This window comes from Dongia sp. (assembly GCF_041905885.1).
Taxonomy (GTDB): Bacteria; Pseudomonadota; Alphaproteobacteria; order Dongiales; family Dongiaceae; genus Dongia.
This window is the reverse complement of the sequence record NZ_JAYRKD010000019.1, coordinates 1-54,679: the sequence shown is the minus strand read 5'-3', so window position 1 is coordinate 54,679 and position 54,679 is coordinate 1. Positions and strand designations below refer to the sequence as shown.

The following is a 54,679-nucleotide window of genomic DNA, read 5'->3' as shown; positions in this document are numbered from 1 at the left end:
CCCCTACCCCATCGCGCCGATGGTGTGCGTGACGCCCGAACTGACCCGCAGGATCAGGGTGTAGAGACCAGCGATCGGCTGGAAGATCCGGGCATGCTCGCGTTCGTAGGTCTGGGTCCAGTCGCCGACATAGGTCGCGATCTCGCCGAAGTCGCCTTCGAACTTGGTCTCCTCGACCTTCGGGAAGATGGTCGCGAGCTTGCGCATCGCGTCATCGATCTCGAGGTGGAAGATCTTGGTGAGCAACTGCTCGCGGGTGATGTTGTGCTGCTGCGAGAAGTCCGGGACATGGATCGCCAGGCTGAAGATCCGCATGATCAGCGCGATGCGGATGCCGTGCAGCACCCGCAGGTTGGCGCGGACCTCGGCGTCAATCTTCGGCTTCGGCAGGCCGACCAGCGCCAGCCCGTCGCGCAGGTCCATCATGTCGCGCTGGAACACGCGGTAGATCTTGGCCAGCCGGTTGTAGACGTTCTCATGCTCCAGGTGCTCGGCGACCGCGCGAAGGCCGTGCGCCTCGTCCGGGTCCTTGACCTGGGCGGCGCGGCTGAGCCACTGGCCGGGATCATAGAGGTCGATATAGGACTTCAAGGCTTCGAGATCGGTGAACTCGAGGGCCCATTCGACCATGCCCAGCAAGCGGCGCAGGCGCGGGCTTGCCTTGTAGACGCGCTGGAACCGCTCGGGATCGCGGACGATCGCCTCGCCCATGCCGCCGACGGTGTTCGCCAGCAAACCCATCTGCTGCAGGATGCCGTTATGCGGGATCGCCCGCATCTGCGAGGGGTGCGTGAGGTTCAAGCGCTGCTCGACGCCGTCCTGCTGGCGCCGGATCGGCCGCGACCCGCTGACGAACAAGAGGTTGCCGCCGAAGGTGTCGAGCAGGGTCGCATAGGCCGGATCGTCCATCACCCGCTCGTTGAAGCGGCGGACCGTGATGAAGGTCTCCTTGATATAGTCTTCCTCGGCCTTGTAGGCGACGTCGGCCTCGGTGGTGTGGGAGGGCAGCTCCAGCGTGTATTCGAGGATGCGCGTGACCGAGGCCAGCGCCATGTCCGGAGTCACGAAATACATATAGCCGTCGCCGCCCTGGAAGCTCGCCTCCTCCTTGCAGCGCACGCCGTTGACCGCGAACTGGTGGCGGCTGACCGGCGAGGCCACATATTCGAGGCGGGCGCGGAAATCTTCCGGATGGCCGCCGCGGCCGATCGATTCACCATGGGTGTCGAAGACCACCAGCTCGATATCGGTGAAGCCCCGGTCCTTCAGCAGCTCGCCCAGCTTCAGGCGCAGCCATTCGACCGAGATCGCCGCCACCGTCTGGCCGAGATGCCGGCCCGCATCGGAGAAGCCGGTCTGGATAGAGAGCCGGCCGCGCTTCCTCACATAGGCCGCGAAAGTCGGGTTCTGCAGGCATTCGTCGATGACGCGGATGCCGCGCTCGAAGGCCTTGGTGGTCTCGAACAGCGGCGAGATATCGACCTTGTGGTCGACGCCGAACAGCCTGGCGAAATAGAGCGCCGCCATCAGGGTCAGCGAGGTCTCGCATTCGGCGATCAGGAAACGGACCGGCGTGGTCGCGTCGATGTATTTCAGCATCTGCGCGACCAGCATGAACAAACGCTTGGCCGACGTGCGCTCCGCCAGGATCGAGGCGAAGTTGATCTTCACCGGCTTCACGTCATGGGCGAGCTTGGTGACACTCGCCATGTAGGAGCGCTTGTGCGCCGGGTCGTCGGGCGCCGCTTCCATGCCGATCAGGTTGCGGATCGCGTTGTGGATCTGCACCGAGTTCAGCCGCACATGGGTATGCGCGAGGCCGAGGCCGTGGTTGGCGAGCTCGGCGCGCAGGATCAGCAGCTTACGCAATGCCGCCGGCGCCTCGGTCATGGCCATGGCGCGCTCGACCAGCTCCAGGAGCTGGACGGATTCGATCAGGCGCAGGTCGCGGCCGCTGTGCATGCGCTTGGCGATGCGCTTCACCTCTTCGACCCAGCTCTCCTGGTCCTGGGCGCCGCCGCGGAAAACCTCCATCTCGTCCCGCGCCTCGTTGATCGCCATGGCGAGGCGGCTTTCGATCAGGTCCATGAGATGGATGAGATCGACATTGCCGCGGTTCTGGCGGTAGATCGCGCGCAACTCCTCGACGGTCGCGCGGTAGCGCTCGAGCTGCAGCACCTGGACCTTGAGGCGCTTCAGAAGCGTGTCGGACCAGCGGATGTCGGAGCGGCCGTCGAGGTCGTAGCCGACCCAGGAGGCGATGGTGAGCAGTCGCGGCGAGAGCTGCTGCCAGTCCTCGGGATAGAGCTCGGCCGCGACCTCGAAGGCGATCTCATAGGCGCGGCGCAGCGCCCTGTGGGTATTCTCGATCGCCAGCAGCGAGAGCTCATGCTCGTAGGTAAGGTCGAGCTTCTCGGCTGGACGATGCTCGACCGCGCGCGCCTGCGCGAGGAGACGATTGCGCTCCTTGGCGGAAAGCTTCTTGCCATCGACATCGCGGTCGATGGCAAGCTCGGCCAGCGCCTGCATCATCGGCTTGGACTGGCTGAAGGTCGGATGCGCGGTGAAGACGATGCCGAACAGCTCGCGCTCCAGCAGCGCCCGGAACTGCGCGAAGGACTTTGCCGCCTTCCTACTCTTGCCTTCGATTCCCGCGGCCTGGCGGAACACCAGGCGCAGGCGCTCCTCATTCTTCTTAGCGTCATGCTCGCCGAGATAGCGGGAGATGCGTTCGGCGCGGTGCTCGTAGGCTTCGGCGGAAATGTGCTGGATCAGATCCTCGATCGAGCCCAGTTCGAGCTTCTCGGCATCGAGCTTCTTGCCGAGCTCCAGCGCCAGCAGCTTCACGGTGTTGCCGAAGGGGTTGCGCTCACGCAGTTTCGAGAGTTCGCCCATCAGGTCGCGGAGCTCGCTCTCCGCGCGCGCGGCATCGAAGGACTTGGTCGGCGCGAAGACCCGAGCGAGCGGCAGGAGACCCTCGTCGAGCTTCACCGACGGGCCGGTCGATTTGCGCGGGGCCGGGGTGCTGCGCAAGGCCATGTCGGTTGCTCGCTTCTGCTTTGCCATCTCACCCTCCACCCGCACGCCCTTGGGCCGGCCGCAACCGGCTCGTTCCCCCATCTCACCGCATCGCAGCAATCTAGATCGCTGCGATGCGGAATACTGCTGCTTTTTCCGGGGCGAGGATGGTCTGGCTGCGACACCGCCAAGCGATCCGGCGGCGCAGCTCTAGGGCGCAAGCACCTGAAACTAGGCGGTTTCAGCAGATGTCGTTACACTTATCCACATGTTCCCGAGTCGCCCCAGCCCCTTATTCTTTGGAAGGATCGTCCTGCTCGCCCTGGTTTTGGCGGGCTGCGGCACCCAGCAAGCCTCCCGGCCCGCGCCGGTCGGGCCGGTGCCGGGCGTGGTCGATGACCAGCTCGGCGGCTCCTGCGTGCTCTATGCCCGGGCGGCCTCCGGGATCGACCTGCGGGGCGATGCCTGGAACTGGTGGGGCCTGGCGGCCGGCCGGTATCTGCGCGGCAACATGCCGGAGGCCGGCGCGGTGCTGGTCCTGGGGCAGACCGACCGACTGAAGCTCGGCCATGTCGCAGTGGTGCGGCAGGTGATCGACAGCCGCGACATCCTGGTCGATCACTCGAACTGGGTCCCCGGCCGGATCATCACCGGCATGCAGGTGCAGGACGTCTCGCCGGAGAACGACTGGACCCAGCTCCGCTTCTTCAATCCGCAATATGGGGTGTTCGGCTCGATCTATCCGGCCGACGGGTTCATCTACCAGATGCCGCCCCTGGTGCCGACTTCAGGCTAGTTGCGGCCTCAGATCGCGGCGCAGCAGGCCGCGGGTCTGCAAATCGACCACCGCATCCTGCAGCGATTGCCGCAGCGGCCGCGTGTGCCAGCCAAGCTCGCGCCGCGCCTTGCGAGAGTCGAAAGCCATCGAAGAGCGTGCCAGGACGACCCCGGTCAAGGGCGCGATCGGCGGCCGCTTGGTGAGGCGCGAGAGACCCTCGCTGATCCAGCCGGCGACATAGGCCAGCGCATAGGGCACGCGGGTGCGGGCGATCGGCAGCCCGGTCATCTCGCGCAAGAGATCGAGCACATGGCCCAGGGCGAGATTTTCACCGCCGAGGATATAACGCTCGCCGATCCGGCCGCGCTCGGCGGCCAGCAGATGGCCGTTCGCCGCGTCGCGGGCATCGACCAGGTTGAACTCGCAATCCAGATAGGCAGGGGTCGCGCCGTTCAGGAAACCGATCAGCATGCGCGTGGGCGGCGTGATCAGGCCGTCGCCGGGACCGACCGGCATGGTCGGGTTGACGATGACGACCGGAAGCCCGGCCTTCGCCGCGCGGAGCGCCTCGCGCTCGGCCAGGTATTTCGAGCGGCAATAGGCGCCCCAGACGTCATCGATCGCGAGATCGACGCTCTCGTCAATTAGCGCCGCGGCCTCGCCGTTGCGGGCATGGATGTTCTTCAGGATGGATTCGGTCGAGGTGTAGACGACGCGCTCGACACCCGCCTTGGCCGCTGCCTCGAGGACGCGGCAGGTGCCCTCGTAATTCACCTCGTGGAAGGTCCTGGGATCGGGGGCCCAGAGATTGGGGTTGGCGGCCAGATGGAAGACGAGTTGCACCCCTTCGACGGCGCTGGCCATGGTCGCCCGGTCGAGGATCGAGCCCTTGCGGACCTCGACGCCGGCCGGCGCATCCGGCCAATCCTGCAGGTCGAGAACGCGCACGTCGTAGCCGCGCTGGGCCAGCAAAGTCGTGAGGTGACGGCCGATGAAGCCGCAGCCACCGGTCACAAGTGCCGTCCCCACCCCGCTTCCTCTCATCCCGCGACTACCCTATTCTCCCCCGGCGATGTACCGATATCCAACGCGCCACCCGCAGGGATTCTTCCCAGTTGTGCTGCCAATGGTCCTGGTGACCATTCTGGCCACCGGACTGCTTAAAGCCGTATTACCGGCCCCGTTCCTATCCGCACGGGCCGATTCGCCCGCCAAATCCGAACCCGCTGAAAGCTATATTGCGGGCTTTTTCCGGGCAACGGTCGAAACCGCCGTCGCTCCGCAATCCGACGAATACGCGACAAAGGCCGTCAAAGGGCTGCTGCTGCGCTCGATTCGTCTGGATGAGACTGCCCGATACATGCTTGGCCGGCTCTGGCCCACCGACAACAACGAAGCGGGCAGCCGGTTCCAGGCAGACTTCCAGGATTTTGTCGCCGAGGCGGTCACCACCGGCCTGCGCGCCAACCCGACACTGGCGCTGGAGGTCAAAGGCAGTCGCAGCCGCGACGACGGCAGCACGCTGGTTCTGAGCATGCTGACCCTGCCTTCAGGCACGGCGCTGCCGGTCGATTGGCTGGTGATCGCGGACCCGACCAATGGAACCTTCCAAATCACCGATATCACCGTCGCGGGAATCAACGCGGCGATGGCGTTGCGCAGCATGACGGAAGCTTCCCTGGCCGAGACCGATATCGATGGCCTGATCCCGAGCTGGCGTACCGCGCTCGCCCGCCACCAGCAGCGCTCGATGGCCGGCGCCGACGGCGCCAACGCCCCACAGTGACAAGCCTCTAATGGTCTGCTAGAGCGGGTTTGCCTTGCTCGATACAGGCGGAATCGTCCGTGAGCGCAAATTGCTGAAAACCAAGAAAAGGCTCGCCGCCTGATGCTGGAATCCGTCGTCTTTCGCGCGGTCACCTGGTGCGAGCGCCGCGCCGCCGTGGTGGTCGGCGCCATGCTGCTGGCCGCCGTCCTGGCCGGCGCGTTCGTGGTCCATGCCTTCAAGATGGACACCGACACCGCGAACATGATCTCGCCCACCCTGCCCTGGCGGCAGCAGGTGGCGCATTTCAACGAGCTCTTCCCCCAGAACACCGGCCTCCTGGTCGTGGTGGTCGACGGCAAGACACCCGACGCCACCGAAGACGCGACCGCGGCCTTGTTCGAGAAGATGCTGAGCCGGACCGATCTCTTCATGTCGGTGCGGCGGCCCGATGGCGGGCGTTATTTCGAGCAGCACGGCCTGCTCTATCTGAAGAAGGACGAGGTGCAGAAGATCGCGGATTCCGTGATCGAGGCGCAGCCCTTCATCGGCAGCCTTACCGCAGATCCGAGCCTGCGCGGGTTGTTCGACACGCTGTCTACCTTCGTCCACGGCGTCGAGAGCAATGCGGTGCCGATCAGCCGGCTGGAGAAGCCGCTGGCGGCAATCTCGCGCACGCTGTCCGACGGCCTGGCGGGCGGCAAGCAGCCGCTCTCCTGGCAGACCCTGCTGATCGATCGGCAGGCCGACCAGAACACCTTGCGCCACTTGATCCTGGCCCAGCCGAACCGCGACTTCAGCGCGCTGAAGCCCGGCGCGGTGGCCAGCCAATATGTGCGCGACCAGATCAAGGAGCTCGCTCTCGCGGATACCGGCGTCACCGTGCGCCTGACCGGCCCGGTCGCCTTGAACGACGAGGAGTTCGGCACGGTCGCCGAGGGCATGGGCCTCGCTTTGGTCGTCTCGGTCGCCCTGGTGCTGCTGTTCCTGTTCGCGGCCCTGCGCTCGGTGAAGCTGATCTTCGCCACCTTCGCGACCCTGATCGTCGGGCTGCTGCTCACCTTCGCCTTCGCCTTTCTCACCATCGGGTCGCTGAACCTGATCTCGGTCGGCTTCGCGGTGATGTTCATCGGCCTCTCGATCGATTTCGGCATCCAGTTCGGGGTGCGCTACGGACAGGAACGGTTCGAGCATGGCGAGGCCGGGGCCCTGGGCCGCACCGGCGGCGCGATGGCGCGGCCGCTGTCGCTGGCCGCCGCGGCGATCGCGCTGGGCTTTGCGGCCTTCATCCCGACCGCCTATCGCGGCGTCTCGGAGCTGGGGCTGATCGCGCTCGCCGGCATGGCGATCACGCTGGTGCTGAACTTCACCCTGCTGCCGGCCCTGCTCACGGTGCTGAAGCCCAAGGGCGCGCCGCGCGAGATGGGCTTTGCCTGGGCCGCAGGCGTGGACGCCTTCCTGCTGAAACGGCGCTGGCTGGTGGTCGGCGTCTGGACCCTGATCACGGTTGCGGGCCTCGCCTTGAGCCCGCGCCTCACCTTCGACTTCAATCCGCTGCACTTGAAGGATCCCAACGTCGAATCCATGGCGACCATGCTGGACCTGATGCGCGATCCCCTGCGCACGCCCTACGAGTCCGAGCTGCTGGCGCCCGACATCAAGACCGCGACCGAGATAGCGGCGAAGCTGAAGCAGCTGCCGGAGGTCTATGCGGTGATCACCGCGCAGTCGCTGGTGCCGCAGGACCAGAAGGAGAAGCTGGCGATCCTCTCGGATCTCAACGACCTGATGGGCCTCAGCCTGGATCCGGTCTCGGTGCGCGAGCCCCCGACCGACGACGAGGTGCGCGCCTCGCTGCGGCGCTGCGCCGAGAAGCTGCGCCAGGCGATGGCCTCGTCGGAGATCGCCATGGGTCTCGCGCGTTTGCTGGACCAGGCGGCCGAGGCCGATCCCGCGCTCTATCCGCAGCTGAAGCGCATGCTGGTGGATGGGCTGATGCCCCGCCTCGCCGCGCTCAAGGCGGCGATGACCGCGGGCGAGGTCACGCTCGACAGCCTGCCGCCGGAAGTGAAGCGCGACTGGATCGCCGTCGACGGGACGGCGCGGATCGCGGTCTTCCCGAGTGGCGACGACAACAACAGCGAGAACCTGGCGAAATTCGTCGCGGCCCTGCGCGGGGTCGCGCCCGACGTGACCGGCCCGGCGGTGCAGATCTATGAATCCGGCCGCGCGGTCTCGGACGCCTTCCGCACGGCAACTCTCACGGCGCTGATCACCGTGACGCTGCTGCTGTTCCTGGTGCTGCGGCGGGTACGCGATGTACTCTACGCATTGGCGCCGCTGGTGGCGGCCGGCGGCTCTGTCATCCTGGTGATGGTCGTGTTCGGCATGCCGCTCAACTTCGCGAACATCATCGCCCTGCCGCTGCTGCTCGGAATCGGCATCGCCTTCGACATCTATTTCGCGGTCAACTGGCGGCGCGGCGTCGAGCATCCGCTGTCGACAGCAACGGCCCGCGCGGTCCTGTTCAGCGCGCTGGCGACCGGCTCCTCCTTCGGCGGATTGGCGGTCTCCAACCATCCGGGCACGGCCAGCATCGGCGCCTTGCTGTTGCTCGGACTGGCGGTGGTGCTGGCGACGATCTTCACCTTGATGCCGTCCCTGATGGGCCGGCCGCCGGTCCCCGCGTCTTCAGACAAGCAGAATTGAGTGCCGTCTGGGAATTTACACATATTTTTCGCGATTGCGCGTAAAAATATTATAAATTGAAGGGCTTATGCGACGTCCTGCCCCGCTGACGGAGGCCAGGCTCAGCTGTATATACCCGTCGTCGCGGCGCGCCACACAGGCGATCCGCCAGCCCCTCAAGGAACCTCAATGTCCCCCGACATCCATATCGCCGCCGCCGCCAGCCAGCTCACCCGCGCTCTGTTCAGCGAGACGCAAATGCAAGGCAGCGTGGTCGCGGATGAGAATGTTCTCGAAGTGGCGGTGCTCGGAATATGGCCCGGCATCAAGCTCCAGTCCTTCGCCGGCTATGACGTAACCTGGCGCGAAGTGGCGTAAGGTATCTGACATTTCCGCTTGCTACGGCAGGCTCATAGCTACACTTTTCGTTAGCAAGACCTCATCGATTGCTTACGCTTTTTTAAGACAACAGTCTTAACTTAAGTCAAGTCGGGCCCCCGGCAGGCAACCTTGAGGAATGTCCATGGCACTGTCCCTTTTCGGCGGCGAAGATCGCGCCCGCCTGGCCGCGCTCGACAAGTCGCAGGCCATCATCGAGTTCAACATGGACGGCACAATCATCCGTGCCAACCCCAACTTTCTGAACGCCATGGGCTATGCCCTGGAGGAGATCCAGGGCAAGCACCACAGCATGTTCCTGGAGCCTGGACAGAAAGAGAGCGCCGAATACCGCGCCTTCTGGGAAAGGCTCAATCGCGGCGAGTTCCAGGCGGCGCAGTACAAGCGGATCGGCAAGGGCGGCCGCGAGGTCTGGATCGAGGCCTCCTACAATCCCCTGCTGAACGGCAGCGGCAAGCCGTACAAGGTCGTTAAATTCGCGACCGACGTCACGGAACAGAAGCGGCTCTTCGCCGACCTCAAGGGCAAGGTCGAAGCGATCGGCCGCTCGCAGGCGGTGATCGAGTTCGAGCTCGACGGCATCATCATCACCGCCAACGAGAATTTCCTCGCCACGATGGGCTACAGCCTGGCGGAAGTTCAAGGCAAGCATCACAGCATGTTCGTCGATCCGGCTTACCGCAACAGCGCCGAGTACAAGCGCTTCTGGGAATCCCTGCGCGAGGGCAAGTTCCAGGCGGCGCAGTACAAGCGCCTGGCCAAGGGCGGTCGCGAGGTCTGGATCGAGGCCTCCTACAATCCTGTGCTCGATCTCAACGGCCGCCCGTGGAAGGTGGTGAAGTTCGCCACCGATATCACCGAGAGCAAGGCGCAGAGCGGGCGCGCGCTGCAATTCGTCAACGACGTGAAATCGGTCGTGCAGGAGGTTGCTTCCTCTGCGCAGCAGATGGAGACGACCGCCCAGGCGCTGGCCTCGACTGCGACCGATGCCGACCACAAGTCATCGACCGTGTCGGCCGCCGCGGAAGAGCTGGCCGCCTCGGTCGGCGAGATCTCGCGGCAGATCAGCGAATCCTCGCGCGTCGTCGGCATCGCCGTCGCCGGCGCGCGGAAGTCCGAGGAGATGGTGACCCAGCTGGTCGCCGCCGCCCAGAAGATCGGGGAAGTGACCCGCATCATCACCGACATCGCCAGCCAGACCAACCTGCTCGCGCTCAACGCCACGATCGAGGCCGCGCGGGCGGGCGAAGCCGGCAAGGGCTTCGCGGTGGTGGCCTCCGAGGTTAAATCGCTGGCGACCCAGACCGGCAAGGCGACCGAAGAGATCCAGCAGCAGATCAAGGACATCCAGGATTCGAGCCAGGTCACCGCGGAATCCATTTCGGAAATCGGCAAGATCATCGCCCAGGTGAGCGAGATCTCGACCTCGATCTCCGGCGCGGTCGAGGAGCAGTCCGCCGCGACCAAGGACGTCTCCACCAACATCCACGGCGTCACCGAGGCGGCCCAGGAAACCGGGCACTCGTCCTCGACGATGCTGAACGTGGCGCATGCACTCTCGGAGAGCGCCGGCGGCTTGGACCAGAAAGTGGACGCCTTTCTGGCGAGCATTCGCGCGGCTTAGCGCCACCCCCGAGAATCAAGAATCAAAAAGCCCGGGCACTGCCCGGGCTTTCTTCTTTGCGGAGAGGAAGGGCCGCCTTACGCGCCGCCCTGGAGCTGCTTGATCTTGTCTTCGAGGACGGACTTCAGCTTCTTCACGCCGCCGTCGCGCAGCGAACCGGCGAACTCGGAACGCAGCTGGGCCAGCTGGGAGATCGAGCCGTTGTAGTAGACGTCGGTCACGTGCCAGTTGTCGCCCTCGCCCTTCATCAGATAGGAGAGTTCCACCGGCTCCTTGTCCTTGCGGATCAGCTTGGTGATGACCAGGACACGGCCACCATCGCGCTCCTTGGAATCGGCGATCTCGAAGGTCTCGCCGCCATAGCCGTTGAAGCGCGCGGCATACATTGTGGTCATGTAGCGGCCGAACACCTCGACCATGGCCTTCTGGTCTTCCGGGGTCGCGTCGTTCCACATCGGGCCGACGGCGATCTTGGTCATCGACGGCACGTCGAAGACGGCGCTCAGGACCGGGGCGAGCTTGTCGTAGCGGCCCTGGAACTTCAGTGCCTCGGCATTCTTCATCACCTCGATCAACGCGTTGTCGAGGCGCTGCACCGGGCCGACCGGCGCCGCGGCCTGCGCGGCACTGGCGGCCTGCGCCGGCACCGCGGGCAGAGCGAGCAGCGTGGGCATGGCCAGGGCCGAAACAGCGATACCGGCCAGCAACAGGCCACGACGAACCAAACGCATGTTGAACTCCATCTCTGTCCGTGGGTCGTCTTCCGATCCCTGAGGATCCCCTGGAAGACCTTACGCGTGGATTACTACGTGAAACTTAGATGGCAACCTGCCAATCCAGTCTCAAGAACCCGTGAATCCCGGTCGCGGGCGGCAATTGGCCGCAGGCGGCTTTCGCTGGGTCTGGATTCTCAGCGCGGCTAGGCGGCCTGCTTCAACTGCTCGACCTTCTTATCGAGCACCTGGATGAGGGCATCAACGCCGCCCTTCTGAAGCGGTTCCGAAAATTCCGAGCGCATTTGCGTCAACTGCGAGATAGCGCCGGCGAGATAGACATCGATCACCTGCCAGCCTTCTGCACCCTTGCGGAAGAGGTAGTTGAGCTCGACCGGCTCGCCATCGGACTTCACGATCGTGGACAGGACCAGTACCCGGTCATTGGGCACCTGCTTGGTCTCGCCGACCTTGAACTGGACGCCCTTGTCGGCCTTGAAGCGCGAGGCATAGGTGCTGACGGTGTATTTGTCGAAGGACAGCAGCACCGCGTTCTTCTTTTCGGTGGTGAGCGTGGTCCAGTAGCCGCCTATGGCGATCTTGCACATGGTGGTGATGTCGAAGACCTTGTGGATCACCGGCTCCAGCTTCTGGTAGCGGCCGTCGAAGCCGAGCTTCTCGCCGTCCTTCATCGTCTGCGACAGCGCGTCGTAGAGCGACTGGACCACCGCGGCGGGCTCCGCTCCGTCGGCGCGCGCCGCCCCGGCGGCCATCAGCGAGACCGCGCTCAACGCCAGGGCGCCGAACCGACGACGCGTGATCATCATCCCCTGACCCTACCCTTAAGCCCTGGCGACGGCTTCGGAGACGCCGAGTGCAGCCAGCGCCTGCGACACGATGTGACGGGCGTTGAGGCCGGCCACGTCATACTGCTTCGCGGGCGCGTCGTGATCGATGAAGATGTCGGGCAGCGTCATCGGGCGTAATTTGACGCCGGATTCCAGCAGGCCCGCCTGGGCGAGATCGTGCATCACATGGGTGGCGAAGCCGCCGATCGAGCCTTCCTCGATGGTGATCAACACCTCATGCTCGCGGGCGAGACGGCGCACCAGCTCGCTGTCCAGCGGCTTGCAGAAGCGCGCATCGGCAACGGTGGTCGAAAGCCCCTTGGCGCCGAGCTCGTCGGCCGCCTTCAGCACTTCCACCATGCGGGTGCCGTAACTCAGCAGCGCCACCTTGGTGCCTTCGCGGATGATGCGGCCCTTGCCGATCGGCAGGACCTCGCCGCGGGAAGGCAAATCGAGGCCGATGCCTTCGCCGCGCGGGTAGCGGAAGGCGGAGGGGCGATCGTCGATGGTCGCCGCGGTCGCCACCATGTGCATCAGCTCCAGCTCGTCCGACGGCGCCATCAGCACGAAGTTCGGCAGACAGCCCAAATAGGCGATGTCGAAGCTGCCGGCATGCGTGGCGCCGTCGGCGCCGACCAGGCCGGCGCGGTCCATGGCGAAGCGCACCGGCAGCGATTGGATCGCCACGTCATGCACGATCTGGTCATAGGCGCGCTGCAGGAAAGTGGAGTAGATCACCGCGAAGGGCCTCATGCCTTCGGTCGCCATGCCGGCGCAGAAGGTGACGCCGTGCTGTTCGGCGATCGCGACGTCGAAGCAGCGCTTCGGGAATTCCTTGCCGAAGGCATCGCATCCGGTGCCGCTGGGCATCGCGGCGTTGATCGCGACGATGCGGTCGTCGACCTTGGCTTCGGCGATCAGCGCCTTGGCGAAGACCGAGGTGTAGCTCGGCGCCTTGGGCGTGGACTTCGCCTGGGCGCCGGTCGCGACGTCGAACTTGACCACGCCGTGGTACTTGTCTGCCGACTTCTCGGCCGGGGCGTAGCCCTTGCCCTTTTGCGTCACGACATGGACCAGGACCGGGCCCGGCTCTTCGGAATTCCTGAGGTTCTGCAGCACCGGCAGCAGATGGTCGAGATTGTGGCCGTCGATCGGGCCGACGTAATAGAAGCCGAGCTCCTCGAACAAGGTGCCGCCGCCGGAGATGATGCCGCGGGCATATTCCTCGGCCCGCGCCGCCACTTCCTGCAGGCGCGGCGGCAGGATCTTCGACATGTCCTTGGCGATCGTGCGCAGCGAGCGGAACGGCGTCGAGGTCAGCGAACGCGAGAGATAGGCGCTCAAGGCACCGACCGGCGGCGCAATCGACATGTCGTTGTCGTTCAGGATCACGATCAGCCGGTTCTTCATCGAGCCGGCGTTGTTCATCGCCTCATAGGCCATGCCGCCGGTCAATGCGCCGTCGCCGATCACCGAGATGACGTTGCGCTTGCGCCCCATCAGGTCGCTGGCCACCGCCATGCCGAGGCCGGCCGAGATCGAAGTCGAGCTGTGCGCGGCGCCGAACGGATCGTATTCGGACTCCGAGCGCTTGGTGAATCCGGAGAGCCCCCCGCCCTGGCGGATGGTGCGGATCCGGTCGCGGCGGCCGGTCAGGATCTTATGCGGATAGGCCTGGTGGCCGACATCCCAGATCAGCCGGTCATAGGGGGTGTCGAAGACGTAGTGAATCGCGGTGGTCAGCTCGACCACGCCGAGGCCGGCGCCCAGATGGCCACCGGTGACCGAAACCGCGTCCACGGTCTCGCGGCGCAGCTCATCCGCCAATTGACGGAGATCAGAGGGATCGAGCTGGCGAAGCTGGGCCGGGGTGGTGACACGGTCTAGGAGCGGTGTCTTGCTGGGTGCGGTCACGCTGCGGCTTCCTTTTATCCGACTCGGGAGGCTCCCCCGGGGTATGCCGTTTCCCCGAAGAATCGCGGGCTTATAGGTGAAGGCCAGGATAAACGCCAGTCCGGAACTTGTCCCTGCCCCTTAAGTCTCACGAATACTTGACCAATTTAGTTGCCTATTTATGGCGTTAATTGGCGGAATGTGTTGCATTGCAGCAACGATAGGTGATTCGGGATAGGCAGTCATGTCGATTTTGTGTAAGACGACAGCCTGTCCAGGAACCTACACAAGTGGCTGCGGGTTCCCCGGGCGAAGAGAACCTGTGTGATTTTGGCTCCACAACGAGCCGGCAGGTTTGCGACAGTTACTTTGGTTTCGTTGACTGCGGCGCTGGGGAAATCTCCAGGGACTTCGAGACTAACCACCCTCACGCCAACCCTGGGGGGCGCCTGTCTTGCGGATCGGACGGATTGAATGATGCGAGTGGTCTTGGCCCAACCGCGCGGCTTCTGCGCCGGCGTCGAACGGGCGATTGAGATTGTTGAGCGGGCGATCGAGAAATTCGGCCCGCCGGTCTACGTGCGGCATGAGATCGTGCACAACCGGCACGTGGTCGAGAGCCTGCGCGCCAAGGGCGCGATCTTCGTCGAAGAGCTGGACGAAATTCCCGAGGGCAAGATCGCGATCTTCAGCGCACATGGCGTCTCCAAGGCGGTCGAAGGTGCGGCGCGCGAGCGCGGCCTGATGGTGGTCGACGCCACCTGCCCGCTGGTCTCGAAGGTCCATACCGAAGGCCGCCGTTACGCGAGCCAGGGCCGCGAGGTGATCCTGATCGGCCATGCCGGCCATCCCGAGGTCGAGGGCACGATGGGCCAAGTGCCCGGCGGCGTGCATCTGATCTCGACGCCGGAAGACGTCGCGACGCTGAATGTGGCGAACCCGGAGCAGTTGGCCTTCGTTACCCAGACGACCTTGAGCGTGGACGATACCAAGGACGTGATCGACGCGCTGCGCCAGCGTTTCCCGAAGATCGTCGGGCCGGACACGAAAGACATCTGCTACGCGACCCAGAACCGTCAGAAGGCTGTCAGGGAACTCGCGCAGGAAGTGGACTTGATCCTGGTGATCGGTGCGCCCAATTCGTCGAACTCGAATCGCCTGAAGGAAATCGCCGAGGAACTCGGCGTTGCAAGCTATCTGATAGAGAACGCCGACCAGCTGAAGCCGGAATGGCTGACCCGCGCCAAGGCGATCGGCGTCACAGCCGGCGCTTCGGCGCCGGACATCCTGGTCCAAGATGTGGTAGAGCGCTTGCGCCAGCTCCACGGCGTCGAGCTCGAGATGATGAACGGCGTGGCGGAGAACGTAAGGTTCCGCCTGCCGCCGGAGCTATCGGACGGGGAAGAACGACATGTCGGAGCGGCCCAGTAATCGGGCCCGTGACGTGTGCATGAAATTGGATTGAGCTAGGAGAGAGTACCTTGGCAGTTCCGTTGCAGCAGGCCATTCGCGTTGGCTCTTATGTCGTGAAGCAGCACCTGATGGGGCGCAAGCGCTACCCGCTGGTGCTGATGCTGGAGCCCCTGTTCCGCTGCAACCTCGCTTGCGCCGGCTGCGGCAAGATCGACTACCCGGCCGAGATCCTGAACCAACGCATCTCGGTCGCCGACGCGCTCCACGCCGCCGAGGAATGCGGCGCGCCGGTGGTCTCGATCGCCGGCGGCGAACCGCTGCTGCACAAGGAGCTGCCGGAGATCGTCGAGGGGCTGATCAAGCAGAAGCGCTTCGTCTATCTCTGCACCAATGCGCTTCTGCTCGAGAAGAAGATGCATCTCTACAAGCCCAGCCCCTACTTCACCTGGTCGGTGCATCTCGACGGCTCGAAGGAAGAGCACGACAAGTCGGTCTGCCAGGACGGCGTCTACGAGAAGGCGGTCGAGGCGATCAAGCTGGCCAAGGCCGCCGGCTTCCGCTGCAACATCAACTGCACCTTCTTCGACGGCACCAGCGCCGATCGGGCGGCGAGCTTCTTCGACGATGTGATGGCGATGGGCGTGGACGGCATCACCGTCTCGCCGGGCTACGCCTATGAGCGCGCGCCCGACCAGCAGCACTTCCTGAACCGCCGCAAGACCAAGCAGCTGTTCCGCGACATCCTGGGCAAGGGCAACGGCGGCAAGAAGTGGGAGTTCAGCCAGTCCTCGCTGTTCCTCGACTTCCTGGCCGGCAACCAGACCTATCACTGCACGCCCTGGGCCAACCCGACCCGCAACGTGTTCGGCTGGCAGCGGCCCTGCTATCTGCTCGGCGAAGGCTATGCGAAGACCTTCAAGGAGCTGATGGAAGACACCAAGTGGGACGACTACGGCGTCGGCAACTACGAGAAATGCGCTGACTGCATGGTCCACTCGGGCTTCGAGGGCACCGCCGTCGCCGACGCGATCAAGCATCCGCTGAAGGCGCTCAAGGTTTCCCGTCAGGGCGTCGCCGTCACCGGCGAGATGGCGCCGGACATCCCGCTCGATAAGCAGCGCAAGGCGGAGTATGTCTTCTCGCGCCATGTCGAGAAGGCGATCGAGGACATCCACGCCCAGAAAGAGGCGCTAGCGAAGCAGCGCCGCCCGGCCGCGGAGTAGACTCTTCAGCGCGCTGTTGGTCTGCAGGGCGACGCGGATCAATCCTGGCAGTTGCGAAGGATCGCGCAGCAAGGCGCCGACGACGGCGCCTGTCCGCGGCTGGCCTTGCTTATCCAAGCCGACCAGCACCGCCGGCGGCAGGCTATCCCCGGCCCGATCGGCGATCGCCCGGATCACGATGAACGGCAGATGGTTGGCATGCGCAGCATCCGCCACCCAGTGGCTCTCCTGATCGATGCAGGCGGCCCCTGAATCGCGATGCAGCATCGCCTTCTGCTCGGCAGTGGCGGCGATCCGCGTGCTGCCCACCACGTCGGCGACGCGGGCGCTGGTCAGATGCGTGGTCAGATGGGCCAGCCATTTCTGGTCGACCGGTACGCGGAGCCCGTCGGTGGTGCGGACGGCGCCGCCGATGACGAGATCGCCGGGCTTGAGGCTCGGATCGAGCGCGCCGGCGATGCCGAAGCTGACCAGGCGATCCGCTCCGCGCGAAATCAACGACTCGATGCCGGCGCGCGTGGCGCCCGCGTCGCCCCCTGCCGAAATGGTGAGCGCATCGGCGCCGAAGATCCGGGCCTCGCTCGCCATGCCGGTGACGATGCCGAGGGGCATGCGCTAGAGACCGTGCATCACGTGGGTTGAGTTGCCCTGCTTCAGGTTCCGGTAGCGCGCCAGAGCCCAGAGCGGGAAGAAGGCGCGGTAGCCGTGATAGCGCAGATAGAAGACGCGCGGGAAGCCGACCGCGGTGAACTCGTCCTCGTCCCAGAGACCGTGATCGGCCTGGGTGGATGAGATGAACTGGATGCCGCGCCGGGTCGCCTCGGAATCGACGTCGCCCGCCGCCATCAGGCCGAGCACCGCCCAGGCGGTCTGCGAGGGCGTCGAGACCGGGCCTTCGCCGCGCGGCTTGTCGTCCCAGTAGCTGTCGCCGCTCTCGCCCCAGCCGCCATCGGCACGCTGCTTGCTTTCCAGCCACCGCACCGCCTTGCGCATCGCCGGATGATCATGCGGCAGTCCGATCGCGTTCAGCGCGGTCAGCACCGACCAGGTGCCATAGACATAGTTGGTGCCCCAGCGGCCGAACCAGCTGCCGTCGGCCTGCTGATCGCGGATCAGGTAATCGACCGCGGCTTGGACGCGCGGATCGTCGAGCTTGTAACCGAGCTGCGCCAGCATGCCGAGGCAGCGCGCCGAGACGTCCGCGGTCGGCGGATCCAGCAGCGCGCCGTGATCGGCGAAGGGGATGTGGTTCAGGTAGTAGTATTCGTTGTCGGCATCGAAGGCGCCCCAGCCGCCGTTCTTGCTCTGCAGGCCGAGCACCCATTCGGCGCCGCGCTCGATCGCCTCCTTGCTTTCCGCATGGTTGAAGCGGTCGAGCGCCATCACCACGACCGCCGTGTCATCGACATCGGGATAATGCGGGTTGGCATATTGGAAAGCCCAGCCGCCCGGGCGCACGTTGGGGCGCGCCGAGGCCCAGTCGCCGACCACGTCCTTGATCTGGTTCTGGCGCAGCCATTCCATCGAAGGCTTCAGACGCTCGGCCGCCTCGCCGCCAACCTCGAGCAGCGCATGCGCCGCAAGGCCCGTGTCCCAGACCGGCGAGAGGCAGGGCTGGCAGTAGGCGCGGTCCTCCTCGATCACCATCAGCTTCTCGATCGACTTCTCGGCGATCGCGCGATCGGGGTGATCCTTCGCATAGCCCAATGTGTCGAACATCATCACGCTGTTGGCCATGGCCGGGTAGATCGCACCCAAGCCGTCCTCGCCGTTCAACCGTTCGGTGACCCAGGCGACGGCCTTGTTCAGGGCTTTCTCGCGGCCGCGCTTCGGGAACAGCCAGTCGGTACCCCGGAGCACACGGTCGACGCCACGGAAGAAGGCCGCCCAGGCGCCTTTGCGGTTCATGTTGTACCAGTTCGTCACCTGCTCCGGCGGCACGGTGAAGAGTTCCTGGATATCGACCCGCTTCGGGTTGCGCGCCTGCGGCTTCTTGGTCATCAGCACCAACAGCGGCACGATCACGGTGCGCGACCAGTAGCTCACCTTGTCGAGCGTGACCGGGAACCACTTGGGCATGTTGATGAGCTCGATCGGCATCACCGGCACGGCGCGCCATGGCACCTGTGCGTAGAGCGCGAGCTGGATCAAGGTGAAGATGTTCGAGGTCCTGGCGCCGCCGTAGGCGAGGATCGCCTCGCGGGCGCGGCGCATGTAATCCGCGTTGATGTCCTCGCCGCAGATCTTCAGGCAGTAATAGGCCTTCACGCTGGCCGATATATTGAAGGCGCCGCCGTGGTAAAGCGGCCAGCCACCGTGCTCGCCCTGGATTGACTTCAGATAGCGGACGATCTTGCGCTCGACTTCGGTGTCGATCTCATCGACGGAGTTCGCGAGGAAATGCTTCAGCAGGACGTATTCGGCCGGAATCGTCGCATCGGCTTCCAGCTCAAAGGCCCAATGGCCGTCGTCATGCTGGCGCGCCAACAGCGCGTCGGTCGCGCGGCCGATCGACTTCTCCAGGTTGGCGACCAGGCTTGCGCCGAGATCGGTGGCAAGGTCAGCGTTCATCATTAAGGTTTGTTAAGGATTCACGAATTTGCGCCGGAGAATGCGCGAAACCCCAGGCCATTGCAATGGCCCGCAACCTCTTGCCAGACCTGCAGAAATCACGCGATTCCGGCGACCTGCCAGGCCATCGCCAGCAGAACCACAGCATTGACCGCGGCGATCACCGGCATGGCCTTGCGGGCGAGTTCGCGCCAATGCGCGGCGGCGCCGTGGCCGAGCCATCCGATCGCGATCAGCATCGGCATGGTGCCGAGCACGAAGCCCAGCATGCCCATCGCCGCGGCGATCGGGTTCGCCGTGGCGGCGGCGGCCCCGAGCGCCGCATAGAGCAGGCCGCAGGGGAGAAAGCCTAGCAATGCGCCGAGCGCATAACCCCGCATGCCGAAGGGCCGGGCGAACAGGCCGCGCGCGCGGTGGAGGAAGCCGGGCGCGGGCGCGCCGACAGCACCAAACCCGCGCAACGCCTGGAACAGAAACAAGCCGGCGGCGCCGGCCAGCAGCACTGCCGGGACCCAGCGCAGCTGGTCCAGCCGGCTCAAGAGCCCGATCGGGGCCGCGAGCAGCATGCCGAGCGCGATGTAGGTCGTGCCCCGGCCGAGGTGGTAGGGCAGCAATGTTGCGCCGGAGACACGACTGAGCTCGGCCCGCGCCCCGACCTGGGCCAGGACGAAGGGGCCGCACATGCCGGCGCAGTGCCCGGCGCTGCCCACGAGGCCGGCCAAGAACAGGGCCAGGATCAGCGGCGCGTTGTCGCGGAGCGCCACCTGGCAATGCGCGGCGATGATCGCGATTGAGTCCAAAGTCCCACTTTCCGCAGCGGCGCCCTTGATCTCTCCTTTCCCAGAGGGGGAAGGAGATGGCCGGAGCTGCGACAGTCTGTCTGGCCTATTCTGCGTCGGCGGCGCGCCGCTGGAATTGACTCAAGTCAACGACGCCTCGGCCGTCCGCTCCTAACCTCAAGTTCGAATCACGCTGTCGCAAGAGGTTAGGCCATGGGGGAGAAGCTGATCGGGCCGGCGCTCGATGCCGAGTATGCCGGACTGGTCCTGCCGATCAACCGCGTTGACGTCGAGATGCCCTGGGGCTGGCTGCGCCGGGGCTGGCAGGATTTGTCGCGCGCCCCCGAGGTTAGCCTCACCTTCGGGGTGATCATCGCCGCGATCAGCGTGGTAATCATTTACGGCCTGTGGCGGCAGGACTACCTCGCCTATTCCTTTCCGCTGGCCTCGGGCTTCATGTTCGTGGCGCCGTTCCTCGGCATTGCCTTCTACGAGATCAGCCGGCGCCTGGAGATGGGCGCGTCGATCCGCTTCCATGACATCGCCACGGCCTGGTCCAAGCGCCCCGGCCCACTCTTCACCCTCGGCCTGGTCATGATGCTGCTCCAGGTGCTCTGGATGCGGATCGCGATGCTGGTCTACGCGCTGTTCTTCGGCCCGCAGCCGGTCGAATGGGAGAACTTCATCCTCACCATCCTGACCACGACCGACGGGCTGATCTTCCTGCTCGCCGGCAGCGCGGTCGGCGGCGTGCTCGCCGCGCTCTGCTTCGCGATCGGCGTCGTCTCCTTTCCCCTGCTGCTCGACCGCGACGTCGGGACGGCGCAGGCGATCGCCACCTCGATTGCCGTCAGCGTCGCCAACTGGCGCGTCCTGTTCGGCTGGGGCGCGCTGATCGTGCTGTTCACCGGCGCCGGTCTCGTCACCGGCTGCCTCGGCCTCATCGTCACCCTGCCGTTGATCGGCCATGCCAGCTGGCATGCCTATCGCGACCTCGTTGGAGAAGGAACATGAACATCGGGAAATTCATCGGCGGCGGCGTTCTCGCCATCGTCGGCATCCTCGGCCTCTTCCTCAGCGCCCGCAGCCATGATGCGGCATTTTCGCTGTTCGGCCTGCTGCTCTTCGTCTTCGCGATCCTAGTCGTGTTCCGCTTCATCACGCTTGCTACTGCGCCTAAAGGGGGCCACTGATGTCCGCCACAGCACTCGCTGCTGCCGACAGCCCGTATAACGAACGGGTCGTCCGACAATTCACCATCGCCACCCTGTTCTGGGGGGTGGTCGCGTTCCTGGTCGGCGTGGTGATCGCGCTGCAGCTCGCCTTCCCGATCTTCAACCTCGGCCTGGAATGGACCACCTTCGGGCGCCTGCGGCCGGTCCACACCTCGGCCGCGGTCTTCGCCTTCGGCGGCAATGCACTGTTCGCGACCAGCCTCTATGTCGTGCAGCGCACCTGCCGGGCGCGCCTGTTCGGCGGCGACGGCCTGGCCGAGTTCCTGTTCTGGGGCTACCAGCTCTTCATCGTGCTGGCCGCCAGCGGCTACGTGCTCGGCATCACCGAAGCCCGCGAATATGCCGAGCCCGAGTGGTACACCGATCTCTGGCTGACCATCGTCTGGGTCACCTATCTGCTGGTCTTCCTGGGCACGCTGATGAAGCGGAAGGAGCCGCATATCTATGTGGCGAACTGGTTCTATCTCGCCTTCATCGTCACCGTGGCCGTGCTGCATCTCGGCAACAACATGTCGGTGCCGGTTTCCTTCCTCGGCACCAAGAGCTATTCGCTGTTCTCCGGTGTCCAGGACGCGATGCTGCAGTGGTGGTATGGCCATAACGCGGTCGGCTTCTTCCTGACCGCCGGCTTCCTCGGCATCATGTACTACTTCGTGCCGAAGCAGGCCGAGCGCCCGGTCTATTCCTACCGGTTGTCGGTCGTGCACTTCTGGTCGCTGATCTTCCTCTACATCTGGGCCGGCCCGCACCATCTGCACTACACCGCGCTGCCGGAATGGACGCAGTTCCTCGGCATGACCTTCTCGGTGATGCTGTGGATGCCCTCCTGGGGCGGCATGATCAATGGACTGATGACGCTCTCCGGCGCCTGGGACAAGCTCCGCACCGATCCGGTGCTGCGCTTCCTGGTCACCTCGGTCGGCTTCTACGGCATGTCGACCTTCGAGGGCCCGGTGATGTCGATCCGCTCGGTCAACTCGCTCAGCCACTACACCGACTGGACCATCGGCCACGTGCATTCCGGTGCGCTCGGCTGGGTCGCCTTCGTCAGCTTCGGCGCCGTCTACTACCTGGTGCCCAAGCTCTGGAACGTCGCGCGGGTCTATTCGGTCCGCCTGATCGAGTGGCACTTCTGGCTCGCCACCATCGGCATCGTTCTCTACATCACGCCGATGTGGATCAGCGGCATCATGCAGGGCCTGATGTGGCGCGCCTATGACGATCTCGGCTTCCTGCAGTTCTCCTTCGTCGAGACCGTGGCCGCGATGCACCCCTACTACATCGTCCGTGCCCTCGCCGGCGTCCTGTTCCTCTCAGGCGCGCTGGTGATGGTCTACAACATGTGGCGCACGGCGCGCGGCGACGTCCGGACCGAGACCAAGCTCGGTGCCGCCGTCACCGCCACCGCGTGACCGGAGCAATTCCAATGGCACTCATCAAGCAAGAGAAGTTCGAAACCAACTCGATCCTGCTGCTGCTCGGAATCATCGTCACGGTCGCGATCGGCGGTCTCGTGGAGATCGTGCCGCTGTTCACGATCGGCGAGACCATCGAGAAGGTGGAAGGGGTGCGGCCCTACTCCCCGCTCGAGCTGGTCGGCCGCAACGTCTACATCCGTGAGGGCTGCTACCTCTGCCACAGCCAGCAGATCCGGCCGTTCCGCGACGAGGTCGAGCGCTACGGCCATTACAGCCTGGCCGCCGAGAGCATGTACGACCATCCGTTCCAGTGGGGCTCCAAGCGCACCGGTCCGGACCTGGCCCGGGTCGGTGGCAAGTACTCCAACGATTGGCAGGTCGCACATCTCATCGACCCGCGCTCGGTCGTGCCGGAGTCGATCATGCCGCCCTACCCGCATCTTTCGCGGCGCCAGGTGGACCCGTCGAACATCGCCGAGCACCTGAAGACTCTGCGGATCGTCGGCGTCCCCTATACCGACGAGGAGATCGAGAACGCGGCTGCCGACCTGGCCGCCCAGGCAACGCCGGATGCCGACACCGCCGGCCTGCTCGCCCGCTATCCCAAGGCGGCGACCGGCGACTTCGACGGCGATCCCGCGAAGCTGACCGAAATGGACGCGCTGGTCGCGTATCTGCAGGTGCTGGGCCGGATGGTCGACTTCACGACCTATCGCCCGGAATACGCCACCAAGGCGGAAGGAGAAGCGCAATGACCTGGCTCGAGATCTCCGAGTTCGCCAAGCAGTTCTGGGCGGCATGGCTGATGCTGGTGTTCCTCGGCATCGCCTTCTACGCCTTCCGCCCGAAGAACCGGGAACACTTCGCGGAGTGCGCCAAGATCCCGTTCAAGAACGAACGGGACGAGCAGCAAGGCCCGGGAGCCTGAAATGACCGACATCAACAAAGACCAATTGACCGGCAAGCCGACCACGGGTCATTCCTGGGACGGCATCCAGGAGCTGAACAACCCGCTGCCGAAATGGTGGCTGACGGTGCTCTATGCCTGCATCGCCTTCTCGATCTTGTGGTGGGTGCTCTATCCGGCGATCCCCGGTTTCTCGGGCTATACCAAGGGCATCCTCGGCTATGACCAGCGCGCGGACTATGCCCAGCAGGCGGCCGCGGCGGCCGAGGCGCAGAAGGTCTGGATCGACAAGATCAGCGCCGCCTCGGCCGAGCAGATCAACGGCGATGCCGAGCTGCTGAACTTCGCCATGAGCGGCGGCAAGGCGGTGTTCAATGAGAACTGCGCCGCCTGCCACGCGCCGGGCGGCGCCGGCCGTCCGGCCTATCCGGTTCTGGCCGACGACGACTGGCTCTGGGGCGGCGATCTCGCCCAGATCGAGCAGACCATCCGCCACGGCATCCGCGCCACCACCGACGAAGCGACCCGCAGCAACATCATGCCGAACTTCGGAGCCGACGGCGTGCTGACGCCGGAGCAGATTGCCGACGTGACCGCCTTCGTCATGTCGCTCAGCGGAGAAAAGGCCGATGCGACGGCGGCGGAGCGCGGAAAGACGGTTTTTGCCGATAACTGCGCCGCCTGCCACGGCGAGCAGGGCAAGGGCAATCTCGAGCTCGGCGGGCCGAACCTCACCGACTCGATCTGGCTCTATGGCGGCGACGCCAAGACCATCACCGCACAGGTCACCAAGCCGCGGCATGGCGTCATGCCCGCATGGCAAGGCCGCTTGAGTGACGCGCAGATCAAGATGCTGGCTGTCTACGTCCACGCCCTCGGCGGCGGACAGTAATCGGAAGCGAACAACACCCCCTCTCCATGGAGAGGGGGTGAAGTGATGATAGAATGCAACACCGGACCATCAAGCCAGAGCAGACCGTGACCAACGCTTCGCTCTATGCCGAACATGTCAAGATCTACCCCCAGCGCATCTGGGGCCGCTTCCGTGTGATCAAATGGAGCGCGCTCGGCTTGCTGCTGGGGATCTATTACCTGGCGCCCTGGCTGCGCTGGGACCGCGGCCTCGGCCGCCCCGACCAGGCGCTGCTGGTCGATATGCCCAACCGCCGCGCCTATTTCTTTTGGATCGAGATCTGGCCCCAGGAAGTCTACTACCTCGCCGGATTGCTGATCCTGGGTGCCATCGGCCTGTTCCTCGCGACCTCCCTGCTGGGTCGCGTCTGGTGCGGCTTCACCTGCCCCCAGACGGTCTGGACCGATCTCTTCCTCCAGGTCGAGCGCTGGATCGAGGGGGATCGCAATGCCCGCATGAAGCTGGACCAGGAGCCGTTCTCCCTGCGCAAGGCCTGGCTGAAGAGCACCAAGCATCTCGCCTGGCTCGTCATCGCGGCGGCGACCGGCGGCGCCTGGGTGATGTATTTCAACGACGCGCCGACGCTGGTCCGCGACCTGTTCACCTTCAAAGCCACCCTGACCCAGGTCGGCTTCATCGGCCTCTTCACCGCCACGACCTATCTGCTGGCGGGCTGGGCGCGCGAGCAGGTCTGCATCTACATGTGCCCCTGGCCGCGCTTCCAGGGCGCCATGCTCGACGAGCACAGCCTGATCGTCACCTACGAGGCGTGGCGCGGGGAACCGCGCGGCAAGAAGAAGGCCAAGGAGACCGAGAAGCTCGGCGACTGCGTCGATTGCAACCTCTGCTTCAACGTCTGCCCGACCGGCGTCGATATCCGCAACGGCCCGCAGCTCGCCTGCATCGGCTGCGGCCTCTGCGTCGATGCCTGCAATTCGATCATGGGCAAGCTCGACCGCCCGCTCGAGCTTATCACCTATGATTCGCTCTCGAACAGCGCGGCGCGCGCGGTCGGCAAGCCGACCAAGTTCAAGTTCATCCGCACCCGCACGATCATATATGCCATCGGCCTGGTTCTGGTCACGGCCGGCATGCTGTTCTCGCTCTCGACCCGCGCCACCATGGACGTCACGGTGCAGGCCGACCGCTCGCCGCTCTTCGTCAAGCTCGGCGACGGCGAGATCCAGGACGGCTACACGTTGAAGATCTCCAACAAGAATCCGCAGCCGATGGAGTACCGGGTCGCGGTCGAGGGGATCGAGGGGCTTTCGATCAAGATCATCGGCGCCGACCCGCAGTCGGTGAAAGTCGCCGGAGACAGCGTCGGCACTTTCCGCCTGCTGGTGAAGGCGCCGCGCGAGAGCCTGAAGCGCAAGCAGACCGACATCACGATCCACGCGGCCAACATCACCACCGGCGAGGAGAGCCAGCATGGCGCCATCTTCAGCGGCCCGGAGCCCGACAATGACTGATCTCGCGCAGAACGCGCGGCCGCAGCGCCGGTCGCTCTGGATCCCGACCCTCATGGTCGCCCTGATGCTGGGCGTGGTCGTGGTCAACGGGGTGATGATCTTCTTCGCCCAGAGTACCTTCAGCGGCCTCGACACCACCAAGGCCTATCAGGAAGGCATCGAGTACAACGCGATCCTGAAGGAGGCCGCGGCCAGCGCGGCCTTGGGCTGGACCGCCAAGACCACCGTCACGCCGGCGCTTGGCGGACGGCATCTCGCCGTCACCATCACCGACAAGGCCGGCCAGCCGGTCGAGGGCCTGATGCTGGAGGCGCATCTGGTGCGCCCGGTCAGCACGGCTTTAGACCAGCGGCTGACGCTGCGGTCGGAGGGTGCCGGGATTTACGGCACCGACGTGATCCTGCCGGCCAACGGAAGCTGGGAGCTCCGGCTCTCGGCGCTCGACGGCACGACCGACTGGCAGGTGGTGCAGCGGATCTTCGTGAAGTGAACGCGCTGCCGCAATTCGTGGAGACGCTCGACGTCTGCGGCATTGCGGCTGACCGTCCTTGCAAGCATTGCGGCGCGCCGTTCAAGGGGAAAGGTGAGTTCTGCTGCCATGGTTGCGCCGGCGCCTATGCGCTGGTGCAGTCGCGCGGCCTCGCGCGCTACTACCAGCAGCGCGTGGCCGATCCCGCGCAGCCGCCGACACGGCCGGACGAGATCGAGACCGAGGTCGACCTCTCGGCCTGGAGCCGCGACGTGGCGCCCGGCGAGAAAGAGCTCGCCCTCATGGTTGAGGGCCTGCAATGCGGCGCCTGCGTCTGGCTGATCGAACAGAGCCTGCTGCAGCAGACTGGCGTCGTATCGGCGCGCGTCGCCCTCTCCACCCGGCGCCTGACCTTGCGCTGGAAGGACAGCGAGACCGATCCCGAAGGCCTGGTCCAGCTGGTGACCCGGCTCGGCTACAAGCTGGTGCCCTGCGACCCGGAGCGGCTCGCCTCCGAGGCCGATGCGGAGAGCAAGGCGCTGCTGACGGCCATGGCCGTGGCGGGGTTTGCCGCCGGCAACATCATGCTGATGTCGATTTCGGTCTGGTCCGGCGCCGATCCGGGCACCCGCGATCTCTTGCACTGGATCTCGGCGCTGATCGCCATCCCGGCGATCGCCTATGCCGGCCGCCCGTTCTTCCGCTCGGCGCTGGCCGCGCTCAAGGCCCTGCGCACCAACATGGATGTGCCGATCAGCCTCGCGATCACCCTGGCCCCGTCGATCTCCCTGTTCGAGACCTTCCGCGGCGGCGAGCATGCCTATTTCGATTCCGCGGTCACCCTGCTCTTCTTCCTGCTGATCGGCCGTTATCTGGACCGCCGCGCCCGCGGCCGCGCCCATGCCACCGCCGCCCGCCTGCTCGCTTTGAACGCCGTGGCGGCGACCGTGGTCGAGCCCGATGGCCGCCAGCACAGCCTGCCGCCCTCGCAGCTGCGCCCCGGCATGACGGTGCTGATCGCGCCCGGCGGCCGGGCGCCGGCCGACGGCACGATCACGACTGGCAGCAGCGATCTCGACGTTTCCGCCATCACCGGCGAAAGCGCCCCGCAACGCTGCAATCCCGGCGACCGCCTGTTCGCCGGCACGCTCAATCTCACCGGCCCCTTGAAGATGCTGGTCAATGCGGTGGGCGATTCCACTTTGCTCGCCGACATGGTGCGGCTGATGGAGGCGGCGGAATCCAGCAAGAGCCGCTTCACCCGCATCGCCGACCGGGTGGCGCGGCGCTATGCGCCGGTCGTCCACGTGGTGGCGCTGACCACCTTCCTCGGCTGGTGGCTCGGCGGCGGCCTGGCCTGGACCGAGGCGCTGATGATCGCGGTCGCGGTGCTGATCATCACTTGCCCCTGCGCTCTCGCCCTCGCCGTGCCTGTCGTGCAGGTGGTCGCCAGCCAGCGCCTGATGCGCTCCGGCATTCTCCTGAAGAGCGCCGACGCGCTCGAGCGCATGACCGGCATCGACACCGTGGTATTCGACAAGACCGGCACGCTCACGCTCGGCCGCCTGGATTTGCAGCCCGGCGCCGATCCCGAGCTGCTCATGATCGCCGCCGGCATCGCCGCCAACAGCCGGCATCCCCTGGCCCGCGCGCTTTCCCGCGCCGCGCCGGAGGCCACGGTGCTGACCGGCGTTCAGGAACATCCGGGTGCGGGCCTCGCCTGGGAAGGCTGGAAGCTCGGCAGCTGCGCCTTCACCGGACAGCCGGAAGACGCCGCCACCGACCAGGTGCTGTGGCTGGTGGGCCCTGACGGCAAGCAGCAGCGGTTCCAGTTCTCCGACCGCTTGCGGCCCGACGCCGAGGCGGTGATCGCGCGCCTGAAGGCGCTCGGCTTGCAGCTGGAGATGCTCTCCGGCGACCGCGCGGCGCCGGTCGAGGACCTGGCGCGCCAGCTCGGCATCGACGCCTTTGCGTCAAGGCTCTCGCCGCTCGACAAGGCGGCGCGGCTGGAAGTCCTGGCCAAGGAAGGCCGCAAGGTGCTGATGATCGGCGACGGCATCAACGACGCCGCGGCCCTGGCCGGCGCCCATGTCTCGATGGCCCCGGCGAGCGGCACCGAGATCACCCAGAGCGCCGCCGACGTCGTGTTCCAGGGCGACAAGCTGGAGGCGATTCCGCTGACCTTGCTGCTGGCCCGGCGCACCGATAATCTGGTGCGGCAGAATCTGGGGATCGCGCTGGTCTATAATCTCGCCGCGGTGCCGCTGGCGATCCTCGGCTTCGTGACCCCGCTGATCGCCGCCGTGGCCATGTCGAGCTCGTCGATCATCGTCATCCTGAACGCCCTGCGCTTGGGCCGCTTTGAATCAAAGGGGGCGAAGCTGCCATGAACATCCTGTTGTTCCTGATTCCGATCGCGCTTTGCATGGGCGGCCTCGGCCTCGCCGCCTTCCTCTGGGCGCTCCGGTCCGGCCAGTACGACGACATGGACGGCGCCGCCCAGCGCATCCTGTTCGACGATCCGCAGGATCGCGTCTAGACCCGCTCCATCGCCAGCGTCACGCCCTGCCCGACGCCGACGCAGAGCGTCGCCAGCGCCCGCTTGCCGCCGGTCTTCTCCAGCTGATGCGCCGCCGTCATGGCGATCCGCGCCCCGCTCATGCCGAGCGGATGACCGAGCGCGATGGCGCCGCCGTTCGGGTTCACCTGCGGAGCGTCGTCCGGCAGGCCGAGCTGGCGCAGGCAGGCCAGCGCCTGGGCGGCGAAAGCCTCGTTCAGCTCGATCGCGTCGAAATCGCCGATCTTCAGGTCGAGGCGCGCCAGCAGCTTCTGCGTCGCCGGCACCGGGCCGATCCCCATGATCCGCGGCGGAACACCCGCGGTCGCCATGCCGAGGATGCGGGCACGGGGCTTGAGGCCATGCGCCTTTACCGCCGCCTCCGAGGCCAGCAACATCGCCGCGGCACCGTCATTGACGCCGGATGCATTGCCGGCAGTCACCGTGCCGGGATTGCGGAACGGCGTCTTCAGCTTGGCCAAGGCTTCCAGCGTGGTGTCGGCGCGCGGGTGTTCGTCGGCCGTCACGGCGAGCGGCTTGCCGCGCGCGTCCTTGGCCTCGACGGCCACGATCTCCGCGGCGAAGAAAGCGGCGGCCCGACCGGCCCGCTGCTGGCTGCGCCAGGCGAAGGCGTCCTGGTCGGCGCGGGTCACCTGAAACTGCTCGGCGACGTTCTCGCCGGTCTCCGGCATGGAATCGACGCCATATTGCGCCTTCATCAGCGGGTTGATGAAGCGCCAGCCGATCGTGGTGTCGTGCAGCTCGGCACCGCGCTGGAAGGCGGTCTCGGCCTTCGCCATCACCAGCGGCGCGCGGCTCATGCTCTCGACCCCGCCGGCGATGGCGAAGTCGATCTCGCCGGCGCGGATCGCCCGCGCCGCCGAACCTACCGCGTCGAGGCCCGAGGCGCAGAGCCGGTTGATCGTGGTCCCCGGCACGCTGTCCGGCAGGCCGGCCAGCAGCAGCGCCATGCGCGCGACGTCGCGGTTGTCCTCGCCGGCCTGGTTGGCGCAACCGAGATAGACCTCGTCGAGACGGCTCCAGTCGACCGCCGGGTTGCGCGCCTGCAGCGCCTTCAGCGGCACCGCGGCGAGATCATCGGTGCGGACATAGGCGAGCGCGCCGCCGAAGCGGCCGATCGGGGTGCGAACGGCGTCGCAGAGGAATACCTGGCGAGTCATTCCGCGGCCTGCTTCGGCGCATGCGCCGCCTTGGTCCGCGCATGGAGCGCGCGGAGAACCTTCAGTTCGTCGTTCGTCGGCGCCGGCGTCTCGGTGAGGCTCGACGCGAACTTCACCGCCCAGCCGGTTGCATCCACGACGGCCTCCCGCGTCACCCCGGGATGTAGGCCCACCACGGTCAGCTCCTTGGAGACCGGATCCGGCTCCATGACGCAGAGATCGGTGATCACCTTGGTCGGCCCCTTGGTCGTGACGCCATGCGTCTTCTGCCGGTCGTCGCCGCCCTTGCCATGGCCGAGCGAGGTGACGAAATCGACCTTGTCGACGAAGCTCCGCTTCGACTGCGCCATCACGACGAAGATCTCGCCGCAGGAGGTGGCGATCTCCGGCGCACCGCCGCCGCCCGGCAGTCGCACGCTCGGCTTGTCGTAGGCGCCGATGACGGTCGAGTTGATGTTGGCGAACTTGTCGAGCTGCGCGGCACCCAGGAAGCCGCGGGTGATGCGCCCGCCCTGGAGCCAGTAGCGGAACATCTCCGGCACCGACACCGTCACCAGCGCCGTCTCGCAGAGCTCGCCGTCGCCGATCGAGAGCGGCAGCACGTCGGGCTTGGTGGCGATGGTGCCGGATTCGTAGATCAAGGTGATGTCGGGCGCATGGCTGAGCCGCGCGAGATTGCAGGCCGCACTCGGCAGGCCGATGCCGACGAAGCAGACATCCTCGTTGCGCAGCGCACGGGCGGCGGCCACGGTCATCATTTCATTGGGCGTGTAGTCGCTCATGATCAGGCCGCCTTCCTGGCATGGCGCTTGAAAACGTCCGGCCCTTGCCGCAGCACGTTCTCCTCCATCCATTTCAGGAACACGTCGCGCTCCTTGCTGATCTCGTCCCAGGCTTTGTAATAGGCATTGTCGCGGGTGTAGTAGCCATGCGCATAGGACGGATGGGCGCCGCCGGGCACTTCAACCACGGCGCTGAGCGTCCAGCTCGGCAGGATGCAGGCGTTCGGGCTCACCCCATTGGGACTTCCTGGGCCGAAATCCTCGACCACCTCCTCCACCGTGGCGATGGCGCGCTTGGCGCCGAGCACAGCTTCTTTCTGCACGCCGAGGATGCCTTCGATCAGGACGTTGCCCTTGCGGTCGGCCTTCTGGGCATGGATCACCGCGCAGTCGGCGCGGATCGAGGGGATCGCGGCCAGCTTCTCGCCGGTGAAGGGACAGGTGATCGACTTGATGCTGGGATTGACCGCCGCCAGCTCGGCGCCGCGATAGCCGCGGAAGATCGCGCAAGGCAGGCCCGCCGCCCCGGCTTCATAGGCATTGGCGAGGGCGGCATGGCTGTGCTCGTCCAGCTCCAGCGGCCGCGGCCAGCCGTTCATCACGGCATCGCGGAAGCGATAGATCGAGCCCACGCCGGGATTGCCGCCCCAGGAGAAGGTCATCTTCCGGACGCAGCCCATGCCGATCAGCTGGTCGTAGATCAGGTCCGGCGTCATGCGCACGAGATGCAGGTCGCGGCGCTGCTGCCGGACGGTCTCATGCACGGCGGCGAAGGGAATGAGGTGGGTGAAGCCTTCAAAGGCGACGGTGTCGCCGTCCTTGATATTGGCGGCGACGGCTTCGGCAAGCGATAAAAAGACGGCCATTTCCTGGTCTCGTGTGGTCCCTGACGGTGGCTGTGTATAGCACGCCGCCGGGCTTTGGGGAGACCCTGAGCGGCCTACTCCGCAGGCGTCTCGTGGCCGGCATTCTGGCGCAGCGGCATTTCCTTCATGAACAGGAAGCCGATCGCCGAAAGCGCCGCCACCGCGCCCGCCGCGGCGAAGAAGGCCGAGAAGGCATGGCCGAGATAGGGCTGCACCGCATCGAGGACCGGGCCGGGCTGCAGGATGTCGTTCAAGTCCGCGCCGCGGTCGATATCGATATGCGACGCCAGGACGCTGAAGATGATCGCGCCCAGAAATGCCACGCCCGCCGCACCGCCCAGCGAGCGGAAGAAGGTATGGTTGGCCGTGGCGATGCCGAGATTGCCGCCATGGGCGGCGTTCTGGGTCGCCACCATCATCGCCGGGAAAGCCGTCCCGAGCCCGATGCCGGTCACGGTGAGGACGATGACGATCTCGAGGTTGGTCCGTCCCGCCGCGCCATAGGCGAGGTAGATGAGCCCGATCGCCGCGGCGGCGACGCCGATGAGCGGCGGCAACTTGTAGCGGCCGGTGAAGCGCATGTACTGCCCGGTGATCAGCGCCCCGCCAACCACGCCCACCATCAGCGCGATCAGCACCAAGCCGGAGTCATAGGCGTTCATCCCGCGCACGAACTCGAGATAGAGCGGCACATAGACCGTGGCGCCGACATTGATCACCATGATGGTGAAGCCGAGCAGCGAGGTCATGCGGATGACCGGGTTGGCGAACAGGCTCAAGGGCAGCACCGGCTCGCGCGCGACGCTCTGCTGGCGCAGGAACAGCGCATAAAGCACGGCAGAGAACAGGATCAGGCCGAGGGTCGGCGCGGAGAACCAGGCGAAGCGATGCCCGCCCCAGGTCAAGGCCAGCAGCAGGCTGATCGTCGCGGTCGCCATCAGGGCCGAGCCGAGATAGTCGATGTGGTGCGAAACGCCCTTCACCGGCAGATGTGCCAGCGCCCGGCGCGCGATCCAGATCGCCAGCAGGCCGATCGGCAGGTTGATCCAGAAGATCGCGGTCCAGCTGATGTATTCGGCGAAGAAGCCGCCGAGCACCGGCCCCATGATGCCGGCGATCGCGAACATGCTGGCGAAATAGCCCTGGTAACGCCCCCGCTCCCTTGGCGAGACGACATCCGCAACGATGGTGTTGGCGAGCGAGAGCAGCGCGCCGCCGCCGGCACCCTGGAGCGCCCGGGCGCAGATCAGCAGGAACATGCTGGGGGCAAGCGCGCAGGCGACTGATCCCACCAGGAAGACCGCGACGCTGATGATCATCACGCTGCGCCGGCCGTAGAGGTCGCTGAGCTTGCCCAGGATCGGCGTCGTGGCCGTGGCGGAAAGCAGATAGGCCGTCACCACCCAGGAGACCGAGTCGAAACCGTGGAGGTCGCGGGCGATGGTCGGCAGTGCCGGCGCGACGATGGTCTGGTCCAGAGCCGCGAGGAACATGGTGAGCAGCACGCCGAGCAGGATCTGGCGGACCTCGCGGGGCGCCATGCCGGCCGGGCGCGGATAGAAATTGGTCGCGTTCAAGGAGTTACCTGGGATTCTGGGTAAGGCGCGACGGGCTTTTGGAACCGTCGGGTTCTTATTCTAACCAAGCCGGGCCGGGCCGTATGCGAAATCCCTGCATGGATGTTTTGCACCGCCGGGATGGCTTCCCGGCCCATTTCACGAGCCTAAGCCGCTGATCTGCGGCAGGAAAACCACACTAGGCGTTAAGTCCCACTTAAGGACTGTGCCATAGTCTGCAAGAGCGCGGCCGGTGCGGGTCGAAGGGGCATGCGGGCGCAAGGGGTGTTTAATTTGACCGTCGCTCGGCTTCAACGCGCTCGCCCCCGCCCTACCGGCGGGATGACATGAGTTCGGATGTTCTCGTCTTCTCCTTCGGCGCGATCAGCACTGGCTCGATCGCCCTCGTCTTCGGCTTCAAGTGGATCCTGGACGGCCGCCGGTTCTTCGATCTCGCCTGGACCGGCGCGATACTCGCCTATGCGCTCGGCATCGGCTGCATCACCATAAGGATCGGAACCGGCAGTGCCGCGGCCGGCTATGCGGCAACGGCGCTGTTCTGGATCTTCGTTGCCCTCATGATCATGGGCAACCTCGCCTTCACCGGCCATAGGCTGCCCTGGCGCGCGATCTCGGTCGCCGCGGCGATCGTTATCGCCGTCAGTTGCGCGATCCGTTTGCAGGACGCTTCCTGGGGCTTCGCCTTCTTCGGCGCGGTCACCGCCGTACTCTATCTCTGGACTGGCTGGGTGCTTCGGAGATTGCCGACGATCGGCGCCTTCGCCTTCGGCATTTTCACGTTGCGGAGCATCATGGCGCTGGTGCGCTGGATGTTCGTCGGGACGCCTTTCCTCATTCACTACTCGATCGCCTCGTTCACTCTCAACTTCCTCGTCGGCGCCGTCCTGCTGGCGGGATCGCTGTGCCATTCACGGGAATTGCTGATAGCCTCGAAGCGCAAGCTCCGCCGCAGCAACGAGGCGCTGGTCGCGCACGAGGCGGAGCTGGAAGAAACCAACCGGCTGCTCGAGGAACAAGCGGTCCGGCTGGAGCGGCTGGGCAGCGACTATGCCGCGGCGCTGGAGCGCGCCGAGCAGGCCAATCGCGCCAAGGACAGTTTCATCTCCAACATGAACCACGAGTTCCGCACCCCGCTCAATGCCGTGCTCGGCTTCACCGAGCTGGTCCAGGCCGAAGCTGCGACCCAAGGCTACGGCAAGGTCGCGGAATATTCCGGCTATGCCCATGATGCCGGGCGCATGATGCTCAGGAACGTCGACCGCATCCTCACCTTCGTCGCGCTGGATTCCGGGCAGCGCTCGATCGAGCACCAGAGCTTCCAGCCGCGCGAATCGGTCAGCCATGTGATCGACAGCTTGAAGGAGGCCGCCGCGCGCCGCGGCGTCACGCTGACCTCTGAATGCTGTCATGCGCCCGACGCCTGGTCCGGCGACGAAAAGGCGTTTCGCGCGATCGCCGACGAATTGCTGCGCAACGCCATCAAGGCGGCGCCGAACGGCACTTCGGTCGCGGTGAATCTGACCGGCGACGACCGCGAGCTGATGCTGCGCATCGTCGATTGCGGCCCCGGCCTTTCCGACAAGTTCCTGCGCACCGTCGGCGATCTCTTCAACATCAGCGAAAACGTGCTGTCGCGCGGCGGCGCCAAGCAAGGCGTCGGCCTCGGGCTTTCTATCGCCGCGCGCTATGCGCGGCTGCTGGGCGGCACGTTGTCCCTGGAGCGCAACAAGCCGACCGGAACCATCGCCCGGGTGCTCTTCTCAGCCGCACCGCAGGCGCCTGCGGCGTTGCGCACCGCGGCGAAACCGCTCGAGGTCAAGCAGACCGCATGAGATTCGATCCGAAGCGCTACGCCTCGCCGGACGAGGTCCAGTCGGCGCGGATCCGGCGCATCTTCGATTACTGGCGCAGCAAGGCGACCGGGGGACAGATCCCCCGGCGCGCCGCCATCGACCCGATCGACCTGGCCGATGTTCTCTCCTGCATCATTATCGTCGAGGTGGTCGGGGATCGCTTCCGCTATCGCCTGGTCGGCACCGAGGTCGCGGCCAACGCCGGCGGCGATTTCACCGGTACCTTCCTCGACGCACAGAACTTCGCCAACCGCGACTTCTATCTCGCCTGCTATCGCGACGTCCGGGCGCGCGCCGAGCCGATCTTCGGGCTCGACCATTGGGCCTATGCCGACGGCCGCAGCGGGGTCGCCGAGTTCGCGATGCTGCCACTCGCCTTCGAGGGCAACAAGGTGGCGCAGATCCTGACCGTGGAAGACACCAAGGAAGGCGACGCCCTGGACTTGTAGGAACACGAAACTCCGGCCCGACCTGGGGGTTATATCGCTGCGGAACACCGACCCCGCTTCAGCCCCACCTCATGAACCTGACAGGCGCGCCGTGAGCATTCGAAAGCAAGCCCCCGCCAAGAACCATCGCCAGTCCCTGTTCACCTGGTTCGCCAATCATACCGCGCGGGCGGCGGGACATCCGGCCACCTTCGTGGCGGCGGTCCTGATCATCCTCGGCTGGGCGGTCAGCGGGCCGATCTTCGGCTTCAGCGATACCTGGCAGCTGATCATCAACACCAGCACGACCATCGTCACCTTCCTGATGGTGTTCCTGATTCAGAACACGCAGAATCGCGATTCAACGGCGATGCATCTGAAGCTGGATGAGATCATCTTCGCGCTCGACGGCGCGCACAACACGCTGATGAACCTGGAGGACCTCGAGGACAAGGACCTGCAAAAGATACAACAGCGCTTCAAGGCGCTGGCCGAGAAGGCCCAGGACGCGCTCGAGGATGAGGATATGGAAGCCGCCGCCGAGCACATCGACAAGCTGGCGGCGGTCAAGTCGGAGCCGGCCAAGCAAGGCGGCTCGGCCCGCACCAAGAAGCGGGCCGAGCGCAACCGGAAACGCGGCTAGAGCGATTACTCGCCGACTTCGGGGACGGTGTTCGCCTTGGCGTAATAGGAGTGGTGATAGTGGAAGGTGCTGCCATCCTGGTAGGGCTGGTAGTAGCCGCGGCCGAAGGCGTTGTAGTAGTCGCCGCTGGAATAGAGGCCCTTGCTGTTCTCGCAGGCGGCAAGGCCAGCCAGAAGCGACAGACCGACAACGATCTTCAAAGTCTTCATTGGTAATCCCCTGTGTTTCACAAAATGCCCTGATCGAATCCGGCTGGTCGCCACAGCTTGACGCCATGAGGGGCCCAACCCGGCGCGATGCCGACCGTTCCTCTATACATCATCACTTGGGGGCTGTGAACTTCGGCGGTGTGGAATCCCAGGGATAAATCGCAGGGTCAGGCGATAATCTTTTGTTTTTCCCTGATTTTCATGGAACCGACCGGGCCCCGAACTGTCTCCCTGTGAAGGGATTCCAGGCCCTGGCGGCCAGTGCTGCCCAGGCGGTCGCGCCGAGATGCGGCAACCGGAAATAATAGAAATCGTCGGTGGTGCTCCCGGGGGACAGGGCGAGCCCGGTTGTGATCCGCGCCGCATCGGTCGCCCAGAGCAGGCCACCCTGGCTGAAACGCCGCGCCACGGCCTTCAGCAGGCGATCGGCCTCCGCCTCCCGGCCCAGCAACCGGTAGACCAGGGCCGCCTGGGCAGTGCCTTCCCACCAGACCCCGTCACGGTCGTCGTTGAAGTCGAAGCCGGGCCGGGCGGCATGGCTCTGTTCCACATAGGCGAGCGCGCGCTGCCATTCCGGCGGCGTCTCCGCGAGCAGCAGCGGCCAGAGCTCGGCATCCAGTCCGCTGTTCGCGCGATTGATGCTCACCCCGTCCGGCAGGGTGCCGACCCAGAACCGGCCGCGCGCGGGGTCCCAGAGCGCGGCGACGAAATCCCGCGCCTGCCGCGCCGGCGCCTGCCAGCCGGCTGCCGGCTGCAGGCGCGCCAGCCAATCGAAAACCGCCGCGAGATCGACATTATGCTCGGTCGATTTCCAGCCGAGCGGCTGGGCCTGGTCGTCATAGCCGTAGAGACCGCCGGTGAAGCCCCCCGGTGCGCGCGCATCGGCGCTGGCTTTGGCTGCCCAGCGGGCGATGCGCACCGCGCCGTCGGTGTATTCGGAATCCCGGGTCGCCTCCGCCAGGGTCAGCAGGGCCAGCGCCGCCCAGGCGAGGTTCCCGGTGGCGGACCCGACCTGGTAGGGATCCTCGTCCCAGTGCTGCGCGTCCGCGTTCCACCAGCCCATCGGCGGCACCGGCGTCTCGTGCACGGCGCCCGGCCGGTAGGCATTGCGCAGGCGCCCCGCTTCGCCGCCGCGATCCGCTTCGGACGCCGCCAGCAGGGCGTCGCCGATTCGCCGCGCGGCATCGAGCTGGCCGCAGGCCCTGAGCGCAATGACCGCCAGGGCGTTGTCATAGGTGAAGGCGGCGTTGAGCGCCGGCACCGGATTCGGGCCGTCGCCGGAGCCGGCGTCATAGCTGCGCAGGAACAGGGGATCGTCGCCGGCCACGGCCGCGACCCGCGCCGTCAGCGCGGAACAGGCGCGGCCCGCGACATCCTCGGCGGGATCGGCTTTCGCCCCGCACGGCATCAGGCTTGCGAGCAGGCACAGCAACGGGAGCCATCGCATCCACCCTGCTTAGCGCGGCGGGACCGCGGCCGCCAGCCCGACTTACCGGTCTCGCCCCGCCGACACATCCCCGTCATGCCCCGCGTGCTAACGAAGCCTGGAAAAGAAATGGAAGAGTTGAAGCGAAATGCATGACCTCGGCACCGCCCTGCTCCACGCCGATCCCAGCCCGTCCCTGCCCGTCCCGTTCGAAACGCCGCTGACCGGAATTGCGATTGCCGGCGACGATCATGTCACCCGCCTGAAATGGCACCGGCTGCAGCGCAGCCGCAGCGACCTGTCCTTCACCCCGCGCCGCCTGCTGGAAGGCCTTGCCGCCGGCGCGTCGCTGGAGGTGGATCTGCGCCTGCATGCCGATCACAGCTTCGTTTGCCTGCATGATGCGACCTTGGATCGCGAAACCAGCGGCAGTGGACCCGTCGCAGCGGCCTCGCTCCAGCAGCTCCGCCGCCTCCGCTTGCGCGGCGAAGCCGATGCAACCGGCCCAGCCCTGATCCTGCTGGAGGACCTGGCGGAACTGGCGCGCGGCTTGGCGGCGCCCGATGCGCTGATCCAGCTCGACCTCAAGGAAACGGAGGCCGCCCTCGACCGCCAGACGATCGAGAATTTCCGCCGGACCCTGGCTTGCATCGCCGGGCGCTGCATCTTGAGCGGCGGCGACTGGCAGGCGATCTCGCGCCTGGCAGACGCCGTGCCGGCCATGCGCCGCGGCTTCGACCCTTGCGCCGAAGATACGCTGGAGCATCTGCGCGACGGCATCGACTGCCTCGACTTCGTCGAGAGCACGCTCGCGACGGCGCCGGACGCCGAGATGATCTATCTCGATTACCGCCTCATCCTCGCCGCGGAGGGATTGGGGATCGATCTGGTGGCGCCCTTTCGTGCCGCGGGCAAGGCGGTGGATGCCTGGACGCTCAACACCGACCATGCGGGTGCGGCGCGCAGCGTGAAACGCCTGGCGGCGCTGAAGGTCGACCAGATCACCACCGACGAACCGGACGCGCTGCAAGCATTGTTCGAGATGGGCCGGGGCTAGGCCCCTCCCGTTTCCGGGAGGGGCTTCGTCGATGCGCCGTCCTGTGCGTTAAGGGATCTGGCCGGCGCACGGATCGACTCCAGAGGCCGTCGGCCCGATGCCCCGTTTCTAGACCGCACCCCGAGGCTCGGCCATGATGTGGATCAAACTCCACATCTCGAATCGGGGAATGCGATGCAGAGCTGGCTGTTTGTCCTGACGGTGCTGGCCGCGCTCGGCAGCGGACTCATGGCAGGCCTGTTCTTCGCCTTCTCGGCTTTCATCATGCAGGCCTTTGCCACGCGTCCGGCCGCGGTCGGCATCGCCGCCATGCAGTCGATCAACGAGACCATCCTCAATCCCGTCTTCTTCCTGCTGTTCTTCGGCACCGCGGTGCTGAGCCTCATCCTGGCGATCCTGGCGGTGATCGGCTCGGACGATGCCGGTTCAGGCTGGCGCCTCGCCGGCGGCCTGCTCTACCTGATCGGCGCGATCGGCATCACGATGCGTTGGAACGTGCCGCTCAACAACGGTCTCGCCCAGGTGATGCCCGAAAGTCCGGAGGGCGCTGCGGTCTGGGCGCGCTACCTCAAGGTCTGGACCCGCTGGAACCATGTGCGGACGGTCGCCTGCCTCGCCGCCACCGCCAGCTTCATCCTGGGAATGCGGTAGCGGTCAGCCGAGCGTGCGGTGTGCCGGGAACCGGGCGGTGACGGTCGTGCCCTGGGCCGGCGCCGAGACGATCTCCAGCTTGCCCTCGTGCAAGGTCAGCAGCGCATTGGTCAGCGGCAGGCCGAGGCCGGTGCCTTCGTAGCGGCGGTCCCATGAATCCTCGAGCTGGTCGAACGGGCTCAAGGCGCGCGGGATGTCCTCCGGGGCCATGCCGATGCCGGTGTCGGCGACGCTGATTTCCAGGCTGCCATCCGGCGCCTGGCGCGCCGCGATCTCGATGCGGCCGCCGCGCGGCGTGAACTTCGCCGCATTGGATAGGAAGTTGAGGATGATCTGCCGGACCGCCCGCTCGTCGGCGAACAGCAGCGGCAGGCGCGGCGCGGTCTTGTTCTCCAGCGTGATGCCGTTCCGCACCGCGATATCGTGCATCAGGCGCACCACGTCCGAGACGGCGAGCTCGACGTCGCATTCGGTCTCGCGCAGCTTGTATTTTCCGGAATCGATCTTGGTGAGATCGAGGATGTCGTTGATCAGCTGCAGCAGGTGGCCGCCGCTGCGATGGATATCCTCGGCATAGGCGCGATAGCGCGTCTGCTCGATGCTGCCGAACAGCTCGTCCTTGATGATCTCCGAGAAGCCGATGATGGCGTTGAGCGGCGTCCTGAGCTCATGGCTCATGTTGGCGAGGAACTGCGACTTCGCGTGGTTGGCGTTCTCCGCCTCCACCTTGGCCTGCCAGAGCTCGAGCTCCATGCGCTTGCGGTGGGTGATGTCGGTGATGACGCCGACGATGAAGCGGCCGGCGCCGGGCAGCTCGAAGATCGATTTCCGTGTCACGATCCAGAACTCGGCACCGCCGGCATTGGCGATCGCTTCCTCGTTCTCGTGCGGCAGGCCGTCGGCGAAGATCTTGGTGTCAACCTCACGGAAGACCCGGGCATGCTCGGCCGGGACCACGTCGAAATCCGTATTTCCCAGCAGCTCCGCTTCGCTGCGTCCCATGAACGCGCAGAAGGCAGGGTTGACGAAGACGAAGCGGAAGCCCTCGTCCTTGACGAAGACCGGGTTCTGGATCCCGCCGACGATCTTCAGCAGGAAGTCCTGGCGCGCGGACAACAGGAAGGCCGCCTCCCGGCTGCCCGCCTCGATCCGATCCTCTTTCTTGGTCGCTTGCAGTTTCATCTCTTCTCGTCGCAGCCCTGCCCGTCTCCGGCAGCGAAATCGACTCACCGGGGGGCGGCTGGTGCGCTCACGAGAATTACGCCGCGGAAGATAAAAAGCGCCTAAGGACTTCCCGCAGCGGCAGTCATTATTGCAGGAATGTTGCCGTGGGTGTGCGCCCCGCGGAATCGGCTCAAATGCGCGGCTTATTCGGCCGGGATTTCGAGAAAGGTGATGGAAGCCGGCGCCAGCCGCAAGCTACCCGGCGCGGCCCTTTCCGCCACCAGATCGGGCAGAACACCCTCCAGCGAAGCCTGCAGCAATGTTCCGTTAAGCATCACGGCGCGCGCCTGCAGCTCCCTGGCGGTCAGTGTGTAGCGCGCGCTCGGCACCGGTAGCCGCAGCAGTTGCTCCTTCTCGCGATCGGTGTTGAGGGCCAGCACCGCCTTTCCGTTCGGCCGATCGCGGAGGCTGTGGACATAGAGGTGGTATCCCGCCGTGGGAGCGCCGCAGTCGAACACGGTCTCGCCCATCAGCCGGCGCCAGAGCAAAGCGCACCAGTAGTTCGGCCGCGGCGTCAGCGTCGCCTCGTCGATCAGGCCGTAGTCGCTGGCGGCGAGCGTGTTGTGCATCACCACCTGCACGCCGCCGCGCGCCAGACGGCCGAGCTGATCGAGATAGCGGAAGGAGTCGAGAAAGGTCGAAGCCCAGGGATTGCCGCCGCAGACCGCATCGGCGGTCTCGGTCAGCCAGATCGGCTTGCCCGGCAAGAAGCGATCGCGCAGTTGCCGGTAGACTTGCAACGCCTGCTCGGTGCGGCCGAGCCAGTCTTCGCCGAGCGCGTCCTGCGCCCGGGTCTGCGGCCACCAGCCGTCGCTGCTGCAGCGGCGCGAGGCGGCGCCGTAATGGTGGTAAGAGAGCACGTCGTGATCAGCAGCGGACAATTCCAGGATCCGGCCGGCCGCAAGCGCCGGCTCATTTGGATCGTCCCGCTTATCGCCGAGCGCACTCGGGCCGAGGATGAGTGTCTTGGGCGAGACGGCGCGCACCGCGTCGCGGAAGGCGGCATGATCGCGGGCGAAAGCGGCGGCGTCATAGCCCTGCGGTGCGCCCGCCCCGGCGCTCGGCTCGTTCATGAACTCGATGCCGGCGATGCTGCCGCCGGCATTCCGGGTCGCGGCGAAGAGCCGGCGGACCTGATCCGGCTGCCAGCGGCCGGCCGCATCGCGGGTACCGGCGCTGATCGCGGCCGAGGTGGTGATCTCCGCATCGACCACCCGGGCAAAGTCGATCACGCCCTGCCATTGCTGGTGGCTGAGGACGCCGACGAAACCTTCGGGCGACTGGGACGGCAGCGGGTCGGAATCGCAGAACCAGGTGCTGTTGGCCCAGGTGCCGCTGACCCGCATATAGGCAGGCCCCAAAGCGGTGGCGAGCCGGCGCAGCTTCGGGTTCTCGAGATCGATCGGCGCCCGCTGGTGATAGAGCCCGCCGCCCGCGGCGAAGACGGCATAGGGCGACCAGAAGCGGCCGCCGGTCACCTCGACCATCTCGACGTTGTAGGACTGGAAGCGCGGGTCGATCGTCGCGATCGGCCGCAGCTCGGAAGGTTTCAACTGCATGACCGGAGCCTAGGGCGACGACACCGGGCCGGAACAGTGAACTTCCTGTGGCGAGGAAGTCAGGCGGGCTCGAGCACGTGCACGGCGCGCTTGGCAATCAAGCCACCGGCCGCTGCGCCGAAGGCCTTCATATGCGGCGCCACGCTGTGGGCCTTCAGGGCGGCCAGGCTCTCCCATTTCTCGATCACGACGTAGGTATCGGGACCGAAGGCCGGATCGGCATTCGCCACATCGACGCCGACTCCATATTCGATGCAGCCCTGCTCCTCGCGCACCGTCGGGATGACGGCCTGGAACAGCTCCAGCAACTGCATGCGCTTGCCGGGATGGGCGGTGATGATGGCGATGACGTGAACCATGCGGAGCTACTTCACTTCTTCGGCAGTTTCGATTTTTTCGGCCGGTCGCCGGGATTGGGAACGGGCTCGCCCGGGCCGACGCCCGGAGAAATGGGATCGCTCGCCGGAAAGCTCTCTTCGATCGCTTCGTCCACCAAGGCTTCCGGATCGAGCGGCTTCTGCTCCAATCGGTCTTTCGGTTTGTCCTTCGGCGTCATGTGGCTATTTCTCCGATGAATCGCTTGCCATCCGACAACACCCGCTGACACAAATGGTGTCCAATAGGGCTGAAGAGCGGCCGGATGATTCACCAGATTGCGGTTTCGGGCTATCGTTCGCTGCGCGACCTGGCCATTGCGCCGGGTGGGCTCACCATCATCACCGGTCCCAACGGCAGCGGCAAGTCGAGTTTCTATCGCGCGCTTCGGCTGATGAATGACATCGCCCATGGCGGCATCATTCGCTCGCTGGCGGCCGAAGGCGGATTGCCCTCGACGCTCTGGGCCGGACCCGAATCCTTCGCCCGCTCGGTGAAGCAAGGCCAGCATCCGGTCCAGGGCACGCGGCGCAAGCATCCGGTCGCACTGAAGCTGGGCTTCGCCGGCGACGACTATGGCTACGCGATCGAGCTCGGCCTGCCGATCGGCGGCTTCTTCGCGCTGGATCCCGAGATCAAGATGGAGATGCTCTGGATCGGGGCGCAGCCGGGACGGAACAATGTCCTGGCCGAACGCCATGGCCCATCGGTGCGCATTCGCGACAAGGCCGGGGCCTGGACCCAGGCGGAGACCGGCCTTGCCAGCTACGATTCCATGATGACCCATTGCGCCGATCCGCGCGAGGCGCAGGAGCTGCTGATCGTGCGCGAGCGGATGCGCGCCTGGCGCTTCTACGATCACCTGCGAACCGACGTCGAGGCACCGGCGCGGCGTCCGCAGATCGGCACGCGGACACCCGCGCTCGCCGGCGACGGGGCCGACCTCGCCGCGGCGATCCAGACCATCCGCGAGATCGGCGACGCCGATGCGTTCGACGCCGCGATCGAGCATGGCTTTGCGGGACATGCGATCGGGATTGCCGTTACCGGCAGCTATTTCGAGGTCGAGATGCGACAGCCCGGGCTGCTGCGCCCGCTGAAGGCGACCGAACTCTCGGAGGGCACGTTGAAGTTTCTGCTGCTCGCCGCCGCCCTGTTCTCGCCGCGCCCGCCGGGCCTCATGGTGCTGAACGAGCCGGAGAACAGCCTGCATGTCGATCTCATTCCAGCGCTGGCGCGGGCGATCGGCGAGGCCGCGGCACGATCGCAGATCATCCTGGTCACCCATTCCGAGGCGTTGATCGGCAACCTGCTCGCCGATTTCGACTGCCGCGAAGTACGCCTGCGGAAGGAGCTCGGCGAGACGCTGGCCGAGCAGACCGAGGCGCCGGAGCGCTGGGTCTGGCCGAAGCGTTGAGCAGATCAGCACGATGAAGGGCATCAAATGAACAAGACGAAAGCAGCGGTGATCGGGCTGGGCTCGATGGGTTTCGGCATGGCCGTATCGCTGGCCCGCAAGGGCTTCGACGTCGCCGGCGCCGATGTCAGCGCCGCGGCGGTGCAGCGTTTCGCCGCCCATGGCCGCGGCGCGAAGAGCGTGGCGGAAGCGGCGACCGACGCCGCCATTCTGGTGGTCGTCGTGGTCAATGCGGCACAGACCCGGGCCGTGCTGTTCGGCGCGGACGGCGCCGCGCCGGCCCTGCCCAAGGGGGCGGTCATCGTCTCCTGCGCCACCATGAGCCCCAAGGATGCCGAGGCGCTCGCCGCCGAAGCCGAGGCGCGCGGCCTGCTCTATCTCGACGCGCCGATCAGCGGCGGCGCGCAGCGCGCGGCCGAGGGCGCCTTGACCATCCTCGCCTCCGGCAGCGACGCCGCCTTCGCCCGCGCGCAACCGGCATTGGATGCCATGGCGGCAAAGCTCTATCGGCTCGGCGACAAGCCTGGCATCGGCGCCGCCTTCAAGATGGTGAACCAGCTCCTGGCCGGCGTGCACATCGCCGCCGCCTGCGAGGCGATCACCTTCGCCCAGCGCCTCGGCCTCGACATCGCCAAGGTCTACGAGGTGATCACGGCGGCGGCCGGCAATTCCTGGATGTTCGAGAACCGCGTGCCGCATATCCTCGATGGCGATTACGCGCCGAAGAGCGCCGTGGAGATCTTCACCAAGGATCTCGGCATCGTGCTCGACATGTCGCGCGACACCAAATTCCCGACCCCGATCGCCGGCCAGGCTTTCCAGATGTTCATGATGACGGCGGCCGCCGGCATGGGGCGCGACGATGACGCTTCGGTGGCTCGGCTCTATGCCCAAATCGCCGGCCTGGAGCTGCCGCAAAAGAAGCTATAGGCGGGCAGGATTGCTATCGACTTGCCCCGGCTTGGTTGTGGCAAGATGGGCTGAGCAGCTGGAAGCGGAATGGGGCCTGGGATGAAGGATGCGGACAAGGATCGGCTGGCAACGCTGGCCCGCCGGCTCGAGGCGGCCGATCAGATGGATCGCCGGCTGAAGGAGGAGAAGGAAGCCGCCGAGGCGCGCGAGCGGCAGCGTCGCGAGGACATGGTCAAGAACTGGCAGGCCGCCTTCCAATTGATCACCAATTCCGTTCATGAGCTCAATCCCGCGCTCTCGCCGCGCGGCCTCACCCTGGCGGTGGAGGGCAGCGGCAACATCAGCGGTGCGGTCGGCCGGATGACGGTCATCGTTTCCACCGAGACGCCGATCACCCACAAGTCGATGGCGCTCAACCTCGCGCAGACCGGCACCGTCCAGCTGGTCTATAGCGGCGTGGTCGGGCGCCCGGCCGGTGCCTCCTTCGAGCTCGACAAGATCGACCGCGACGGCTTCACCGACCTGATCCTCAAATTCCTGGAGGCGATTCTCACCGAGCGCGAGCAGGCGCAAGCGAAGCGGCAGGCGGAGATGGCCGAGGCCGAGAAGCCCGCGGGCTGACCTCGGGTTCAGGCGCTCTGTCGATAGTCGGCCGCAGCCAGCTGGGTCTGCGCCGTCTCCAGATCGTCGATGTGGCGCTCTTGGATCGCTTCGAAGCTCCGGAGCTGGCGGCGCGCGACAGCCGGATCCTGACCCCAGGCTTCGCACGCGAAAACGACGGCGCGCTGCTCGGCGATCAGCTCGAAACCGAGTTCGACGGCACGCTCAGCCTGCGCCAGGCGCAGTACCAGCAGTTCGCGATCCATCGCGACATCATGCCAGAACGCGCATCCCTGCGGAACGGCCTGGTGAAGTCTAGGGGCTTGGGGAAGTGGTGCCCGGGGGACGGATTGGATCTCAACCCGACCGGACCCTTAGCGACACTCAGTACGTGACGCCCCAGTCCACGAAGATCGGTACTGCGAACCCTGCCAGCGTGACCGCGACCCCAAAGACGGCGGCAAGCACCCGCCAACCGACAGTCCTGAAGGCCACAAAGACCAAGCTTCCAGCTAGGATCGGGCCAAGCATCTCGAGTAAGCGGCCTAGACCTTCTGACGGTGCAGGGAGAACTTTGCCTAAGGTCGTATACTTCCAACGCGGGTAGAGTTTCAGCGGCGGAGCAGGAGAAACGCCCACGACGTACGTCTGCCCGGGCCTTAGATCGAAATCATCCGGCCCGTAGCAGCAGCCTTTGTGACGAGCATCTGCGAGTTCATACTTCAGAAAAGCCGTCAGCAACACGAAGACCATCACGATCGGCCAAAGCGCGATGTTCTTCCAGGTCTTCACAGGCGGTTCGCGTCTGGAAAGGGAGTGGTGCCCGGGGGCGGAGTTGAACCACCGACACCATGATTTTCAGTCATGTGCTCTACCAACTGAGCTACCCGGGCATGTCCGGAAATGTCGGGGCTTGGGCTTTGGCCCTGGGTTGGTTTCCCCCGACGCGGATCGCGGCTTTTTAGTGAAGTTGAACGGCCTTGTCCAGCCTTGTAGGTTCGGCCGGAAAATCGGCCCGGGACAGCGGCTTAAGGCTCTTCCGGCCGGTCCGGGCGGGCGGCCTCGTCCTCTTCCTCGTCCTGGCTCTGCACCGGGACGCGGTAACTCTCGCTGAACCAGCGGTTCAGATCGACCTGCTTGCAGCGGGCGGAGCAGAACGGGCGGAACTCCACCACCGTCGGCTTGCCGCAGTTCGGGCATTTGGCCATCAGGAATCCCGGTTCGACCACATCTCGGCCAAGGTGGGGCCGCCGCGGCGCCGCTTCAACTCCACCAAGCCGAGGCGCGACATGTTGCCGACCCAGTCGATCGCCGGATCGACGATCACCGCCTCGCGCAACGCCTCGACGACCTGGTCGCGCTTGCCGCGGTGCTCGATGTCGATGAAGTCGATGACGATGACCCCGCCGATGTTGCGCAAGGCGAGCTGGATCGGAATCTCGCGCGCGGCGGCGAGGTTCACGGCCAGCGCCGTCTCGTTCATGCCGCCGCCCCCCTCCGATCCAACGGTGCCGCGCCGGCCGCCGGCATCGCCGCTGTTGACGTCGATCGCGGTCAGGGTGCGCACCGGCTCGACCAGCAGATGGCCGCCGCTCGACAGCTGGACTTCTTCCTGCAGCGCGGCCGCGATCTCTTCCCGGGCCGCGGCGTCGTTCAGCTCCCAGCTGCGGCGCGGCGTGTGCTGCACCTTCTTGCGGAGCTCGGGCGCCGCGGCGATGATCTTGTCGGCATCGCCGCGCCGGTCGCAATGAATGACCTCGACGCGTTCCGGCACCAGCGCCTGCAAGGCGGTCTGCCAGAGCATCGGCGGCGGCAGCAACAGCGCCGGCGGCTGCCGTTCGCCGATCAGATTGGGCTTGGCGTTGAAGCGCGCGAGACGGACGCCCTTCTCCTCGCGGGCATCGCGGCGGACCTGCACCGCGACCGCATCGCCTTCGGAGAGGCTGTCATGCTTCTTCAGCGGCAGCAGGCCGGGTCGCTCAAGGCCGATCTCGACGAAAGCCGCATTGAGCGCGCGATCCAGCTTCAGCACGCGACCCAGATGAACGCCGCCGACCGGGCCGCCCTCGCCTTCCCGCTCGCTGGTCGCTTGCACCAGGCGGTCGTCGCACCAGCGGAACAGCTCGGCGCGATCGGGACCGAGCGAGATGAAGACCTGATCAGCCATGCAGCGATTCGAAGCCGAGGCCGGTCAGCATCGCCGCGGCGTCGTAGAGCGAGAGCCCGACCACATTGCTGTAGGAGCCGGAGATCGTGCGCACGAAGACCGCGGCATGGCCCTGCACCGCATAGCCGCCGGCCTTGCCCTGGCCTTCGCCGCCGGCGACATAGGCCGCGATCTCGGCCTCGGAGAGGCGCTTGAAGATGACCGAGGTATCCACCAGGCGCAGGCTTCGCTTGCCGCCGGGCGCCGCGATGGCGATGGCGCCCAGCACATGGTGGCGTCGGCCGCTCAGGATCTCCAGGCAGCGGCGCACGCTGTTCTGGTCCTCGGCCTTGGGAAGAATGCGCCGGCCGCACGCGACCACCGTGTCCGCGGCCAGGACGAAACTCTGCGGATGGCGCGGCGCCACGGCATCGAGCTTGGCCGCGGCGATGCGCTTGGCGTAATGCGCCGGCAGCTCGGCTTTCAGCGGTGTTTCGTCGATCTCGGCGGGCTCGACGCGCGCGGGCACGATGCCGATCTGGCGCAGCAGATCGAGCCGGCGTGGGCTTGCGGAAGCCAGCACCAGTTCAGCGAGGCGGTTCATGCCCGCCACTTGGGCCGTTTGCGATTTCGTCGGGGCTTCGATTACTTGAACCGGAATGTGATACGGCCCTTGCTGAGGTCGTAGGGCGTCATTTCCACATTCACGCGGTCGCCGGCCAGAACGCGAATCCGGTTCTTGCGCATCTTGCCAGAGGTATGCGCCAGCACTTCGTGCTCGTTGTCGAGCTTCACCCGGAACATCGCGTTGGGCAGCAGTTCCGTGACGGTGCCCGAGAACTCGATCAGATCTTCTTTAGCCATCAAATCTCCTGGTTTCTCCGCGCCGGTTTCCCCGTCTCAGCCCCCGGCCGGCGCGAAATCGGCGCGGATCATACTCCAAAAAGCCAAAAGCGCAATTCTCGCAAAGGCATAGCCAAGGTTCGCCGCACCGGGCTCACGCCTGTCCGCCAACCCATTGAGCGGCCAGGAATTTGCGCCGGCTGGCCGCGCCGCCGCCGGCATCGCATACTGGCCGACCACGATTCTCAGGGAAGCATCATGCCGTTCGTGAACATCCGGATTCTGAAGGGTCATTCCAAGCAGCGGAAGGACGAGATCTCGCGCCGCGTCACCGAGACCATCGCCGAGGTCGCGCAACTGCCCAAGGAAGCGGTCTGGGTGGTGTTCGAGGATGTCGAAGCCGAAGACTGGTATGTCGGCGGCGATTCGGTCGCCGACATCAAAGCCAAGCGATCCTAGCCGGTCTCTATCGGGAACCCGGAAACGCCACGCCGCTGCCCATCGGGGTGCCGGTGGCGCCGAGGCCGGTCAGGTTGCGCGGCCCGCTCGGCGTCGGCGTCGGCGTTGGGGGCGGCGTGGTCGGCACCTGGCCACCGATCACCAGCCACGAAGGCTCGTGGTCCTCTTTCACCACCGTGGTCACGTTGGTGGTGTTGTTGACCGTCGTGACGTTGACGACCTTCGGCTCCGCGGGCTGGCTGGGCGCGCGGGCCTTGGTGACGAACATCGGCGCCGCGGTGAAACGCGGCTCCTCCGGCCCGAGTGCCACCCAAGGCGCGGCCTGGCCCGTCGCGTCGAGGACGCCGGTCTCGGCCTGCGCCGCATTGCCCGGCACCCAGACCCAGCGGCTGTTCACTTGCGCCCAGCTGCCGTAATGCGCCGGCGCGAAACCCCAGGGCGCGCCGTCGATCCAGGTGCGGCCCCACGGCGCGATCTCGACCCAGCGCCCGTCCTGGAACGGCGCCCAGTCGGAGGCGACCATCGGCTCCCAGACCCAGCCGTATTGCTCGCTCGCGACCCAGAGGCCGTGGCGCTGGAGCTCCTGGAAGCCGGTCACCTGGGGGGACACATGGCTCGGCGTCTCGAGCTTGTCCTCGCCGGTCTCGGCGACCTCTGCGGCAACGCGGCGGATGAAGTCATCCTCCACCGCGGCATCGAGGGTCGGGACCGCTGCTCCGGCCATGGTCGCGCGCAGGCCGGGCGCCAGCACGGTGGTTTCGTTGAACTGCGCGCCACCTTCGAGGGCGGAGGCGACGACGGTTTCCGGTCCGACCTCGATTTCGAAATAGCCGGGCTGATCGGCGCGGAATCGGCCGCGCGGCGTCTCGATGACGAAGACCTGTCCCGCGCCGCCGGGCAGGATGCGCAGAATGACGGCGCCCTGCTCGAGCGCAACCGCGGTCGTACCGGGGCCGAGCGTGCCGATCGCCATGGCGGTATCGCCGTCGAGATAGAACCGGCCGGCGGCGATGTCGACGGTTGCATGGGCGCGCGGTGCGGTCGCCACCCGGCCGCCGGCGGCCAGCGGCGTGTTGATCAGCGCCTCGACGGTCTCGGCGCCGGCGCTCGGTCGATAGACCACGGAACCTGAGGCGGCAGCCAGCCGGCCGATCTGGTCCGGCAGCTGCGCAGGCTCTTCCGCCGCCGCCGTTGCCGCCATGAACAGCGCCAGGACCGGCGCCAAAAACCGGGTCTTCATGCCCGCCTCCAAACCGCACCGTCCCCCAGAAGGGCTAATTCTGCACCCGGCCGCGGAGATGCGTGCTCAAGACTTCGTGAGCCTAGATCTTCGGCGCACCCAGGATCGGGAAGCGTTCGCGGATCCGGTCCATCAGCCGGTCGCGCACGTCGCGATAGGCGTCCATCCGCTGCTCGCGCGAGCCTTCGACGATCGAGGGATCGAAGGTGTTCCAGAACTCGACGTCGCAGGCCATGGTGCGGGTCATGTCCACGGCCTTGTGCTGCGCCTCCGGCGACAGCGAGATGATGAGGTCGAAGGAACTGTCCTCCAGCGCGTCGAAGGTCTTCGAGCGGTGCTTCGACATGTCGATGCCGATCTCGTCCATGGCGGCGACCGCGAAGGGATCGAGCTCGCCGGCGCGGACGCCGACGGAATCGACGTAGATCTTCTTGCCCAGGATCTGCTTCAGCATGCCTTCGGCCATCGGCGAGCGGATCGCGTTCTGGGTGCAGCAGAAGAGCACCGCGCCGGGAAGGGAACTGGGGGGAAGCCCAATGGCCATGCGGAGGCTCAGCTCCGCATGAAGAGCGCGCAGATCAGCGTGAACAGCCGCCGCGCCGTGTTGAAGTCGATCTCGACCTTGCCTTTCAAGCGCTCCCGGAGGATCTCCGAGCCCTCGTTGTGCAAGCCCCGGCGGCCCATGTCGATCGCCTCGATCTGCGACGGCGAGGCGCTGCGGATCGCCTTGTAGTAGCTGTCGCAGATGTCGAAATACTCTTTGACGATGCGCCGGAACGAGGTCAGCGACAGGATGAAGCGGTGCAGCTCCCGGTCCTCGGTGTCGCAGACGCAGAACACCAGCCGGTTCTCCTCGATCGCGAGCTTCAGGTGAAAAGGGCCTTGCTGCGCGATCGCCGGGGCGAAGGTGTTCTCCTCGATGAGATCGAAGATCGCGATCGAGCGCTCCTGCTGCGCCTCAGGGCTCCCGCCCGACGCGCTGTTCTCGTCCAGCTCGACCTTGACGATGCGCTGGTTGGGACCCGGCGCGGGCGTTTCGTCGCTCATTGCTGTAAGCCAGCGGCCACACGCGCCCCCATCCCGGCCTTCCCCCTGAAGGGGGAAGGAGAAGAATGGAGCCGTCGCACGATCGAACTCCTCCCCCCTTCAGGGGGGAGGTTGGGAGGGGGGCAAGCTGCAGCCTGAGCGCCCATGATCCAGCGCTGGGTGCTGGCGATCACGCCGCTTCCGCGGCTTGGCGGAAGCTTTCGACCCAGCCGCCGATCTGATGCGGGTAGGTCTTCATCGCGGCCCGGTTGACGATCAGCCGCGAGGTCACGGTCGCGATGGTCTCGACCTCTACCAGGTTGTTCGCCTTCAAGGTCGCCCCCGAGCTCACCAGATCGACGATGCGACCGCACAGGCCCAAGGTCGGAGCCAGCTCCATCGCGCCCTGCAGCTTGATGCATTCCGCCTGGACCCCGCGGGCGGCGAAATGGCGCTGGGTGATGTGGGGATATTTGGTGGCGACGCGGATATGCGACCAGCGGGTCGGGTCGTCCTTCTCCGACATCTCGGCGGGCTCGGCCACTGAGAGGCGGCACTTGCCGATGCCGAGGTCGACCGGGGCGTAGATCTCCGGATAGTCGAACTCCAGCAGCACGTCGTTGCCGGCGATGCCGAGCTGGGCCGCGCCGAAGGCGACGAAGGTCGCGACGTCGAAGCTCCGCACCCGGATGATCTCGATCTCCGGCACGTTGGTCTTGAAGCGCAGCGCCCGGGAATCCTCGTTGGAGAAGTCGGGCTCGGGCTCGATCCCGGCGCGTTTCAGCAGCGGCATCGCCTCCTTGAGGATGCGGCCCTTCGGCAGCGCCAGGATGAACGGCTCGTTGGTCACTTCACCAGTCCTCTGTCGCCGGCCCGGCGATCGACCGCGTGATCGGGACGCCATTGCGTCGGCCAGGCCTCGCCGAAATCCTGCAGGAAGACGCTCGGGCTCTCGATCTCGAGCTGGATGGCGCCGCCGCCGGAGAAGAGCAGGTTCAGCCGGTTCGGGCCATCCAGGCCGATGGTCATCAGCGAGAGGAACTTGGCCGGCTTGGCGCGGTCGATGTCGCGGCTGCGGACCGCCGTCACGCCGTCGATGCACAGGCCGCTGTTGATGCGCTGGTCGGGCGCCGCGTCGGCGAAGCTGGCATCGCCCTTCTGCTCCGGCTTCAGCGCGTCGCCGGCCTGTTCCCAGCGGAAGCGGTTGACCAGCATGACGAAGCGCTTCTCGCCCTTAAGGAACCGCATCTCGGAAAGCGGCACCAGGGCATCCTGCAGGCATGATGCGACCACCGCCAGATCCTCGGCGTCTTTCGCCATCAGCCTGATGGGCTGCGCTTCGGCCATCCCCTTGGTTCCCCTATTCCGCCGCCGCGTCCTGTAGCCGCTCGATCTCGGCGCCACAGGCCGCGAGCTTCTGGGTCAGCTTCTCGTAACCGCGGTCGAGATGATAGATGCGGTTCAGCACCGTGTCGCCCTCGGCGGCCAGCCCCGCCAGCACCAGCGACACGCTGGCCCGCAGGTCGGTCGCCATCACCGGCGCGCCGGTCAGCTTCTTCACCCCGCGCACCATCGCCGAGGCACCGTGCACGTTGATGCTGGCGCCCATGCGGGTCAGCTCCGGCACATGCATGAAGCGGTTCTCGAAGATCGTCTCGGTGATCATCGAGGCGCCTTCCGCCGTGGTCATCAGCGCCATCATCTGGGCCTGGAGATCGGTCGGGAAACCCGGATAGGGCTCGGTCATGACATCGACGCCGGAGAGCGGCTTGTTGGTGCGGCTGACGTGGAGCCCCTGCTCCGTCTCCCGGATCTCGACCCCGGCTTGGGCCAGCGACGCGGCCGCCGCCGCAATCAAATCATGCTTCACGCCGATCAGGTCGAGCTCACCGCCGGTGATTGCCGCGGCCATCGCATAGGTCCCGGCCTCGATGCGGTCGGCCACCACGGGATGCGTAACGCCGCCCAGCCGATCGACCCCGGTGACGCGCAGCGTGTTGGTGCCGATGCCCTCGATCTTCGCCCCCATGCCGACCAGGCAATGCGCAAGATCGGTGATCTCCGGCTCGCGCGCCGCGTTGATCAGCAGGGTCTCGCCTTTCGCCAGGCAGGCCGCCATCAGCAGGTTCTCGGTGGCGCCCACGGAGACCTTCGGGAAGGCGACCTCGGCGCCGATCAGGCCCTTCGGCGCGCTGGCGACGATGTAGCCGTCCTTCAGGTCGATCTCGGCGCCAAGCTGCTGCAGCGCCTTGATGTGGAGATCGACCGGCCGCGTGCCGATGGCGCAGCCGCCGGGCAGCGAGACCCGCGCCTGGCCGTGGCGCGCCACCAGCGGGCCCAGCACCAGCACGGAGGCGCGCATCTTGCGCACCAGGTCATAGGGCGCGGTGGTGTCGTTGACGCCGGCGCCGTTCAGGATCAGCGAGCGCTGCTTGGCGTTGAGCTTGGTCGTCACCTCGGCGCCATGCTGCACCAGGAGATGCGTCATGGTGCTGATGTCGGCGAGATCCGGCACGTTGTCGAGCCGTACTTCCTTGTCGGTCAGGAGGCAGGTTGCCATCAGCGGCAAGGCGGCGTTTTTCGCGCCGCTGATCGGGATCTGGCCGCGCAGCGGCCGGCCGCCCCGTATTCTGATTCTATCCATCGGAGTCCAATCTCGGGAGAAGAGTCGCGCGGGTTGTAACCAAGCTGAACCGGCGGCTCAAGGTTTCGGATCCCGCCGCGCACGGGTTTGGGCCTTCCGGCGCAGCAGATTCTGGCGCAAGGCCTCGGCCTCGCGCCGGCGGCGCTCCTCGATAGAGTCGGATTGCGGCGCGGGTTTGGCCGGCTGCTTGGGATTCGGCAATTCAGGCTTCTGGCTCAGGGTCGGGACTCCGCGTCAGCAACGGAGCGAGCCTTGCCTGTTCAGCGCGTCATGTCAACGCGTTGATCCTGAAAGATTAATTTGAATGCCGCCGATCAGTGCGCGGGCTGGGCCGCGGCCCGGCGCCGGGCCGAGCGCTCGGCCTGAAAGCGTATGAAAGCCCGGATGTCGGCCTTGTGCTGCTTGCGCTGGCGCCGCTTGCTGAACCAGGTCCTTAGCCTCGACATGCGAATCACCCCTATCGTCCGCCCGGCCTCTCAGTAGCCGCCGGGCGTGACGAAAGCATGACCATATATTGGCAAGCCTATGAAAAAGCCCGTGAAATTCCGGGTTTAGCGGCCGTGGGCCGGGCCGCGTCATAGCGCTTGCGATCCCGGGCGGCCGGTGGCATGTTCCGCCCGCTTTTCACCGGCCCGTCTGTCCCACACTCTTGGGGGGCCCGGTTTCGCTGCCGTAGCTCAGGGGTAGAGCACGTCCTTGGTAAGGACGGGGTCGGAGGTTCAATTCCTCTCGGCAGCACCAGCTTTCTTCTTGTCCGGACCGGACACATAGGTAACAGGTCGTACTGGAGACATGGGTTACAACCCGGGGCCAAACGGGTTGTCTGTGGGTTGCAGGGTCTTTTGCTCCAGATCGATGAAGCCGAGATCGTAGCGCAT

General features: G+C 66.0%; 55 protein-coding genes, 2 tRNA genes and 1 pseudogene. 27 read left to right on the top strand and 31 right to left on the bottom strand.

Annotated features, from left to right (window positions below):
- Window positions 1-3: 3 nt before the first annotated feature.
- Window positions 4-3,066, bottom strand: a complete 3,063-nt coding sequence (locus ACH2CY_RS18470; RefSeq protein WP_395020789.1) for a phosphoenolpyruvate carboxylase — start codon at window positions 3,064-3,066, stop codon at window positions 4-6.
- A gap of 220 nt (window positions 3,067-3,286) precedes the next feature.
- Here ACH2CY_RS18470 and ACH2CY_RS18465 point away from each other — a divergent pair, with 220 nt between their 5' ends.
- Window positions 3,287-3,814 carry a CHAP domain-containing protein gene (locus ACH2CY_RS18465; RefSeq protein WP_395020788.1) on the top strand — a complete coding sequence of 176 codons (528 nt, stop codon included), beginning with the start codon at window positions 3,287-3,289 and terminating at the stop codon, window positions 3,812-3,814.
- On the opposite strand, the gene ACH2CY_RS18460 is transcribed toward ACH2CY_RS18465, so the two are convergent.
- Complete coding sequence (locus tag ACH2CY_RS18460) at window positions 3,806-4,825, bottom strand: NAD-dependent epimerase/dehydratase family protein (RefSeq protein ID WP_395020787.1); 1,020 nt, start codon at window positions 4,823-4,825, stop codon at window positions 3,806-3,808. The two genes, ACH2CY_RS18465 and ACH2CY_RS18460, sit on opposite strands and share 9 nt — an antisense overlap.
- A 97-nt stretch (window positions 4,826-4,922) precedes the next feature.
- Between ACH2CY_RS18460 and ACH2CY_RS18455 the strand changes: the two genes are divergently transcribed.
- From ACH2CY_RS18455 to ACH2CY_RS18440, 4 genes are all read left to right on the top strand, one after another.
- Entirely contained in the window at window positions 4,923-5,582 is a 660-nt protein-coding gene (locus ACH2CY_RS18455) for an ABC transporter substrate-binding protein (RefSeq protein ID WP_395020786.1), read from the top strand.
- Between the two features lie 102 nt (window positions 5,583-5,684).
- Complete coding sequence (locus ACH2CY_RS18450) at window positions 5,685-8,270, top strand: MMPL family transporter (RefSeq protein WP_395020785.1); 2,586 nt, start codon at window positions 5,685-5,687, stop codon at window positions 8,268-8,270.
- Window positions 8,271-8,438: 168 nt separating this feature from the next.
- Complete coding sequence (locus ACH2CY_RS18445) at window positions 8,439-8,627, top strand: hypothetical protein (protein WP_395020784.1); 189 nt, start codon at window positions 8,439-8,441, stop codon at window positions 8,625-8,627.
- A gap of 145 nt (window positions 8,628-8,772) precedes the next feature.
- Entirely contained in the window at window positions 8,773-10,272 is a 1,500-nt protein-coding gene (locus ACH2CY_RS18440) for a PAS domain S-box protein (RefSeq protein WP_395020783.1), read from the top strand.
- A gap of 77 nt (window positions 10,273-10,349) precedes the next feature.
- Here the strand turns inward: ACH2CY_RS18440 and ACH2CY_RS18435 are convergent, their stop codons facing one another.
- The 3 genes from ACH2CY_RS18435 to dxs form a co-directional block, all read right to left on the bottom strand.
- Entirely contained in the window at window positions 10,350-11,003 is a 654-nt protein-coding gene (locus ACH2CY_RS18435) for an ABC transporter substrate-binding protein (protein WP_395020782.1), read from the bottom strand.
- A gap of 188 nt (window positions 11,004-11,191) precedes the next feature.
- Window positions 11,192-11,812, bottom strand: a complete 621-nt coding sequence (locus ACH2CY_RS18430) for an ABC transporter substrate-binding protein (RefSeq protein ID WP_395020781.1) — start codon at window positions 11,810-11,812, stop codon at window positions 11,192-11,194.
- Window positions 11,813-11,827: 15 nt separating this feature from the next.
- Entirely contained in the window at window positions 11,828-13,747 is a 1,920-nt protein-coding gene (dxs, locus tag ACH2CY_RS18425; protein ID WP_395020780.1) for a 1-deoxy-D-xylulose-5-phosphate synthase, read from the bottom strand.
- A gap of 456 nt (window positions 13,748-14,203) precedes the next feature.
- Here dxs and ispH point away from each other — a divergent pair, with 456 nt between their 5' ends.
- Both ispH and hpnH read left to right on the top strand, forming a co-directional pair.
- The gene (gene ispH, locus ACH2CY_RS18420; RefSeq protein ID WP_395020779.1) at window positions 14,204-15,157 is read left to right on the top strand and encodes a 4-hydroxy-3-methylbut-2-enyl diphosphate reductase; all 954 of its coding nucleotides are present in this window, start codon (window positions 14,204-14,206) and stop codon (window positions 15,155-15,157) included.
- A gap of 50 nt (window positions 15,158-15,207) precedes the next feature.
- Window positions 15,208-16,362 (top strand): adenosyl-hopene transferase HpnH, encoded by a 1,155-nt coding sequence (hpnH, locus tag ACH2CY_RS18415; protein ID WP_395020778.1) that lies wholly within the window; start codon window positions 15,208-15,210, stop codon window positions 16,360-16,362.
- Here hpnH and ACH2CY_RS18410 read toward each other — a convergent pair.
- The 3 genes from ACH2CY_RS18410 to ACH2CY_RS18400 form a co-directional block, all read right to left on the bottom strand.
- On the bottom strand, window positions 16,330-16,974 hold the full coding sequence (locus tag ACH2CY_RS18410; protein ID WP_395020777.1) for a hypothetical protein: 645 nt from the start codon (window positions 16,972-16,974) through the stop codon (window positions 16,330-16,332). The genes hpnH and ACH2CY_RS18410 overlap by 33 nt on opposite strands.
- Window positions 16,975-16,977: 3 nt before the next feature.
- On the bottom strand, window positions 16,978-18,933 hold the full coding sequence (gene shc, locus ACH2CY_RS18405; RefSeq protein ID WP_395020776.1) for a squalene--hopene cyclase: 1,956 nt from the start codon (window positions 18,931-18,933) through the stop codon (window positions 16,978-16,980).
- A gap of 98 nt (window positions 18,934-19,031) precedes the next feature.
- Window positions 19,032-19,733: a sulfite exporter TauE/SafE family protein gene (locus tag ACH2CY_RS18400; RefSeq protein WP_395020775.1), complete on the bottom strand. Its 702-nt coding sequence runs from the start codon at window positions 19,731-19,733 to the stop codon at window positions 19,032-19,034.
- A gap of 192 nt (window positions 19,734-19,925) precedes the next feature.
- On the opposite strand from ACH2CY_RS18400, the gene ACH2CY_RS18395 reads away from it, so the two are divergent.
- Genes ACH2CY_RS18395 through ccoS form a run of 10 tightly spaced genes read left to right on the top strand, consistent with a single transcriptional unit; the run spans window position 19,926 to window position 28,665 of the window.
- Window positions 19,926-20,726, top strand: coding sequence for a DUF2189 domain-containing protein (locus ACH2CY_RS18395; protein ID WP_395020774.1), 801 nt, complete (start codon window positions 19,926-19,928; stop codon window positions 20,724-20,726).
- Window positions 20,723-20,905, top strand: coding sequence for a hypothetical protein (locus tag ACH2CY_RS18390; protein WP_395020773.1), 183 nt, complete (start codon window positions 20,723-20,725; stop codon window positions 20,903-20,905). The genes ACH2CY_RS18395 and ACH2CY_RS18390 overlap by 4 nt, the downstream gene beginning before the upstream one ends.
- On the top strand, window positions 20,905-22,359 hold the full coding sequence (ccoN, locus tag ACH2CY_RS18385; RefSeq protein WP_395020772.1) for a cytochrome-c oxidase, cbb3-type subunit I: 1,455 nt from the start codon (window positions 20,905-20,907) through the stop codon (window positions 22,357-22,359). The genes ACH2CY_RS18390 and ccoN overlap by 1 nt, the downstream gene beginning before the upstream one ends.
- A 14-nt stretch (window positions 22,360-22,373) precedes the next feature.
- A complete protein-coding gene (gene ccoO / locus ACH2CY_RS18380) occupies window positions 22,374-23,120 on the top strand; it encodes a cytochrome-c oxidase, cbb3-type subunit II (RefSeq protein WP_395020771.1) in 747 nt (248 codons plus the stop codon).
- The gene (locus tag ACH2CY_RS18375; protein ID WP_395020770.1) at window positions 23,117-23,293 is read left to right on the top strand and encodes a cbb3-type cytochrome oxidase subunit 3; all 177 of its coding nucleotides are present in this window, start codon (window positions 23,117-23,119) and stop codon (window positions 23,291-23,293) included. The genes ccoO and ACH2CY_RS18375 overlap by 4 nt, the downstream gene beginning before the upstream one ends.
- A gap of 1 nt (window position 23,294) precedes the next feature.
- Window positions 23,295-24,164, top strand: a complete 870-nt coding sequence (gene ccoP, locus ACH2CY_RS18370) for a cytochrome-c oxidase, cbb3-type subunit III (RefSeq protein ID WP_395020769.1) — start codon at window positions 23,295-23,297, stop codon at window positions 24,162-24,164.
- 53 nt (window positions 24,165-24,217) lie between these two features.
- The gene (ccoG, locus tag ACH2CY_RS18365) at window positions 24,218-25,657 is read left to right on the top strand and encodes a cytochrome c oxidase accessory protein CcoG (RefSeq protein ID WP_395020768.1); all 1,440 of its coding nucleotides are present in this window, start codon (window positions 24,218-24,220) and stop codon (window positions 25,655-25,657) included.
- Window positions 25,650-26,147, top strand: coding sequence for a FixH family protein (locus ACH2CY_RS18360; protein ID WP_395020767.1), 498 nt, complete (start codon window positions 25,650-25,652; stop codon window positions 26,145-26,147). The genes ccoG and ACH2CY_RS18360 overlap by 8 nt, the downstream gene beginning before the upstream one ends.
- Complete coding sequence (locus tag ACH2CY_RS18355) at window positions 26,144-28,516, top strand: heavy metal translocating P-type ATPase metal-binding domain-containing protein (protein WP_395020766.1); 2,373 nt, start codon at window positions 26,144-26,146, stop codon at window positions 28,514-28,516. The genes ACH2CY_RS18360 and ACH2CY_RS18355 overlap by 4 nt, the downstream gene beginning before the upstream one ends.
- Entirely contained in the window at window positions 28,513-28,665 is a 153-nt protein-coding gene (gene ccoS, locus ACH2CY_RS18350; RefSeq protein ID WP_395020765.1) for a cbb3-type cytochrome oxidase assembly protein CcoS, read from the top strand. Before ACH2CY_RS18355 ends, ccoS begins: the two co-directional genes overlap by 4 nt.
- Here the strand turns inward: ccoS and pcaF are convergent.
- The 4 genes from pcaF to ACH2CY_RS18330 all read right to left on the bottom strand — a co-directional run bounded on the left by pcaF (window position 28,662) and on the right by ACH2CY_RS18330 (window position 33,089).
- A complete protein-coding gene (pcaF, locus tag ACH2CY_RS18345; protein WP_395020764.1) occupies window positions 28,662-29,864 on the bottom strand; it encodes a 3-oxoadipyl-CoA thiolase in 1,203 nt (400 codons plus the stop codon). The two genes, ccoS and pcaF, sit on opposite strands and share 4 nt — an antisense overlap.
- On the bottom strand, window positions 29,861-30,646 hold the full coding sequence (locus tag ACH2CY_RS18340; RefSeq protein WP_395020763.1) for a CoA-transferase subunit beta: 786 nt from the start codon (window positions 30,644-30,646) through the stop codon (window positions 29,861-29,863). The genes pcaF and ACH2CY_RS18340 overlap by 4 nt, the downstream gene beginning before the upstream one ends.
- Window positions 30,647-30,648: 2 nt before the next feature.
- Window positions 30,649-31,512, bottom strand: a complete 864-nt coding sequence (locus tag ACH2CY_RS18335; RefSeq protein ID WP_395020762.1) for a CoA transferase subunit A — start codon at window positions 31,510-31,512, stop codon at window positions 30,649-30,651.
- Window positions 31,513-31,586: 74 nt separating this feature from the next.
- Window positions 31,587-33,089, bottom strand: coding sequence for an MDR family MFS transporter (locus tag ACH2CY_RS18330; protein WP_395020761.1), 1,503 nt, complete (start codon window positions 33,087-33,089; stop codon window positions 31,587-31,589).
- 326 nt (window positions 33,090-33,415) lie between these two features.
- Between ACH2CY_RS18330 and ACH2CY_RS18325 the strand changes: the two genes are divergently transcribed.
- From ACH2CY_RS18325 to ACH2CY_RS18315, 3 genes are all read left to right on the top strand, one after another.
- Window positions 33,416-34,921 carry an ATP-binding protein gene (locus tag ACH2CY_RS18325; protein WP_395020760.1) on the top strand — a complete coding sequence of 502 codons (1,506 nt, stop codon included), beginning with the start codon at window positions 33,416-33,418 and terminating at the stop codon, window positions 34,919-34,921.
- Window positions 34,918-35,391 carry a PAS domain-containing protein gene (locus ACH2CY_RS18320; RefSeq protein WP_395020759.1) on the top strand — a complete coding sequence of 158 codons (474 nt, stop codon included), beginning with the start codon at window positions 34,918-34,920 and terminating at the stop codon, window positions 35,389-35,391. Before ACH2CY_RS18325 ends, ACH2CY_RS18320 begins: the two co-directional genes overlap by 4 nt.
- 91 nt (window positions 35,392-35,482) lie before the next feature.
- On the top strand, window positions 35,483-36,013 hold the full coding sequence (locus ACH2CY_RS18315; RefSeq protein WP_395020758.1) for a low affinity iron permease family protein: 531 nt from the start codon (window positions 35,483-35,485) through the stop codon (window positions 36,011-36,013).
- A gap of 5 nt (window positions 36,014-36,018) precedes the next feature.
- Here the strand turns inward: ACH2CY_RS18315 and ACH2CY_RS18310 are convergent, their stop codons facing one another.
- Both ACH2CY_RS18310 and ACH2CY_RS18305 read right to left on the bottom strand, forming a co-directional pair.
- Window positions 36,019-36,222, bottom strand: a complete 204-nt coding sequence (locus tag ACH2CY_RS18310; protein WP_395020757.1) for a hypothetical protein — start codon at window positions 36,220-36,222, stop codon at window positions 36,019-36,021.
- 199 nt (window positions 36,223-36,421) lie between these two features.
- Complete coding sequence (locus ACH2CY_RS18305) at window positions 36,422-37,669, bottom strand: hypothetical protein (protein ID WP_395020756.1); 1,248 nt, start codon at window positions 37,667-37,669, stop codon at window positions 36,422-36,424.
- A gap of 127 nt (window positions 37,670-37,796) precedes the next feature.
- Between ACH2CY_RS18305 and ACH2CY_RS18300 the strand changes: the two genes are divergently transcribed.
- Window positions 37,797-38,705: a glycerophosphodiester phosphodiesterase gene (locus tag ACH2CY_RS18300; protein WP_395020755.1), complete on the top strand. Its 909-nt coding sequence runs from the start codon at window positions 37,797-37,799 to the stop codon at window positions 38,703-38,705.
- Between the two features lie 174 nt (window positions 38,706-38,879).
- Window positions 38,880-39,356 (top strand): DUF1772 domain-containing protein, encoded by a 477-nt coding sequence (locus ACH2CY_RS18295; protein ID WP_395020754.1) that lies wholly within the window; start codon window positions 38,880-38,882, stop codon window positions 39,354-39,356.
- A gap of 3 nt (window positions 39,357-39,359) precedes the next feature.
- Here the strand turns inward: ACH2CY_RS18295 and ACH2CY_RS18290 are convergent, their stop codons facing one another.
- The 4 genes from ACH2CY_RS18290 to ACH2CY_RS18275 all read right to left on the bottom strand — a co-directional run bounded on the left by ACH2CY_RS18290 (window position 39,360) and on the right by ACH2CY_RS18275 (window position 42,665).
- A complete protein-coding gene (locus tag ACH2CY_RS18290; protein ID WP_395020753.1) occupies window positions 39,360-40,538 on the bottom strand; it encodes a PAS domain-containing sensor histidine kinase in 1,179 nt (392 codons plus the stop codon).
- 185 nt (window positions 40,539-40,723) lie between these two features.
- Entirely contained in the window at window positions 40,724-42,139 is a 1,416-nt protein-coding gene (locus ACH2CY_RS18285) for a hypothetical protein (RefSeq protein WP_395020752.1), read from the bottom strand.
- Window positions 42,140-42,198: 59 nt separating this feature from the next.
- Entirely contained in the window at window positions 42,199-42,498 is a 300-nt protein-coding gene (locus ACH2CY_RS18280) for a putative quinol monooxygenase (RefSeq protein ID WP_395020751.1), read from the bottom strand.
- A gap of 11 nt (window positions 42,499-42,509) precedes the next feature.
- On the bottom strand, window positions 42,510-42,665 hold the full coding sequence (locus ACH2CY_RS18275; protein WP_395020750.1) for a hypothetical protein: 156 nt from the start codon (window positions 42,663-42,665) through the stop codon (window positions 42,510-42,512).
- Between the two features lie 114 nt (window positions 42,666-42,779).
- On the opposite strand from ACH2CY_RS18275, the gene ACH2CY_RS18270 reads away from it, so the two are divergent.
- The 3 genes and pseudogenes from ACH2CY_RS18270 (at window position 42,780) to ACH2CY_RS18260 (ending at window position 45,464) form a co-directional block, all read left to right on the top strand.
- The gene (locus tag ACH2CY_RS18270; protein ID WP_395020749.1) at window positions 42,780-43,931 is read left to right on the top strand and encodes an AAA family ATPase; all 1,152 of its coding nucleotides are present in this window, start codon (window positions 42,780-42,782) and stop codon (window positions 43,929-43,931) included.
- Window positions 43,932-43,949: 18 nt separating this feature from the next.
- A pseudogene (gene ltnD, locus ACH2CY_RS18265) lies at window positions 43,950-44,861 on the top strand (L-threonate dehydrogenase); the annotation flags it as partial.
- An 81-nt stretch (window positions 44,862-44,942) separates the two neighbouring features.
- Window positions 44,943-45,464, top strand: a complete 522-nt coding sequence (locus ACH2CY_RS18260) for a hypothetical protein (RefSeq protein ID WP_395020748.1) — start codon at window positions 44,943-44,945, stop codon at window positions 45,462-45,464.
- 8 nt (window positions 45,465-45,472) lie between these two features.
- On the opposite strand, the gene ACH2CY_RS18255 is transcribed toward ACH2CY_RS18260, so the two are convergent.
- The 7 genes from ACH2CY_RS18255 to infA all read right to left on the bottom strand — a co-directional run bounded on the left by ACH2CY_RS18255 (window position 45,473) and on the right by infA (window position 48,453).
- Window positions 45,473-45,709, bottom strand: coding sequence for a hypothetical protein (locus tag ACH2CY_RS18255; protein ID WP_395020747.1), 237 nt, complete (start codon window positions 45,707-45,709; stop codon window positions 45,473-45,475).
- A gap of 118 nt (window positions 45,710-45,827) precedes the next feature.
- The gene (locus ACH2CY_RS18250; RefSeq protein ID WP_395020746.1) at window positions 45,828-46,235 is read right to left on the bottom strand and encodes a hypothetical protein; all 408 of its coding nucleotides are present in this window, start codon (window positions 46,233-46,235) and stop codon (window positions 45,828-45,830) included.
- Window positions 46,236-46,260: 25 nt separating this feature from the next.
- Window positions 46,261-46,336: transfer RNA gene (locus tag ACH2CY_RS18245), tRNA-Phe, on the bottom strand.
- 135 nt (window positions 46,337-46,471) lie between these two features.
- Window positions 46,472-46,651: a DNA gyrase inhibitor YacG gene (locus tag ACH2CY_RS18240; RefSeq protein WP_395020745.1), complete on the bottom strand. Its 180-nt coding sequence runs from the start codon at window positions 46,649-46,651 to the stop codon at window positions 46,472-46,474.
- Window positions 46,651-47,610, bottom strand: coding sequence for a ribonuclease E/G (locus ACH2CY_RS18235; RefSeq protein ID WP_395020744.1), 960 nt, complete (start codon window positions 47,608-47,610; stop codon window positions 46,651-46,653). Before ACH2CY_RS18235 ends, ACH2CY_RS18240 begins: the two co-directional genes overlap by 1 nt.
- The gene (locus ACH2CY_RS18230; protein WP_395020743.1) at window positions 47,603-48,193 is read right to left on the bottom strand and encodes a Maf family protein; all 591 of its coding nucleotides are present in this window, start codon (window positions 48,191-48,193) and stop codon (window positions 47,603-47,605) included. Before ACH2CY_RS18230 ends, ACH2CY_RS18235 begins: the two co-directional genes overlap by 8 nt.
- 41 nt (window positions 48,194-48,234) lie before the next feature.
- A complete protein-coding gene (gene infA / locus ACH2CY_RS18225; RefSeq protein ID WP_395020742.1) occupies window positions 48,235-48,453 on the bottom strand; it encodes a translation initiation factor IF-1 in 219 nt (72 codons plus the stop codon).
- Between the two features lie 237 nt (window positions 48,454-48,690).
- Between infA and ACH2CY_RS18220 the strand changes: the two genes are divergently transcribed.
- On the top strand, window positions 48,691-48,891 hold the full coding sequence (locus tag ACH2CY_RS18220) for a 4-oxalocrotonate tautomerase family protein (RefSeq protein WP_395020741.1): 201 nt from the start codon (window positions 48,691-48,693) through the stop codon (window positions 48,889-48,891).
- A gap of 7 nt (window positions 48,892-48,898) precedes the next feature.
- Here the strand turns inward: ACH2CY_RS18220 and ACH2CY_RS18215 are convergent, their stop codons facing one another.
- The 6 genes from ACH2CY_RS18215 to murA all read right to left on the bottom strand — a co-directional run bounded on the left by ACH2CY_RS18215 (window position 48,899) and on the right by murA (window position 53,801).
- Window positions 48,899-50,131 (bottom strand): DUF6600 domain-containing protein, encoded by a 1,233-nt coding sequence (locus tag ACH2CY_RS18215; RefSeq protein ID WP_395020740.1) that lies wholly within the window; start codon window positions 50,129-50,131, stop codon window positions 48,899-48,901.
- An 82-nt stretch (window positions 50,132-50,213) separates the two neighbouring features.
- A complete protein-coding gene (locus ACH2CY_RS18210; protein WP_395020739.1) occupies window positions 50,214-50,675 on the bottom strand; it encodes an arsenate reductase ArsC in 462 nt (153 codons plus the stop codon).
- 8 nt (window positions 50,676-50,683) lie between these two features.
- A complete protein-coding gene (locus ACH2CY_RS18205; RefSeq protein WP_395020738.1) occupies window positions 50,684-51,178 on the bottom strand; it encodes a UPF0262 family protein in 495 nt (164 codons plus the stop codon).
- A 169-nt stretch (window positions 51,179-51,347) separates the two neighbouring features.
- Window positions 51,348-52,061, bottom strand: coding sequence for an ATP phosphoribosyltransferase (gene hisG / locus ACH2CY_RS18200; protein ID WP_395020737.1), 714 nt, complete (start codon window positions 52,059-52,061; stop codon window positions 51,348-51,350).
- Window positions 52,004-52,504, bottom strand: coding sequence for a DUF2948 family protein (locus ACH2CY_RS18195; protein ID WP_395020736.1), 501 nt, complete (start codon window positions 52,502-52,504; stop codon window positions 52,004-52,006). The genes hisG and ACH2CY_RS18195 overlap by 58 nt, the downstream gene beginning before the upstream one ends.
- Before the next feature lie 13 nt (window positions 52,505-52,517).
- Complete coding sequence (gene murA / locus ACH2CY_RS18190) at window positions 52,518-53,801, bottom strand: UDP-N-acetylglucosamine 1-carboxyvinyltransferase (RefSeq protein ID WP_395020735.1); 1,284 nt, start codon at window positions 53,799-53,801, stop codon at window positions 52,518-52,520.
- Window positions 53,802-54,467: 666 nt separating this feature from the next.
- Between murA and ACH2CY_RS18185 the strand changes: the two genes are divergently transcribed.
- Window positions 54,468-54,542 (top strand) — tRNA-Thr (locus ACH2CY_RS18185).
- Window positions 54,543-54,679 lie beyond the last annotated feature (137 nt).

Coding starts and splice junctions, on each gene's coding strand:
- ACH2CY_RS18335 (WP_395020762.1), bottom strand. CDS start 31,512: ATGGCCGTCTTTTTATCGCTTGCCGAAGCCGTCGCCGCCAATATCAAG.
- ACH2CY_RS18435 (WP_395020782.1), bottom strand. CDS start 11,003: ATGCGTTTGGTTCGTCGTGGCCTGTTGCTGGCCGGTATCGCTGTTTCG.
- ACH2CY_RS18195 (WP_395020736.1), bottom strand. CDS start 52,504: ATGGCCGAAGCGCAGCCCATCAGGCTGATGGCGAAAGACGCCGAGGAT.
- ispH (WP_395020779.1), top strand. CDS start 14,204: ATGCGAGTGGTCTTGGCCCAACCGCGCGGCTTCTGCGCCGGCGTCGAA.
- ACH2CY_RS18280 (WP_395020751.1), bottom strand. CDS start 42,498: ATGGTTCACGTCATCGCCATCATCACCGCCCATCCCGGCAAGCGCATG.
- ACH2CY_RS18305 (WP_395020756.1), bottom strand. CDS start 37,669: ATGCGATGGCTCCCGTTGCTGTGCCTGCTCGCAAGCCTGATGCCGTGC.
- ACH2CY_RS18300 (WP_395020755.1), top strand. CDS start 37,797: ATGCATGACCTCGGCACCGCCCTGCTCCACGCCGATCCCAGCCCGTCC.
- hisG (WP_395020737.1), bottom strand. CDS start 52,061: ATGGCGTCCCGATCACGCGGTCGATCGCCGGGCCGGCGACAGAGGACT.
- ACH2CY_RS18320 (WP_395020759.1), top strand. CDS start 34,918: ATGAGATTCGATCCGAAGCGCTACGCCTCGCCGGACGAGGTCCAGTCG.
- ACH2CY_RS18390 (WP_395020773.1), top strand. CDS start 20,723: ATGAACATCGGGAAATTCATCGGCGGCGGCGTTCTCGCCATCGTCGGC.
- ACH2CY_RS18215 (WP_395020740.1), bottom strand. CDS start 50,131: ATGAAGACCCGGTTTTTGGCGCCGGTCCTGGCGCTGTTCATGGCGGCA.
- ACH2CY_RS18205 (WP_395020738.1), bottom strand. CDS start 51,178: ATGAGCGACGAAACGCCCGCGCCGGGTCCCAACCAGCGCATCGTCAAG.
- ACH2CY_RS18220 (WP_395020741.1), top strand. CDS start 48,691: ATGCCGTTCGTGAACATCCGGATTCTGAAGGGTCATTCCAAGCAGCGG.
- ACH2CY_RS18465 (WP_395020788.1), top strand. CDS start 3,287: ATGTTCCCGAGTCGCCCCAGCCCCTTATTCTTTGGAAGGATCGTCCTG.
- ACH2CY_RS18395 (WP_395020774.1), top strand. CDS start 19,926: ATGGGGGAGAAGCTGATCGGGCCGGCGCTCGATGCCGAGTATGCCGGA.
- ACH2CY_RS18455 (WP_395020786.1), top strand. CDS start 4,923: ATGGTCCTGGTGACCATTCTGGCCACCGGACTGCTTAAAGCCGTATTA.
- infA (WP_395020742.1), bottom strand. CDS start 48,453: ATGGCTAAAGAAGATCTGATCGAGTTCTCGGGCACCGTCACGGAACTG.
- murA (WP_395020735.1), bottom strand. CDS start 53,801: ATGGATAGAATCAGAATACGGGGCGGCCGGCCGCTGCGCGGCCAGATC.
- ACH2CY_RS18360 (WP_395020767.1), top strand. CDS start 25,650: ATGACTGATCTCGCGCAGAACGCGCGGCCGCAGCGCCGGTCGCTCTGG.
- ACH2CY_RS18240 (WP_395020745.1), bottom strand. CDS start 46,651: ATGGCCAAATGCCCGAACTGCGGCAAGCCGACGGTGGTGGAGTTCCGC.
- ACH2CY_RS18450 (WP_395020785.1), top strand. CDS start 5,685: ATGCTGGAATCCGTCGTCTTTCGCGCGGTCACCTGGTGCGAGCGCCGC.
- ACH2CY_RS18440 (WP_395020783.1), top strand. CDS start 8,773: ATGGCACTGTCCCTTTTCGGCGGCGAAGATCGCGCCCGCCTGGCCGCG.
- ACH2CY_RS18260 (WP_395020748.1), top strand. CDS start 44,943: ATGAAGGATGCGGACAAGGATCGGCTGGCAACGCTGGCCCGCCGGCTC.
- ccoP (WP_395020769.1), top strand. CDS start 23,295: ATGACCGACATCAACAAAGACCAATTGACCGGCAAGCCGACCACGGGT.
- ACH2CY_RS18210 (WP_395020739.1), bottom strand. CDS start 50,675: ATGGCCATTGGGCTTCCCCCCAGTTCCCTTCCCGGCGCGGTGCTCTTC.
- ACH2CY_RS18295 (WP_395020754.1), top strand. CDS start 38,880: ATGCAGAGCTGGCTGTTTGTCCTGACGGTGCTGGCCGCGCTCGGCAGC.
- ACH2CY_RS18310 (WP_395020757.1), bottom strand. CDS start 36,222: ATGAAGACTTTGAAGATCGTTGTCGGTCTGTCGCTTCTGGCTGGCCTT.
- ACH2CY_RS18235 (WP_395020744.1), bottom strand. CDS start 47,610: ATGGCTGATCAGGTCTTCATCTCGCTCGGTCCCGATCGCGCCGAGCTG.
- ACH2CY_RS18325 (WP_395020760.1), top strand. CDS start 33,416: ATGAGTTCGGATGTTCTCGTCTTCTCCTTCGGCGCGATCAGCACTGGC.
- ACH2CY_RS18430 (WP_395020781.1), bottom strand. CDS start 11,812: ATGATGATCACGCGTCGTCGGTTCGGCGCCCTGGCGTTGAGCGCGGTC.
- ACH2CY_RS18270 (WP_395020749.1), top strand. CDS start 42,780: ATGATTCACCAGATTGCGGTTTCGGGCTATCGTTCGCTGCGCGACCTG.
- ACH2CY_RS18255 (WP_395020747.1), bottom strand. CDS start 45,709: ATGGATCGCGAACTGCTGGTACTGCGCCTGGCGCAGGCTGAGCGTGCC.
- ccoO (WP_395020771.1), top strand. CDS start 22,374: ATGGCACTCATCAAGCAAGAGAAGTTCGAAACCAACTCGATCCTGCTG.
- ccoG (WP_395020768.1), top strand. CDS start 24,218: ATGCAACACCGGACCATCAAGCCAGAGCAGACCGTGACCAACGCTTCG.
- ACH2CY_RS18290 (WP_395020753.1), bottom strand. CDS start 40,538: ATGAAACTGCAAGCGACCAAGAAAGAGGATCGGATCGAGGCGGGCAGC.
- ACH2CY_RS18470 (WP_395020789.1), bottom strand. CDS start 3,066: ATGGCAAAGCAGAAGCGAGCAACCGACATGGCCTTGCGCAGCACCCCG.
- ccoS (WP_395020765.1), top strand. CDS start 28,513: ATGAACATCCTGTTGTTCCTGATTCCGATCGCGCTTTGCATGGGCGGC.
- ccoN (WP_395020772.1), top strand. CDS start 20,905: ATGTCCGCCACAGCACTCGCTGCTGCCGACAGCCCGTATAACGAACGG.
- ACH2CY_RS18445 (WP_395020784.1), top strand. CDS start 8,439: ATGTCCCCCGACATCCATATCGCCGCCGCCGCCAGCCAGCTCACCCGC.
- ACH2CY_RS18285 (WP_395020752.1), bottom strand. CDS start 42,139: ATGCAGTTGAAACCTTCCGAGCTGCGGCCGATCGCGACGATCGACCCG.
- ACH2CY_RS18410 (WP_395020777.1), bottom strand. CDS start 16,974: ATGCCCCTCGGCATCGTCACCGGCATGGCGAGCGAGGCCCGGATCTTC.
- shc (WP_395020776.1), bottom strand. CDS start 18,933: ATGAACGCTGACCTTGCCACCGATCTCGGCGCAAGCCTGGTCGCCAAC.
- pcaF (WP_395020764.1), bottom strand. CDS start 29,864: ATGACTCGCCAGGTATTCCTCTGCGACGCCGTTCGCACCCCGATCGGC.
- ACH2CY_RS18375 (WP_395020770.1), top strand. CDS start 23,117: ATGACCTGGCTCGAGATCTCCGAGTTCGCCAAGCAGTTCTGGGCGGCA.
- ACH2CY_RS18230 (WP_395020743.1), bottom strand. CDS start 48,193: ATGAACCGCCTCGCTGAACTGGTGCTGGCTTCCGCAAGCCCACGCCGG.
- ACH2CY_RS18340 (WP_395020763.1), bottom strand. CDS start 30,646: ATGAGCGACTACACGCCCAATGAAATGATGACCGTGGCCGCCGCCCGT.